Below are 57,671 nucleotides of genomic sequence, written 5' to 3'. Positions count from 1 at the left end.
TGCAATCCTGACGTCCGCGACCTCCGCAGGGCGCCCCACCGGGGTGGCGGCGCGCGGGCGCGGCGAAGGACCTTATCCTCAAAACGCGAAAACGGCGGCACCAGGGAGGAGGAGAGGTGCCGCCGTTCGCTTGCAACATCTCGGCGCAGGGAGGAGGAGAGCGCCGGGACGTATCCGGAAATTCTGTTGTCGTTCCGCCGGGGCGGAAAATTGACCGGCGACACCAGGGAGGAGGAGAGGTGCCGCCGGCCGATTGAACACCAGACGCAGGGAGGAGGAGAGCGCCGGGTGTAACCCTATGTTTCGTCGTCGGCCCGCCGGGGCGGGAAATTGACCGGCGGCACCAGGGAGGAGGAGAGGTGCCGCCGGCCGATTGAACACCGAGCGCAGGGAGGAGGAGAGCGCGCGGTGCGTCCCAACACCGGATGCAGGGAGGAGGAGAGCATCCGGTGTATCAGGGTCCGGCGTTCGAGGCCGGTATAAGGTGCGGCGGCATCAGGGAGGAGGAGGATGCCGCCGCTTAGAACAGGCCCCTAGGGAGGAGGAGAAGGGGCCTGAACCGGTAAACTGGTGCCGGGTTTAGAGGTTTCCGGCGGATTCGAGCGCCACGCGGCGCAGTTCGGAGCGGTGCAGGCCCAGATCGGACAGTTCCCGATTGGTCAGCGCGCTCAGCTCGTTATAGGTGCGGCGGTACATCCGGTGCCGGGTGTAACGGTCGGAAAGCGCTTCGGTCGCGGCGTGCAGCCGGTCGAACAGCGAGGCGCCTTTTGCATGGGTCTGTGTCAGTGCGGTCATTGTCTTGTCTTTCGTCGTCTTGCCTGTGCCGTCGCTGCGGCGTTTGCTTGAGATTGAAAATAGGCAAATGCTGCGGATGCACAATAGTCCGCGAAATCAATGCCGCCATGCAGCAAGTGCATAGATTGATTGTATAAAAAACTGGCAGTATTCCTGACGTAAGGTCATGGCGCCGGAATGTCGCAGGCTGCGGAAACTTTGAGCGGCGGGCGCGGTTTTCCGGCGGGTTGGAAACCGATTGCCCCCGCTGCCATGCAGCGGCACCCGCAGGTCATGCATTGGATGCAGGGCTCGCCCCACGGCGGGATTGGGCGGCACGTCGTCTTTCCTGTCTGTCGAACCTGCGCCGTGATTTTTCGGTCACAGGTGGGTAAGGGCGGGGCGTCCCGGCGCATTCGTGCATTTGGGGCATTGGGGCGTCGCGCCAGCTCGGCGCCGCGCCGCCCGCGGTCCCAGGCGATTCCTAGGCGGTTCTCGGGCGCAGCATTTGCGCGGCGCCCCGGTCCCGTCCCATGTGGGCGGCCAGTCGGGCGCAGGGGGCGTTTTCTATCCTGTTTCTTTTGTGGGTCCAGCCTGGGGCCGGCGGGGACATCCCCCGGGATTACATGGTGTGCGACATGGGAATTCGCGGGACCGGGGTGAATTGGCGCGCTCAGGGGGGTGTATGGTCCGGATCAGCGGGTGTCGTTGAGTGATTCGCGGGCTGGAAAATGGAACGTATAGTGAACGAAAGTCGACAATCCACAAGACATGAAGAAATTTACGGGATTTTCCGGGACTTGTCGGAATGGTCTGAAAAAATCTACATGTTGTGTGGGCGGTCTGGAAATTCTCTAGGGAGGCGCGGATTTCTCAGGAAAAGGGTACGTACCCTTGTCCTTTATGGAGCCTTCCAGGCCTCTGATCCCGGCTTTTCCCGCAAATTCCAATTGATTTCCATAAATTCCCGTGGCATTCCTTGGTCATCGGATGAGGACGAGGTAACAGGGGCGGAAGACCCCGAACCAGAATAACAAAGCAGGTTTCATACAGGCACTTCGCTTTCATCACACCAAGAGATCCGGCGCGCGAGCGAGCAGACATCCCCCCAGGTGGCGCGCGCAGTCGGACACCCCGCACAGCGGGACAAGGGCGGCGGGTTGATCAGTGGCAGCAGATCAACCCGCCGTTTTTTCATCCTGGGGATGCAATGACGCGGGGGCGCGGACGAAGGGACAGAGGGCGTGAGCCGACGGTTCAGAGGCGAGTATACCTTTAAGGTGGATGCAAAGGGCAGGGTCTCGATCCCGGCCCTGTTCCGCCGTGTGCTCGAAGCCGGCGATCCCGACTATACCGAGGGGCTGCGCCCGCAACTCGTCATCGTCTATGGCCCGCCCGATCAGCCCTTTCTCGAAGCCTATACCATCGAAGAGATCGAAAGGCTGGAAGCCAAGATCGAGCGGCTGCCCAATTCGCCGCTGAAGCGCAGGCTGGTGCGCGACATCACCTCGCGCTCGCACCATACCGAGGTCGACCCCGACGGGCGGCTGGTGCTGCCGCTGCGGCACCGCGACAAGATCGGGCTGGAGAAAGAGGCGTTCTTCGTCGGCACCTCCGGCACCTTCCAGATATGGAGCCCCGACACCTACGAGGCGCACCTGGCCGAGGACGAAGAGGGGGATCTGGGCTTCGACATCCCCGAGGGGACCAATCCGCTCGATGCGCTGGACATGGCGCTGGCCGCGCAGGGCGGCGACAGGGACGGGGGCTGATCCATGGCCGCCGCTGCCGCGCCCGCCCAACCTCATGTTCCGGTTCTGTTGCGCGCGCTGCTCGAGGCGGTGGCGCCGGTCACCGGCACGTGGCTGGACGGCACATTCGGCGCTGGCGGCTATACCCGCGGGTTGCTCGAGGCCGGCGCCGACCGCGTGATCGCGGTGGACCGCGACCCGCTGGCCTTCGAGATGGCGCAGGACTGGGCGGCGGACTACGGCGACCGGCTGATAATGCAGCACGGTGTGTTTTCCCGGATGGACGAATATGCACAGGATCTGGATGGCGTGGTGCTCGACCTCGGCGTCTCCTCGATGCAGCTCGACCGGGCCGAGCGCGGCTTTTCCTTCATGAAAGAGGGCCCGCTCGACATGCGGATGTCGCAGCAGGGGCCAAGCGCCGCCGATCTGGTCAACACGGCCGAAGAGGCCGAACTGGCCGATATTCTCTATCTATACGGTGAGGAGCGCGCCAGCCGCCGCATCGCGCGCGCCATCGTCCGGGCGCGGGAGGTGGAGCCGATCGGGACCACGCTGCGGCTGGCCGAAATCGTCGAATCCTGCCTTCCGCGCGCCAAACCGGGGCAGTCGCATCCCGCCACCCGCAGCTTTCAGGCGCTGCGGATCGCGGTGAATGATGAGTTTGGCGAGCTGTTTCGCGGGCTGATGGCCGCCGAACGGGCGCTCAGGCCCGGCGGCAAGCTGGCGGTGGTCAGCTTCCACTCCATCGAGGACCGAATGGTCAAACGGTTCCTGCAATCGCGCGCCGGACAGACCGGGCGCGGCAGCCGCCATGGGCCGGAAATCGAACACGCGGATCCGCAATTCCTCCTGCGTCCACGCAAGGCGATCGCGCCGGACCCGCAGGAGCTGGCCGAGAACCCGCGCGCGCGCTCGGCCCGGCTGCGGGTGGCGGTGCGCACCGAGGCGCCCGCCGGCACGGTCGACCCGCGCGAGATCGGGATGCCGCAACCCAAAGAGGCGCCGAAAGGGAGAGGGCGATGAGAGGCATAGCCTTTGTTCTGACCGCGCTGGCGGTGTTCGGTCTGGCGTTCTGGGCCTATCGTGAGAATTACGCCACCCAGCAGGTGCTGAAAGAGACCCGCGCGCTGCAACAGCAGATCGGCGCGGCGCAGGTGCGGCTGGGTGTGCTCAGGGCCGAATGGGCCTACCTCAACCGGCCCGACCGGCTGTCCGAGCTGGCCGCGCTGAACTTCGACCGGCTTGGCCTGTTGCCTCTGCGCCCGGACCAGTTCGGCCGCATCGACGAGGTCAGCTTTCCGCCGGCGCCGCTGTTGCCGATCACCAACCCGGTGGATGTCTCGACCATGGCGGAGGGAGAGCAACCATGACCCGGACGCCGTTGCGCCCGCTGGCGCGGATCCTGCCGGCCCGCGCAAAGGGTGAAAATCCCGACGCCATCGAGCGCGAGAACATCCGTCAGCGCCACGCCGAGATGCAGGACCGCGCCCGGGTACGCGCCGAGGGGCGGCTGCTGGTGCTGGGGCTGTTCTTTTTCTGCGCCTTCATCGTGGTGGGCGGGCGCATGGCGCTGATGGCGGTTTCCGAGCCCGAGGAGCCGGTGGCAAGCACTCACGGTGCGGCCATCGCGGCGCAGCGCGCCGATATCACCGACCGGGAAGGACGCATCCTGGCGACCAATTTCGAGACCCATTCGCTCTATGCCCAGCCGCCCGAGCTGGTCGACCCGGTGGCGGCGGCCAGCGGGCTGGTGCGGATCTTTCCCGATCTGGACGAGGCGCGGCTGATCAGGGATCTCAGCGGCAAGCGCAAATTCGTCTGGATCAAGAGGCGGATCAGCCCCGAACAGAAACAGGCGGTGCACGATCTGGGCGATCCCGGGCTGATGTTCGGCCCGCGCGAGATGCGGCTTTATCCCAACGGCAAGCTGGCCGCGCATGTGCTCGGCGGCGCCGGCTTCGGCCGCGAAGGGGTGAATGCCGCCGAGGTGATCGGCGTGGCCGGGGTGGAAAAACAGTTCGACGAGTATCTGCGCGACCCGGCCAATGGCGCGCAGCCGCTGACGCTGGCGCTGGACCTGACGGTGCAGGCCGCGGCCGAGCAGGTGCTCGCCGGCGGCATGAAGCTGATGAATGCCAAGGGCGCCTCTTCGATCCTGATGGATGTGCACACCGGCGAGGTGATCTCGGTTGTCAGCCTGCCGGATTTCGACCCCAACGACCGGCCGCGGCCGCCGGTCTCCGGCGATCCCAGCGACAGCCCGCTGTTCAACCGCGCGGTGCAGGGGGTGTACGAGCTGGGCTCGACCTTCAAGATCTTTACCGCTGCGCAGGCCATAGACCTCGGGCTGGTTTCGGCCGAGACGATCATCGACACCTCCGGGCCGATGCGGGTGTCCGGCTATCCGATCGGAGAGTTTCACAACAAGAACTACGGCAAGCTCAGCGTCGCGGATGTGATCATGCACAGCTCCAACCGGGGCACCGGGCGGCTGGCGCTGGAGATCGGACCGGAGCGGCAAAAGGCCTTTCTCGGCGCGCTGGGGATGTTCGACCCGACCCCGTTCGAGATCGTCGAGGCCCGCGGCGGCCAGCCGCTGGTGCCCGAGCGCTGGACCGATCTCAGCACGGTGACGATTTCCTATGGCCACGGCCTCTCGACCAGCCCGATGCATCTGGCGGCCGGCTATGCCGCGATCGCCAACGGCGGCCATTACGTCAGCCCGACGATCCTGAAACGCGACGGGCCGCAGCATGGGCCGCGGGTGCTGTCCGAGGGGGCCGCCGCCGATGCGCGCCGGATGCTGCGCCGTGTGGTGACCGGCGGCACCGCCAGCCTGGGCGAGGTGCCGGGCTATGCGGTGGGCGGCAAGACCGGCACCGCCGACAAGCCGCGCCCGCAGGGCGGCTACTACAAGGACAAGGTGATCGCGACCTTTGCCTCGATCTTCCCGTCGCACGATCCGAAATACGTGCTGGTGGTGACGCTGGATGAGCCCTCGATCCAGGCCTATGACGAAGAGCGGCGCACGGCGGGCTGGACCGCGGTGCCGGTCGCGGCCGAGCTGATCGGCCGGGTGGCGCCGCTGCTGGGGCTGCGACCCGACGTTGAACCCGGCCCCCGCGCTGCTATAACGCTCACGTCGAACTGATCCTTATCAATATCAATGCGCGGGCGGGCACCATGGGCATACCGGCAAAATCACTCAGCCAGTTGGCCCTGACCGCCCGGGGCGGGCGCGATCCGCAGATCACCGGTCTGGCGGTGGACAGCCGCCAGGTAAAGGACGGATTTCTCTTTGCCGCGCTGCCCGGAACCCGGGTGCATGGCGGCGACTTCATCCAATATGCGCTGCGCATGGGCGCGGCGGCGGTTCTGACCGATGCGACCGGCGCGGAAATCGCCGAACGCGAACTGGCCGCCTCCGGCGCGGCGCTGGTGGTGGTCGAGGATCCGCGCCAGGCGCTGGCCTGCACCGCGGCGCTGTGGTTCGGCGCGCAGCCCGGGGTGATGGCGGCGGTCACGGGGACCAACGGCAAGACCTCGGTCGCCACCTTCCTGCGGCAGATCTGGGCCGGGCTGGGCCATGCGGCGATCAACCTCGGTACCACCGGGGTCGAAGGGGCCTGGAACGCGCCGCTCAACCACACCACGCCCGAGCCGATCACCCTGCATCGGGTGCTGGCCGAGGCGGCGGGGCATGGCATCACCCACGCGGCGATGGAGGCCTCGTCGCACGGGCTGGAGCAGCGGCGGCTCGACGGGGTGCAGCTCATCGCGGCCGGTTTCACCAATTTCACCCAGGATCACCTGGATTATCATGAGAGTTTCGACGCCTATTTCGCCGCCAAGGCGGGTCTGTTTCGCCGGGTGCTGCCGCCGGAGGGAACGGCGGTGATCAATCTGGAGGATCCGCGCGGGGCCGAGATGCGGGCGATTGCCGCCGCGCGCGGTCAGGCGGTGCTGACCGTGGGGCGGGCGGTGGGCGATCTGCGCCTGCTGGCGCAGCGGTTCGACGCCACCGGGCAGGATCTGCGGTTTTCCTGGATGGGCCAGAGCCATCAGGCCCGGCTCGATCTCATCGGCGGGTTTCAGGCCGAAAACGTACTGATCGCCGCCGGGCTCGCCATCGCCTGCGGCGACGAGGCTGGGGCGGTGTTCCGCACCCTGCCCGAACTGACCACCGTGCGCGGGCGGATGCAGCTGGCCGCGACGCGGGAGAACGGCGCGGCGGTTTTCGTCGATTACGCCCATACCCCGGACGCGGTGGCCACCGCTTTGACGGCGCTGCGGCCGCATGTGATGGGGCACCTCGTTGCCATCGTCGGCGCAGGCGGCGACCGCGACCGGGCCAAGCGGCCGCTGATGGGGGCGGCGGCGGCGGAACATGCCGATCTGGTCTTCGTCACCGATGACAACCCGCGCAGCGAGGATCCCGCCTCCATCCGCGCCGCCGTCATGGCGGGCGCGCCGGAGGCCATCGAGGTGGGCGACCGCGCCGAGGCGATCCTGCGCGGCATCGACGCGCTGGGGCCGGGCGACGCGCTGCTGATCGCCGGCAAGGGGCACGAGACCGGCCAGATCGTCGGCGACGATGTGCTGCCCTTCGACGATGCCGAACAGGCCAGCGTGGCGGTCGCCGCGCTGGACGGGCGGCCGGTATGAGCCTCTGGACCGCAGGAGAGGCCGCAGAAGCCACCGGCGGCCGGGCGCAGGGCGCATGGCAGGTCGATGGCGTTTCCATCGACACCCGCACTATCGCGCCGGGCGATCTGTTCGTGGCGTTGAAGGCGGCGCGCGACGGCCATGAGTTCGTGGCGCAGGCTTTGGACAAGGGCGCCGCGGCCGCGCTGGTCAGCCATATCCCCGAGGGGGTGGCGCAGGATGCGCCGCTGTTGATCGTCGACGATGTGCTGCAAGGGCTGGAGGCGCTGGGCCGGGCGGCACGGGCGCGGTGCCAGGCCCGCGTGGTCGCGGTGACCGGCAGCGTCGGCAAGACCTCGACCAAGGAAATGCTGGCGGCGATGCTGTCGGATCAGGGGGCGACGCATGCGAGCGTGGCCAGCTACAACAACCATTGGGGTGTGCCGCTGACCCTGGCGCGGATGCCGCGGGAAACCCGCTACGCCATCATCGAGATCGGCATGAACCACCCCGGCGAGATTGCGCCGCTGGCCCGGCTCGCCCGCCCGCATGTGGCGATGGTAACCATCGTGGCGCCGGCGCATCTGGAGGCCTTCGACAGCCTCGACGGCATCGCGCGGGAAAAGGCCTCGGTGCTCGACGGGCTGGAGCCGGGCGGCATCGCCGTGCTGAACGCCGATCTGGAACAATCGCCGATCCTCTTTGCCAAGGCCGATGAGGTGGGCGCCATGGCGCTCGGCTTCGGTGCGCAGGCCGATGACTATCGCCTGATCTCGGCCGAGGTCATGGGCGATGAGACCCGGGTCGCGGCGGAGACGCCGGACGGGACGGTCTGCTTCACCCTGGCCACCCCGGGGCGGCATTTCGCCATGAACGGGCTCGGCGCGCTGGCCGCCTGTGCCGCGCTCGGCGCCGATCCGGCGCGCGCCGCCGCAAGCCTGGCGCGCTGGACCCCCTATCGCGGCCGCGGTGTGCGCGAGACGATTGTCTTGCCCGGCGGCGCGCTGACGCTGCTGGACGATTCCTACAACGCCAACCCGGCCTCGATGGCGGCGGCGCTGGCCGTGCTCGCCGCCGCGAGCACGGAGGGACAGGGCCGCCGCATCGCCGTTCTGGGCGACATGAAGGAGCTGGGGCCGCAGGCCGAACACCTCCACGCCGCACTCGCCGCGTTGCCGGCGATGGCAGGGATCGACACCGTGCATTGCATTGGCCCGCTGATGGGCGCGCTGCACGCCGCGCTGCCTGCGGAAAAACGCGGCCTGCATTGCGGCACCAGCGCTGCGCTTGCGGCACAGATCGTCGATCTGGCGGGGCCGGGCGATATCGTGCTGGCCAAGGGCTCTCTCTCGATGGCGCTGGCAAAGGTCGTTGACGCCCTGCGCGAAATCGGCCAAGGCAGGCGCGCCCCGGCGCAAGGGACGGGTTCGGGGACAACACATGAAGGATAGGACCGGCTGACATGCTTTATTGGCTGACCGCGCTGTCGGACGGCGGGGATTTTTTCAACCTGTTCCGCTACATCACGTTCCGTGCCGGTGGGGCCTTTCTGACCGCGCTGCTGTTCGGTTTCCTGTTCGGCCCGCCGCTGATCAACGTGCTGCGCAAGCGGCAGGGCAAGGGTCAGCCGATCCGCGACGACGGCCCCGAGGCGCATCTGTCCAAGGCCGGTACGCCGACCATGGGCGGGCTGCTGATCGTCGGCGCGCTGGTGACCGCGACCGCGCTCTGGGCGCGGCTGGACAACCCGTTCGTCTGGCTGGTGCTGTTCGTGACGCTGGCCTTCGGCGCCATCGGCTTCGCCGACGACTACGCCAAGGTCTCCAAGCAGAACACCAAGGGGGTGCCGGGCAAGCTGCGCCTGGGGCTGGGCATCCTGATCGCGGTGGTGGCGGCGCTCTGGGCGGCGTGGAACCACCCCGCCGATTTGCAGAACCAGCTGGCGCTGCCGGTGTTCAAGGACACGCTGATCAATCTGGGACTCTTTTACGTGCCGTTCTCGGTCTGTGTTATTGTCGGATCGGCCAATGCGGTGAACCTGACCGACGGGCTGGACGGGTTGGCGATCATGCCGGTGATGATCGCGGCGACAACGCTGGGCATCATCGCCTATGCGGTGGGGCGCACCGACTTTACCGAATATCTCGACGTGCACTACGTGCCGGGCACCGGGGAGATCCTGATCTTTACCGCTGCCCTGTTCGGCGGGGGGCTGGGGTTCCTGTGGTACAACGCACCGCCGGCGGCTGTGTTCATGGGCGATACCGGCAGCCTTGCGCTGGGCGGCGCGCTGGGGGCGATCGCGGTCGCCACCAAGCATGAACTGGTGCTGGCCATCGTCGGCGGCCTCTTCGTGGTCGAGGCGCTGTCGGTCATCATCCAGGTGCTCTATTTCAAGCGCACCGGGCGGCGCGTCTTTCTGATGGCGCCGATCCATCACCATTATGAGAAAAAGGGCTGGGCCGAGCCGACCATCGTGATCCGGTTCTGGATCATCTCGCTGATCCTGGCGATGATCGGGCTGGCGACCCTGAAGGTCCGCTGACGCGCCGGGGATTTCGGGTGGCGGCTGCGGGCCCATCCCCTCGCGGGCCTGCAAGCGGGCCCTGCGGGGCTGCGGGCGGGAGTATTTGACGCGGCAGGGCCTCCTTTCCTCATTTCTGCATGACGACTCAGATCCAGGGTCTGGAAAAGGCGCAACACCTACCGGACGCTTCGGTCATCGGCCGCTTTCCAAGGCGGAGCCGATCGGCTAGCCAGAGGTCGGAGCGGAGTTTTCGCACAGGGGGCGCGCAATCTTGAAAACGGCATTGGTGACAGGCGGCAACCGGGGCATCGGACGGGCCATCGCGGCCGGATTGTGCGCGGATCACCGGGTGGTGATCGCGGTGCGCGACCGGCAGGCGGGCCGCGAGACGGCCGAGGCGCTGGGGTGCGGCTGGCTGCATCTTGACCTGGAGGCGCCGGAGGGCTTTGCCCCGGCGCTGGAGCGGATCGGCGGGGTCGATGTGCTTGTCAACAATGCCGGCATCCTGATCGACAGCAACATGATCGACGACCCGCAGGGCGTGGCGCGCTCGATGCAGGTGATGTTTCATGCGCCCTATGAGCTGATCCGGCTTTGCGTGCCGCATATGGCGGCGCAGGGCTGGGGGCGGATCGTCAATCTTTCGTCGGACTGGGGCAGTTTTTCCGAAGGGCTGGCCGGGCCCGGCGCCTATGGCGTGGCCAAGGCGGCGCTGAACGCGCTGACCCATGCCCTGCCGCGCGATCTGCCCGAGGGGATCAAGGTCAACGCCATGTGCCCGGGATGGGTGGCGACGCGGATGGGCGGGCCGGACGCGCCGCGCAGCCCGGAGAAGGGCGCCGAGACCGCGCTCTGGCTGGCGCGGCTGGGCCAGGACGGGCCCACGGGCGGATTTTTCCGCGACAAGAAGGAGATGGGCTGGTGATACCGGTACGCGGATATGAGGGCGCCAGGGTCGCCGTTCTGGGGCTGGGCCGCTCGGGGTTGTCGGCGGCGCGGGCAGTGCGCGCGGGCGGGGCCGAGCCGGTCTGCTGGGACGACAACCCGGCGGCGCGGGCGGCGGCCGCGGGCGAGGGGTTCGCCTGCGCCGATCTGACCGGCGCCGGCGCCTTCGACGGGATCGCGGCCCTGATCGTCTCGCCCGGCATTCCGCATCTTTACCCCGCGCCGAACCCGGTGGTGCTGGCGGCGCTGGAGGCCGGGGTGCCGGTGGACAACGACATCGGGCTGTTCTTCCGCTCGCTCGCCACGCCGGACTGGGACGGCTTCGTCACCGCCCCGCGGGTGGTGGCGGTGACCGGTTCGAACGGCAAATCCACCACCTCCGCCCTGATCCATCATATTCTGCAAGAGGCGGGGCGCCCGGCGCAGCTGGCCGGCAACATCGGCCGCGGCGTGCTGGACCTGGAACCGCCGGGGGAGGGCGCGGCGGTGGTGCTGGAACTCAGCAGTTACCAGACCGAGCTGGCCCGCGCGCTGACCCCGGACGTGGCGGTCTTCACCAATCTGTCGCCCGATCACCTGGATCGTCATGCGGGGCTGGGCGGATATTTCGCGGCCAAGCGCAGGCTGTTCGCCGAGGGCGGGCCGGACCGCGCGGTGATCGGCGTCGATGAGATCGAGGGGCGGTTTCTGGCAGGGCAGATGGCCGAGGGGCCGGCGGACGACCGGGTGATCCGGGTCTCCTCGGGGCAAAAGCTGACCGGGCCGGGCTGGCAGGTGTTCGCGCGAAAGGGGTTCCTGGCCGAGACCCGCAAGGGCAAGCAGATGGCCTCCATTGACCTGCGCGGGATCAGTGGGCTGCCGGGGGCGCATAACCACCAGAACGCCTGTGCCGCCTATGCCGCCTGCCGCGCGCTGGGGCTGGCGCCGCGGGTGATCGAGGCGGCGCTGCACAGCTATCCGGGCCTGCCGCACCGCAGCCAGGTGATCGCCGAGGCGGGCGGGGTAACCTACGTCAATGACAGCAAGGCCACCAATGTGGACAGCGCGGCCAAGGCGCTGGGGGCCTTTCCCCGCATCCGCTGGATCTGCGGCGGGCTGGAGAAAGAGGGCGGCCTGGACGCGCTGAAGGGCACGACCGGGGCGGTGGCCAAGGCCTATGTCATCGGCCGCGAGGCGGCCGCGTTCGCCATGCAGCTGGATGTGGAGGCCGAGGTTTGCACCACCATGGCCCGCGCGGTGGAGCGGGCGATGGAAGAGGCCGAGCCGGGCGATACCGTGCTGCTGGCCCCGGCAGCGGCGAGTTTCGATCAATACGACAATTTCGAGCAGCGCGGCGAGGATTTCACCGCCGAGGTGGAGAAGCGGCTCAAATAGGGCCGCCGCCCAAACGCGCAACAGAGGACGGGCGCCTGCCCGGCGCGCTTTGCGTGCTATTCGGGCGGCGGAGGGTTGTATCTCACCCCTTCGCCGCTATCGCCGTTCCCGCCGCGTATCCCGAGGCCCAGGCCCACTGGAAATTGTACCCGCCGAGCCAGCCGGTCACGTCCACCGCCTCGCCGATGGCGAAAAGGCCGGGCACCTCTTTCGCCTCCATCGTCCGGGACGACAGCCCGTCGGTGTCGATGCCGCCCAGCGTCACCTCGGCGGTGCGATACCCCTCGGTGCCCGAGGGCGTCAGCCGCCAGTCGGAAAGCCGCGCGCAGAGCGCCTCCAGCGCCGCGTCGGACTGATCGGCGAGATTGCCGGAAAGACCCAGCTCGGGCACGAGATACTCCACCAGCCGCGACGGCAGGTGGCGGCCAAGTTCGGTGGTCAGCGCCCGGCGCCCGGCCTGCTGCCGCTGGGCGCGCAGGGCTTCCAACAGCGTCATCCCGGGGATCAGGTTCACCGCGATCTCCTCGCCCTCGCGCCAGTAGGACGACAGTTGCAGCACCGCCGGCCCCGACAACCCGCGATGGGTAAAAAGCAGCGCCTCGTCGAAGCTGGCCCGCGCATTTGACAGCCCTACCGGCAAGGACACCCCGGCCAGCGGTGCGAAGCGGCCGTCAGAAAAGGTGAAGGGGACGAGCGCGGGCCGGGTTTCGGTGACGCCGAGGCCGAATTGCCGCGCGATGTCATAGGCCAGCCCGGTCGCCCCCATCTTGGGGATCGACTTGCCCCCGGTGGCCAGCACCAGATTGCGGCAGTCGACGGTCTTGCGGTCGCCCTCGCGGTCGAGGGTGAGAGAAAAGCCGCTCTCGGTTCTTCTGACGTCGGCCAGCGCGGTGGAGAGCCACAGCGCCGCCCCCGCCTTGTCCATCTCGTCGCGCAGCATGGCGACGATCTGGGTCGCCTTGCCGTCGCAGAACAGCTGTCCCAGCGTCTTTTCGTGCCAGGCGATGCCGTGGCGCCCGACCAGTTCGATGAAATCCCACTGGGTATAGCGGGCCAGCGCCGATTTGCAGAAATGCGGGTTCTGCGACAGGAAATTCTCCGGGGCGGCGTAAAGATTGGTGAAATTGCAGCGCCCGCCGCCGGAGATGCGGATCTTTTCCCCCGGATTGCGCGCGTGATCGATCACCAGCGCCCGCCCGCCCGCATGGGCGGCGCACATCAGGCCCGCCGCGCCGGCGCCAAGGATGACGGTGTCGAACTCCATCCGCGCCGCTTGGCGCGGATTGCGGCGAAAGGCAAGAGGAACGGACTGGAACGAATTCACGTTTCGCGGTATTGTCGGTTCAGCAGACCCGGAAAACCGGGCGGGCAGAGGCAGCAAACGGCAGGATTACCATGACCGAGATGGTCTATGGCGCGGTTCCCGCGCAACGGGGCGAACCCATTCTTCCCAAATGGTGGCGGACGCTGGACAAGTGGTCGATGACCTGTGTCCTGATCCTCTCCGGCATCGGGCTGCTGCTCGGGCTCGCGGCCTCGCCGCCGCTGGCCTCGCGCAACGGCTTCGATCCGTTCCACTATGTCGAGCGGCAGGCGGTGTTCGGCACGCTGGCGCTGGCCGCGATGCTGCTGACCTCGATGATGTCGCCGGTGCTGGTGCGGCGGCTGGCGGTGCTGGGCTTTCTCGGCGCCTTCGCGGCGCTGGCGCTGCTTCCCGTCCTGGGCACCGATTTCGGCAAGGGCGCGGTGCGCTGGTACAGCTTGGGCTTTGCCAGCGTGCAGCCCTCGGAATTCATGAAACCGGTCTTCATCGTGGTCGCCGCCTGGATGCTGGCGGCAAGTCAGCAGATCAACGGCCCGCCGGGCAAGCTGTGGTCGGCGCTGCTGTGCATGACCATCGTCGGCATGCTGGTTATGCAGCCCGATTTCGGTCAGGCCTCGCTGGTGCTGTTCGGCTGGGGGGTGATGTATTTCGTCGCCGGCGCGCCGATGCTGCTGATGGTAGGCATGGCCGGCGCGGTGGTCCTGGGCGGCACCGTCGCCTATTCTGCCTCCGAGCATTTCGCCCGCCGCATCGACGGCTTCCTCACCCCCGAGGTCGATCCCACGACGCAGCTCGGCTATGCCACCAACGCCATCCGCGAGGGTGGACTTTTCGGCGTCGGCGTCGGCGAAGGGCAGGTGAAATGGTCGCTGCCCGATGCCCATACCGATTTCATCATCGCGGTCGCCGCCGAGGAATACGGGCTGATCCTGGTGATGATCATCATCGCGCTCTACGCCTCGATCGTGGTGCGCTCGCTGCTGCGGCTGATGCGCGAGCGCGACCCCTTCATCCGGCTGGCGGGCACCGGACTGGCCTGCATCTTCGGGGTGCAGGCGATGATCAACATGGGGGTCGCGGTGCGGCTGCTGCCGGCCAAGGGGATGACCCTGCCGTTCGTCAGCTACGGCGGCTCTTCCCTCATCGCGGGCGGCATCGCGGTGGGCATGCTGCTGGCCTTCACCCGGACACGGCCTCAGGGCGAGATCGGCGAGATTTTGCGCGGCCGCGGCTGATGGGCTGGCGGCGCGCGCCGAATTGCGCGATTGCCGGGGTCCAGAGGCCGCAACCAATAAGAAACGCAGGACATTGCCGATGCCACAAAAGCTGCTGATGATCGCCGCCGGAGGGACAGGGGGCCATATGTTCCCGGCCCAGGCATTGGCCGAGGCGATGCTGAAACGCGGCTGGCGGGTCAAGCTGTCGACCGACGCGCGCGGCGCCCGTTATACCGGCGGCTTTCCCCATTCGACCGAAATCACCGAGGTCTCCAGCGCCACCTTCGCGCGCGGCGGGCTGTTGTCCAGGGCGCTGGTGCTGCCGAAACTGGCCGCCGGCCTGCTCGGCACCGCCTGGTCGATGCAGCGCGACCGCCCGGACGTTGTGGTGGGCTTCGGCGGCTACCCGTCGATCCCGGCGCTGGGGGCGGCCACCATGCTGGGCCTGCCGCGGATGATCCATGAACAGAACGGTGTGCTGGGCCGGGTCAACCGGATCTTTGCCAAACGGGTGGCGCAGGTGGCCTGCGGCGTCTGGCCGACCGATCTGCCGGAGGGCGCGCAGGGCGTGCCGGTGGGCAACCCGGTGCGCGCCGCCGTTCTGGCACGGGCCGGGGCACCCTATATCCCGCCGGGCGATTACCCGATGTCGATCCTTGTGATCGGCGGCAGCCAGGGCGCGCGCATCCTGTCGGATGTGGTGCCGGGCGCGATCGCGGCGCTGCCGCCCGACATGCTGCGCAACATCCGGGTCAGCCATCAGGCCCGTGACGAGGACGGCGCGCGGGTGGCGGCCTTTTATGCCGAACAGGACATCGACGCCGATGTGCGGCCCTTCTTCACCGACGTGCCGGCGCGGTTGTCCGAGGCGCAGCTGGTGATCTCCCGCGCCGGAGCCTCGACCATCGCCGATCTGACGGTGATCGGGCGGCCGGCGATCCTGATCCCCTATGCCGCCGCCGCCGGCGATCACCAGACCGCCAACGCCCGCGGGCTGGTCGAGGCGGGCGCGGCGATCCTGATCCCGGAAAAGCGGCTTGACGTTTCCAGCCTGACCGCGCAGATCGCCGCGGTTCTGACCAACCCCGGCGCCGCGGTGCAGATGAGCGCGGCGGCGCTGGGCGTCGGGATGCCGGACGCCACCGAACGGCTGGTGGCGCTGGTCGAGGAAACCGCCGAAACCCGGACCGGGAAGGAGCGCACATGACCCCCGCCACCAAACTGCCCACCGACATCGGGCCGATCCATTTCGTCGGCATCGGCGGCATCGGCATGTCCGGCATCGCCGAGGTGCTGCTGAACCTGGGCTACCGGGTGCAGGGCTCCGACCTGAAAAGCTCGGCCATCACCGAGCGTCTGGCGGGGCTGGGCGCCCAGGTGTTCGAAGGCCAGCGGGCGGAGAACCTGGAAGGCGCCGAGGTCGTGGTGATCTCTTCCGCCATCAAGCCGGGCAATCCCGAGCTGGACGAGGCGCGGCGCCGCGGCCTGCCGGTGGTGCGCCGGGCCGAGATGTTGGCCGAACTGATGCGGCTGAAATCCAACGTCGCCGTCGCCGGCACCCACGGCAAGACCACCACCACCACGCTGATGGCCGAGGTGATGGTCGCCGGCGGTTTCGATCCTACGGTGGTCAACGGCGGCATCATCCACGCCTATGGCTCCAACGCGCGGATGGGGCAGGGCGAATGGATGGTGGTCGAGGCCGACGAGAGCGACGGCACCTTCAACCGGCTGCCCGCAACCATCGCCATCGTCACCAATATCGACCCCGAGCATATGGAGCATTGGGGCGATTTCGACCGGCTGCGCGACGGCTTCTATCAGTTCGTCTCCAACATCCCGTTTTACGGTCTGGCGGTCTGCTGCACCGACCATCCCGAGGTGCAGGCGCTGGTGGGGCGGGTGACCGATCGCCGCGTGACCACCTATGGCTTCAACGCCCAGGCCGACATCCGCGCCGTCAACCTGCGCTATGAGGCCGGGGCGGCGCATTTCGACATCGCGCTGCAGACCGAGGGCGCGGTGATCGAGGGCTGCACCCTGCCGATGCCGGGCGATCACAACGTGTCGAACGCGCTGGCCGCCGTCGTCGTCGCCCGCCACCTGGGCATGAAACGCGACGAGATCCGCGAGGCGCTGGCGAAGTTCGGCGGCGTCAACCGCCGCTTCACCCGTGTGGCCGAGGTGAACGGGGTCACCATCATCGACGACTACGGCCACCACCCGGTGGAGATCGCCGCCGTGCTCAAGGCCGCGCGGCAGGCCACCGATGGCCGCGTGATCGCGGTGCACCAGCCGCACCGCTATACGCGGCTGCATTCGCTGTTCGACGATTTCTGCGCCTGTTTCAACGAGGCCGACGTGGTCGGCATCGCCGATGTCTACGCCGCCGGCGAGGATCCGATCCCCGGCGCCAGCCGCGACGACCTGGTCGCGGGCCTGATCCGCCATGGCCACCGCAACGCCCATGCGATAGGCTCCGAGGACGATCTGGAGCGGCTGGTTCGCGAAGAGGCGCGGCCGGGCGACATGGTCGTCTGCCTCGGCGCCGGCACCATCAGCGCCTGGGCCAACCGCCTGCCGGAGCGGCTGAAGGGGTAGGCCTCGGGCCATCGCGCCGCATTCGGGCGAAATCCCTCGAAATCCGCGCCCGGATGATGCCAAATACTCCCGCGCAAAAAGCAGGTCGGGGCGATGACGGAAAAACTCAAACGACGGATCGGAACTGGCCTGCTGACGGCCTATGGCGTCGGCATCATGGTGGGCGCGGGGATCTACGTGCTGACCGGGATCGCCGCCGGGGTCGCCGGGGTCTGGGCGCCGTTGTCGTTCCTGCTGGCGGGGCTGGTGGCCGTGCCCTCGGCGCTGGCCTTTGCCGAACTGTCCGCGCGCATCCCCGAGGCCGCCGGCGACAGCTCCTATATCGAGGTGGGCCTGCGCCAGCACTGGCTGGCGGTGCTGGTGGGCTGGATCAACATCATCGCGGGCACGGTGGCGGCTGCGGCGGTGCTGCGCGGCGGGGTCGGCTATCTGACCGCGATCATCGATATCCCCTTCGTCTGGGGCGTGGTGGGCTTCGGCGCGGCGATGACCGTCATCGCCCTGGTCGGGGTGCTGGAAAGCCTCGCCTTCGCCGCGATCCTTACGCTGGTCGAGGTGGTGGGCCTCGTGCTGGTCACCGGCGCCGGCTTTTCCGCCACCCCGGTCGCCGATTGGAGCGCGCCGCCGCCACCGGAGTGGAGCGGGGTGGCCGCCGCCACCGTCTTCGGTTTTTTCGCCTTCATCGGGTTCGACGACATGGTCAACGTGGTCGAGGAGACCAAGAACCCCGAGCGGGCCATGCCGCGCGCGATCCTCTGGGCGCTGGCGATCACCGCGCTGCTCTATGCGCTGGTGTCGATGGCGGCGGTCCGCGCCGTCCCGCGCGAGGTGCTGGGCGTCTCCGAGCGGCCGCTCTCGCTGGTCTGGGAGGCCGGCACCGGAACCTCGGCGCTGTTCCTCTCGGCGATCGCGGTGGCGGCGGCGATGAACGGCGTTCTGGCGCAGATCGTGATGGCGGCGCGGGTGCTGTTCGGCTTGGGCAAACGCTCGCCCGGGCTGTCGGTGTTCCGCCATGCGCACAAGCGGTTCGGCACGCCGGTGCTGGGCACGCTGGTGGTCGGCGCGGCGACCACGGCGGCGGCGCTGACGCTGCCGGTGGCGGTGCTGGCCGAGGTCACCACCCAGGCGCTGCTGATCGTCTTCGCCATCGTCAACGCCGCGCTGGTGGGCGTCAAGCGGCGCGAACCCGAGGGGCCCTTCGTGGTGCCCGCCTATGTGCCCTGGCTCGGCATGGCCGCCTGCATCGCCGCCTTCGCGGCCTCCTTCGCGTGAGGGTGGCGGGATGAGCGCGCCGGTGATCGCCGCCAGCCTCTGGGTGCTGGCCGGGGCGGGGATCGCGTTTCTGCCGCTGCGGTGCCAGTACCTGCCCGGCGGGCTGCTGCTGCTTAGCGCGCCGGGGCTGCTGGTCTGGCTCGGAGCGGTGTACGGGATCTGGATCGCGCTGGCCGCGCTGCTGGCGGTGCTGTCGATGTTCCGCCGCCCGCTTGGGCATCTGGCGCGCCGGGCGTGGGGGCGGCAATGACGCCGTCGCTGATCCTAGCCTGTCTCTGGGCGGTTGCGGCCAATCTCACCGCCATGCTGCCCAGCCGCGACAACCACTGGCGCGCCGCCTGTGCGCTGACGGCGCTGGGCATTCCGCTGCTGGGCTATGTGACCTATGAAAACGGGCCGTGGATCGGGCTGCTGGTGCTGGGCGCGGGGATCTCCGTGCTGCGCTGGCCGGTATTCTACCTGACCCGCTGGCTGCGGCGACGCCCGGGCGGCGGGGACTGAACGAAAGAAACCGGCATGGTCTTTCTGTCACCTAAAATATCGCTGCCCGAGGCTCCGGCCATTGGCCGCCGCGCATTGGTCCGAAAGGGCGGCGCGGCGCGGGAATTCCGCCGGCCCCTGCCGCGACGGCTTGTTCCGGCGCGCGGGCGGCGGTAGCAGAGGGCCATGACCTATGACCTTCCCCAGGTGCGCGGGCGGCTGACCCGGCACAAGCCGCTTTCCGAGCTGACCTGGCTGCGCGTGGGCGGGCCGGCGGATGCGCTGTTCCAGCCCGCCGACGAGGCCGATCTGGCCGATTTCCTCGCCGCGCTCGATCCGAAGGTGCCGGTGTTCCCGATGGGCGTCGGCTCCAACCTGATCGTGCGCGACGGTGGATTGCGGGCGGTGGTGATCCGGCTCGGGCGCGGCTTCAACACGATCGCCGTGGACGGCAACCTTGTCACCGCCGGTGCCGCGGCGCTGGACGCCCATGTGGCGAAAAAGGCCGCCGAGGCGGGCGTCGATCTGACCTTCCTGCGCACGATCCCGGGCTCCATCGGCGGCGCGGTGCGGATGAACGCGGGCTGCTACGGCTCTTATGTGGCCGATGTCCTGGTCTCGGCCCGCGCGGTGACGCGGGGCGGCGAGATTGTCACGCTCACCGCACCCGACCTGAACTTCCGCTACCGGCAGAGCGATCTGCCGGACGGCATGGTGCTGATCGAGGCCACGCTCCAAGGCGCCCCGGGCGATCCCGATGCGCTGCTGGCGCGGATGGAGGACCAGTTGCGCAAGCGCGACGAGAGCCAGCCGACGAAGGAACGCAGCGCCGGCTCGACCTTCCGCAATCCTGCCGGGTTCTCCAGCACCGGGCGCGCCGATGACGTGCATGACCTCAAGGCCTGGAAAGTGATCCAGGATGCCGGCATGCGCGGTGCCCGGCAGGGCGGCGCGCAGATGAGCGAGAAACACGCCAATTTCCTCATCAACACCGGCGGCGCGACCGCCGCCGATCTCGAAGGACTGGGCGAAGCGGTGCGAAAAAAGGTTTACCAAACCAGCGGCATAACGCTAGAATGGGAAATCATGCGGGTGGGCGAGCCAGAAGGTGGGCCAGCCGCGGAGTAACACCCGATCACGACACCCCGCAGGCACAAAGGGGGCGTGGAATCCGGGGAAGAAACACGGGCCGCAAAGGTCCGGGGACATTGAGGCACAACGTGGGTCAGTCGAGCGGAAAGACCCCCTTTGTTGCGGTATTGATGGGCGGACCCTCTGCTGAACGCGAGGTGTCGCTGTCCACTGGGCGCGAATGCGCCGCCGCGCTGCGGGGAGAGGGCTATGAGGTGGTCGAGCTGGATGCCGGCCCGGACCTCTGCGAGCGCTTGCATGAAATTGCCCCCGATGTCGTCTTTAACGCGCTGCATGGCCGCTGGGGCGAGGACGGTTGCGTCCAGGGCATGCTGGAATGGCTGCGCATTCCATATACCCATTCGGGCGTTCTGGCCTCGGCCCTGGCGATGGACAAGGAACGTAGCAAACAGGTGTTCCGCACCGCCGGCCTGCCGGTGGTCGAGGGCGTGATCGTCGACAAATCGGCGGTCGAGGCGGCCCATGTGATGGCACCGCCCTATGTGGTCAAACCCAACAACGAGGGCTCGTCGGTCGGTATCTATATCGTGCAGGAGAGCGCCAACACCCCGCCCCGGCTGGATGCGGCGATGCCGGCGCAGGTGATGGTGGAGCAATATGTCCCGGGCCGCGAGTTGACCACAACGGTGGTCGGCGGCGACGACACCGACCCCGGCGCGGCGACGGTTACCGACATCCTGACCGACGGCTGGTACGATTATGACGCCAAGTACAAGCCCGGCGGCTCGCGCCATGTGGTGCCCGCCGAGATCCCGCGCGAGATTTTCGATCTGTGTCTCGATTACGCGCTGCGCGCCCATCGGGCGCTGGGCTGTCGCGGCGTCAGCCGCACCGATTTCCGCTGGGACGAGACGCGCGGCGCCGACGGGCTGTTCCTGCTCGAGGTCAACACCCAGCCGGGCATGACGCCGACCTCGCTCAGTCCCGAACAGGCGGGCGAAATCGGCATGACCTTCGGTCAGCTCTGCGCCTGGCTGGTGGAGGACGCCTCATGCAACCGGTAGGCGGCGTGACCCGGCCCCATCCTCATGCGCGCGCCCACGCTCGCCCGGATCCGGCGCCGTCGCGGCTGAAATACCGGATGCAGCGCTGGCTGCTGACGCCGGGCATCCGGCTGGGGCTGCGTGTCGGTGTGCCCTTTTGCCTGTGCTTCGCGCTCGGCTCGGCCTTCATGGCCGACCCGCAGCGGCGCGATGCGCTGACGCTGTTCATGTCGGATCTGCGCGCCTCGATCCAGGAACGGCCGGAATTCATGGTCGGACTGATGGCGATCGACGGCGCCGGGCGCAACCTGTCCGAGGATATCCGCGAGGCGGTTGCGCTGGATTTTCCGGTCAGCTCCTTTGATCTGGACCTGGAACAGATCCGCCAGCGGATCATCGAGCTCGACCCGGTCGAGACGGCCGCGGTGCGGATCCGCCCCGGCGGCATCCTGCAGGTGGACGTGACCGAACGGCAGCCGGCGGTGGTCTGGCGCAGCCGCAGCGGCCTGTCGATGCTGGATGAGACCGGGGCGCATGTGGACAATCTGGTGTCGCGCACGGCGCGGCCCGAACTGCCGCTGATCGCGGGGCAGGGGGCCGATCGCGCGGTGGCCGAGGCCTTGCGGCTGATCGGCGCGGCGCGCCCCCTGGCGGACCGGTTGCGCGGCCTGGTGCGGGTGGGCGAGCGGCGCTGGGACGTGGTGCTGGACCGGGGCCAGCGCATCCTGTTGCCCCCCGACAAACCGGTGCGCGCGCTGGAGCGGGTGCTGGCCCTGAACGAGGTGCGCGACCTGCTGGAGCGCGACGTGACGGTGGTCGACATGCGCCTGCGCGCGCGGCCCACGGTGCGGATGACCGGCGCCGCGGTCGAGGACTGGTGGAAAATAAGAAGAATAAACGGATACGGGCAGTAGCAAATGACCGACCTCTATCAATCCCAAAGGGCGATGCGGCAGATGCGCCGCCAGGCGATGCAGCGCGGGGTGATCGCGATCCTCGATGTGGGCAGCTCCAAGATCGCCTGCCTGATCCTGCGGTTCGACGGCACCGCCAGACTGAGCGAGGACAATTCCATCGGCTCGCTGGCCGGGCAGAGCGGGTTCCGCGTGGTCGGCGCGGCGACCACCCGTTCGCGCGGGGTGCAGTTCGGCGAGATCACCGCCATGCAGGAGACCGAGCGCGCCATTCGGACCGCCCTGCAGGCGGCGCAGAAGATGGCCGAGATCCGCGTCGATCACGTGATCGCCTGTTTCTCGGGGGCAAATCCGCGCTCCTACGGGCTCGACGCGACGGTGGAGCTTGAGGGCCAGGTGGTGACCGAGTCCGAGATCGCCCGTGTCCTGGCCGCCTGCGAGGTGCCCGAATACGGCACCGGCCGCGAGGTGCTGCACGCCCAGCCGGTGAACTTCGCGCTCGACAACCGCTCGGGCCTGATCGATCCGCGTGGCCAGCTCGGCCATAACCTGGCCGTCGACATGCACATGCTGACGGTGGATGCCGCCGCGATTCAGCACCTGGTCCACTGCATCAAGCGTTGCGATCTGGAACTGGCCGGGATCGCCAGCTCGGGCTATGTCTCGGGCATCTCGGCGCTGGTCGAGGACGAGCAGGAACTGGGCGCGGCCTGCATCGACATGGGCGGCGGCAGCACCAGCATTTCGATCTTCATGAAAAAGCACATGATCTATGCCGATTGCGTGCGCATGGGCGGCGATCACATCACCGGCGACATCTCGATGGGCCTGGGCGTGCCGATGGCCAATGCCGAACGGATCAAGACCTTTTGCGGCGGGGTCCATGCCACCGGCGCCGACGACCGTGACATGATCGACATCGGCGGCGATACCGGCGACTGGGAACATGACCGCCGCACCGTCAGCCGCGCCGAGCTGATCGGAATCATGCGCCCGCGCGTCGAGGAGATCCTGGAAGAGGTGCGCCTGCGGCTCGATGCCGCCGGCTTCGATCACCTGCCCAGCCAGCAGATCGTGCTGACCGGCGGATCGAGCCAGATCATGGGGCTGGACGGGCTGGCCAGCCGTATCCTCGGCCAGCAGGTGCGCCTCGGCCGGCCGCTCCGGGTCCACGGGCTGCCGCAATCGGCCACCGGGCCGGGGTTTGCCGGTGCGGTGGGGCTGGCGCTCTTCGCGGCGCATCCCCAGGACGAATGGTGGGATTTCGAGGTGCCGGTCGACCGCTATCCGGCGCGCTCGCTGCGGCGCGCGGTCAAATGGTTCCGCGACAACTGGTGAGCGGGGCGGCGACCGGAACACCGGGCGGAAACCGCGGCGGTTTTAGGTGGTCTGAACGACACCCGCATGATATCGTTTTGAACAAGTCACACGGTTGAGAGGTGGCTGGGAGGGTCGAGCAGGGACCCCGCACAATTTGGACCACGGGCCGGCGCCAGCCGCGTCATGCCCCGTCATGTCCTGTCGCGCACCGGTTTTTTGCCGGGGCCTATTATTGCGTGCGCTTGAACACGCAATATCTGGACCCCTTGGCAAGATGCCGCCGGTGGGCGCTATTTTTTCGCCATATTTTGTGTGAATCTCTTGTTTTCTTGGTGACCTTGCGCTGTGATACCGCTATTATCCCATGAAGGCAGATCCGTCCGGCAGAGACGGTGGCGTGACCTAAACGATTGTGAACAGGCGGACAGAGCATGACATTGAACCTTTCGATGCCCGGACAGGAAGAACTGAAACCGCGGATCACCGTTTTCGGCGTCGGGGGCGCGGGCGGCAACGCCGTCAACAACATGATCGAAAAGGCGCTTACGGGCGTCGAGTTCGTCGTCGCCAATACCGACGCCCAGGCGCTGCAGCAAAGTCATGCCGGCAACCGGGTGCAACTGGGCGTCAAGGTGACCGAGGGGCTGGGCGCGGGCGCCCGCGCCAGCGTCGGCGCCGCGGCGGCCGAGGAAAGCATCGAACAGATCGTCGATCATCTGGCCGGCTCGCACATGTGCTTCATCACCGCCGGCATGGGCGGCGGAACCGGCACCGGCGCCGCCCCGATCATCGCCCAGGCGGCGCGTGAGCTGGGTGTGCTGACCGTCGGCGTGGTCACCAAGCCGTTCCAGTTCGAGGGCCTCAAGCGGATGCGCCAGGCCGAGGATGGCGTCGAGGCGCTGCAAAAGGTCGTCGATACGCTGATCATCATTCCGAACCAGAACCTGTTCCGGCTTGCTAACGAAAAGACGACCTTCACCGAGGCCTTCTCGATGGCCGACGACGTGCTCTACCAGGGCGTCAAGGGCGTGACCGACCTGATGGTGCGTCCGGGGCTGATCAACCTCGATTTTGCCGACGTGCGCGCGGTGATGGACGAGATGGGCAAGGCGATGATGGGCACCGGCGAGGCCGAGGGCGAGGATCGCGCGATCCAGGCCGCCGAAAAGGCGATCGCCAACCCGCTGCTCGACGAAATCAGCCTCAGGGGCGCCCGCGGCGTCCTGATCAACATCACCGGCAGCCATGATCTGACCCTGTTCGAGCTGGACGAGGCCGCCAACCGCATCCGCGAAGAGGTGGATCCGGAGGCCAACATCATCGTCGGCTCGACCCTCGACACCGACATGGAGGGCATGATGCGCGTCAGCGTCGTGGCCACCGGTATCGACGCCTCGGACGTGCATAGCGATATTCCGGTGCCGCGCCGGCCGCTGTCGCAGCCGCTCAAGCAGAAGGTTTCCGCCGAAGAGAGCCGGCAGCCGCAGGCGCCGCTGGAACTGGAAACGCCGATCGTCGCCGAGACCCCGGTCGAGCCGATGGCCCCCGCCGCAGCCGCCGAGCAGACCCCGGAGCCCAATCTGTTCGAGGCGCTGGACGAGCCCGCGCCGCAGCAGGAAGCGGGCTATCCGGACAGCGGCTATGCCGCCGACGAGGCCACGCAGCACGACGACGGCCTGCCGCCGCCAGCTTACCGTCCCGAAGAGCCGGTGTTCGATCCGCGCGCCGAGGCCGGGACCGACGAGATGGAGAGCTACGTCGCGCCGCGCGCGCCTGCACCCGGCACGCCCTCGCCCGAGGCGCTGGCCCGGCTGCATGCCGCCGCCCGCAACGCGCCGCGCGCGCCGCAGCAGGGTCACCACGAACCCGCCGCCGCGCCGCAGGAAAAGGGCCGCTTCGGCTTCAACCGCCTGATCGACCGGATGACCGGCCACGCCGCCGACACCCCTGCGGGTGGCCTCGCGCAGGCGGCGCGCCAGCAGCCGTCGCTGCACCGCGCCGAAGGTGCGGCACAGCCGGCAGCGGAACCGGACCAGGACCAGGACCGGATCGAAATTCCCGCCTTCCTGCGCCGCCAGGCGAACTGAAACCGAACAAACTGACGCAGCGAAAGGCCGCCCCTTGGGGCGGTCTTTTCTGTTTTATTACAGTGGGTTGGTTTGGGGTAGGCGGGGTTTTGCCGAAATGTTTCAGGGATGTTTCATTCAGTTACAAAGATTGAGTTGAGCCGACAGGGGCGGGCCATTACTTCGTGTGCACCGGCGCTGGGGATCGCCGGAAACCACGGTAAGAGGCCGGATTTGCAACATACGCTCAGAACTTCGGTGACCTTCAAGGGGGTTGGCCTGCACTCGGGCGAACCGGCCACGATGGTGATCCGCCCGGCTGCGGCAGGCTACGGCATCTGGTTCAAGCGGACCGACATTGCGATCGGCGATGCCTTGATCCCGGCGATCTACGACGCGGCGGAACATGCGCCGCTCTGCACCCTGCTGGTCAATGCCGCCGGCGTTTCCGTTTCCACCGTCGAACATGTGATGGCCGCGCTGGCCGGCTGCGGCGTGCACAACGCGCTGATCGAGATCGACGGTCCCGAGATTCCGATTCTGGACGGTTCGGCCGCCCCCTTCGTGCGCGGCATCATGGCGCGCGGCGTGCAGCCCCAGGCCAGCCCGGTGCTGGCCTACGAGGTGATGCACCCGGTCACCGTCGAACGCGACGGCGCCCGCGCAACGCTGAAACCCGCCGACCGCCTGAAGATCGAGTTTCATATCGACTTCGTCGATGCCGCCATCGGGCAGCAAAGCAAGATGCTCGATATGGACAACGGCGCCTTCGCGCGCGAGCTCTGCGACAGCCGCACCTTCTGCCGCCGCGCCGACGTCGAGCGGATGCATGAAAACGGCCTCGGCCTCGGCGGTACGCTGGAAAACGCGGTGGTGGTGGACGGCGACGTCATCCTGACCCCGGGCGGGCTGCGCCACGAGGACGAGGCGGTGCGCCACAAGATGCTCGACGCACTGGGCGATCTGGCGCTGGCCGGCGGCCCGATCCTGGGCCATTACGTGGGCGAGCGTGCGGGCCACACCCTGACCAACGCGCTGCTGCGCGAATTGTTCAGCACACCCGGCGCCGTGCGCCCGGTTCTGTGCGACGAGGCGACCGCCGCGCGGCTGCCCGGCAAGGGGCTGGTCTGGGCCGAGATTCCCCAGGTCGCCTGACCCCGGGGGCATCGCGGCCACGGCCCTGAACGCAAGCGCGTTTAAGGCGTTTTGCACCGGAAACTATTGTGCTAGACCGAGCCTCAAACAGGTGGAACGCCTGGCAAGGACGATGAGGATTGGCAAGCATGATCGGCGGCAGGTCGGGAATAAAGGTCATCGGGGCGTTCATTCTGATGGCCTTCTTGGCCGCCTGCGGTGGCGGGCCAGTGGACAAGTCCCAGAACCTCGAAGGGTTCACCCCGGAACAGATCTATGATCGCGGCGAGTTTGAGCTGACACGCGGCCGCACCGGCGATGCCGCCTGGTATTTCTCCGAGATCGAGCGGCTCTATCCCTATTCCTCCTGGGCCAAGCGCGCACTGATCATGCAGGCGTTCTCCTATCACAAGGGACAGGATTATCCCGAAAGCCGCGCCGCAGCGCAGCGCTATATCGACTTCTATCCCACCGACGAGGAAGCGGCCTATGCCCAGTATCTGCTGGCGCTGTCCTATTATGACCAGATCGACGAGGTCGGACGCGATCAGGGACTGACATTCCAGGCGCTGCAGGCGCTGCGCACGGTGATCGAGGTTTATCCCAACAGCGAATACGCCACGCCGGCGATGCTGAAATTCGACCTTGCCTTCGACCATCTGGCGGCAAAGGAGATGGAGGTGGGCCGCTACTACCTGCGCAAGAAACAGTTTGCCGCGGCGACCAACCGGTTCCGCGTTGTGGTCGAGGATTTCCAGACCACCACCCACACCGCCGAGGCGTTGCACCGTCTGGTCGAGGCCTATCTCTCGCTGGGCCTGACCGACGAGGCGCAGACCGCCGGGGCGATCCTCGGCTACAACTACCAGGGCTCCGAATGGTATCAGGACAGCTACAAACTGCTGACCGCGCGCGGGCTCAAGCTCAAGGACAAGGGCAACAACTGGCTCAGCCAGATCTACCGACAGTCGGTGCAGGGGAAATGGCTCTGATCGGCATGCGGTCTGACGGGAATTGGGGCCGGCGCCATGCTGCGGTCGCTTGACATCCACGACATGCTCATCATCGACCGGCTGGAGTTGAACTTCCAGCCGGGTCTCAACGTGCTGACCGGCGAGACCGGCGCGGGCAAGTCGATCCTGCTCGATTCGCTGGGCTTCGTGCTGGGCTGGCGCGGCCGGGCCGCGCTGGTGCGTCAGGGCGCCGAGCAGGGCGAGGTGGTGGCGGTGTTCGATCTGGCCGCCGGGCATCCGGCCCATGAGGTGCTGGCGCAGGCAGGGCTGCCGGGCGGGGACGAGCTGATTCTGCGCCGCGTCAACGACGCCTCCGGGCGCAAGACGGCCTGGGTCAATGACCGGCGCTGCTCGGGCGAGGTGCTGCGCGCGCTGTCCGATACGCTGGTCGAACTGCATGGCCAGCAGGATGACCGCGGGCTGCTGAACCCGCGCGGGCACCGCACCATGCTGGACGCTTTCGGCGGGCTCGACGTCGCCGCCGTGCGGGGCGCCTGGCGGACCCTGCAACGGGCCAGGGCGGCGGTGGACGAGACACAGGCGGCGCTGGACTCGGTCCGCGAGGAAGAGGATTTTCTGCGCCACTCGGTGCAGGAACTCGACAGCCTCGCCCCGGCGCCCGGCGAGGATGCCGATCTGGACACCGCCCGTCGCCGCATGCAGGGCGCCGAGCGCATTCGCGGCGATGTCGACCGCGCCTTTGCCCTGCTGGGCGGCGACGGGGCCGAGGCGGCGCTGGGGCAGGCGCTGCGATGGCTCGAAGGGGTGGCGCAGGACGACGCCGCGGCGCTGGAGACGCCCATTGCCGCGCTGGGCCGGGCCATGGTCGAACTGGGCGAGGCGCAGGACGGCGTGCAACGCTGCCTGGAGGGGCTGGATTTCAATCCCGCCGAACTTGAACAGATCGAAGAACGGCTGTTCGCCGTTCGCGCCCTGGCGCGCAAGCACGGGGTTCTGCCAGACGACCTGGCCGGGTTCGCCGAGACCCTGCGCGCGCGGCTGGCGGCGCTGGACGCCGGCGAGAGCGATCTTGAGGACAAGCGCGCCGCCCTGGCCGCCGCGCAAACCGCCTATGACGCCGCCGCCGCCGCGCTCAGCGCGGCGCGGGCCGAGGCGGCAGGACGGCTGGACCGGGCGGTGATGGCGGAACTGGCGCCGCTGAAAATGGAACGCGCGGTGTTCGAGACCCGCCTCACCCCCGCCGAGCCGGGGCCGGAGGGGGTCGATGCGGTGGCTTTCACCGTCGCCACCAACCCCGGCGCCCCGGCCGGACCGCTGGACAAGATCGCCTCGGGCGGCGAACTCAGCCGTTTCCTACTGGCGCTCAAGGTCTGCCTGACCGGCGTCGGCAGCGGCGTCACCATGATCTTCGACGAGATCGACCGCGGGGTGGGGGGCGCCACGGCGGATGCGGTGGGCCGCAGGCTTGCCGCGCTGGCCGACGGCGGACAGGTGCTGGTGGTGACCCACTCGCCGCAGGTGGCGGCCCGGGGGGCGCATCACTGGCGGGTGGAGAAACGGGTGAGCGAGGGGCTGACGCTCTCCACCGTGACGCCGCTGGCACCCGAGGCGCGGATCGACGAGATCGCCCGCATGGTCGCCGGTGACACCATCACCGACGAGGCCCGCGCGGCCGCCCGGGCGTTGCTGACCGTTTGACGGCGCGGACGCCGGACCTGCCGTCATCGCAGCGCCGCCCGATGGGATCCGGGCCATCGGCCAAAACTTCAGGTCCGCTCCCGTTTCCACAGGCCAACCTGCCCTAATCGCACCGAAATTCCCGGTTTTCCACACCGCCGCCACAGTCCGGGCGGGCAGGCCACTTTCCGCCGCGCCCGCATTGTCCTAAACAGGGGCAGACCCAAGCAACGGATGCCAATGGCCGATCCCAGCCGCCCGATCCTCGCCCGGACAATCGACCAGGCCCGCGCCGCCGTCGGCGACGGCTGGCATATCCTGCGCACCCGCGGGCCCAGCCAGATCCAGTTCTGGTTCATCGCGCTGACGATCGGCGTCGCCGCCGGTTTCGCCGCGCTGGGGTTCCGGCAGGCGATCGACGGGCTGCAGGCCTGGCTGTACGGCACCGGCGACGTGCAGCACCTGCATACCTATGCCGAGCACCTCGCCTGGTACTGGATCTTGCTGATCCCGATCCTCGGCGGGCTGATCGTCGGCCTGATCCTGCATCATTTCACCCCCGACGGGCGGGTGCGCGCGGTGGCCGACGTGATCGAGGGCGCAGCGATGAGCGACGGACGGGTGGAAAAGCGCGAGGGGCTTGCCTCGGTCGCAGCCTCGCTGATCACGCTGGGCACCGGCGGCTCGTCCGGGCGCGAGGGGCCGGTCGTGCACATGGCCGGGGTGATCTCCACCTGGATCAGCAACCGTATCCGCGCCGACGGGATCACCGGGCGCGATCTGCTGGGCTGCGCCGTGGCCGCCGCCGTCTCGGCCAGTTTCAACGCCCCCATCGCCGGCGCCCTCTTCGCGCTCGAGGTGGTGCTGCGTCACTTCGCGGTACATGCCTTCGCCCCCATCGTCATCGCCTCGGTCGCCGGCACGGTGATCAGCCGGCTGAACTATGGCGACGTGACGGAATTCGTCCTGGCCACCCCCGGGTCGCTGCAATTCTATGTCGAACTGCCCGCCTTTCTGATCCTCGGACTGATCTGCGGGCTGATCGCGGTGCTGCTGATGCGCGGCATCTTCCTGGCCGAGGATGTCGGCAACCGGGTGCAGGACCGGCTGCGCCTGCCGCGCTGGCTGCGCCCGGGCATCTCCGGCGCCCTGCTGGGGGCGATGGCGATCTTTTTTCCCCATATCATCGGCGTGGGCTACGAGACGACCAGCCTGGCGCTGTCCGGCGCCTTTCCGCTGCGCGAGGCGATCCTGTTCGCGCTGGTCAAGGCGGTGGCGGTCTCGATCACCTTCGGCGGGCGGATGGGCGGCGGGGTGTTCTCGCCCTCGCTGATGGTGGGGGCGCTCTCGGGTCTGGCCTTCGGGCTGGTCGCCACCGGGCTGCTGCCCGATGTCTCGGGCACCCACACGCTCTATGCATTTGCCGGTATGGGCGCCGTGGCCGCCGCCGTTCTGGGCGCGCCGATATCGACCACGATGATCGTGTTCGAACTGACCGGCGACTGGCAGATCGGCATCGCGGTGATGGCCTCGGTCAGCCTGTCGACCGCACTGGCCTCGCGGCTGGTCGACCGGTCCTTCTTTCTCACCCAGCTGGAGCGGCGCGGCATCCACCTGGCCGCCGGGCCGCAGGCCTATCTGCTGGCGATGCTGCGCGCCGGCGCGGTGATGCGCCCGGTCTCCGACCCCCGCTGCGCCGAAGAGGGGCCCTGCCGCGAGATGGTCGAGCAGGGGCTCTGCATCGAGGCCAGCGCAACGCTCGAGGCGGCGATGCCGATTTTTGATCGCGCGGAGGTTGATTTCGTGCCTGTGATTCTGCGCGCGGAAGGAGAAGAGGCGGAAATTCTCGGGGCGCTTTACCAAATTGACGCTCTCAAGGCCTATAACCGCGCACTCGCCGCCACGGCGGCCGAGGAACATTCCTGACAGTTCGGAAACAGTTACGGCGCATACCGCACATTGTCCTGCGCGTTTCGAACTATTTCATAGCGATCCGCGGTTTTCCCCAAAAGATATCGAAATCCTCTGGGCGCTTCGGCCGAAGATGCTACAATTAGTTAACAAAATGTAAATTAGTAGTCTGCCGCGACAGAACCGGAGTTCCTTTCATGCCCGCAATTGATCCCATCCTCACTTCCGATCTCCAGGCCTTCACCGTCAGCGAAAGCGGCGCCTCCATCGTGCTGACCGGAACCAGCGGCGACGACCTGCTGATCGGTACCGGCGGCGACGACGTGATCAACGGCGGCGACGGCGATGACGAGATTCGCGGCTATGGCGGCGACGACAGCCTGCGCGGTGGCAACGGAAACGATTTCCTCAACGGCGCCGGCGACAATGACGAGCTGCGCGGCCATCTCGGCAATGACACCCTTTCGGCCGGGCCCGGCGACGACTACGCCGAGGGCGGCTATGGCAACGACATCATCTGGGGCCACGACGGCAACGACGTGCTGTACGGCGGCTTTGGCGACGACAAGATCGGCGGCGGCGACGGCGACGACCGGATCTGGGGCGACGACGGCAACGACAACCTGTCCGGCAGCACCGGCGCGGACCGGATCGCTGGCAACGCCGGCGACGACACCATCCGCGGCGGCGAAGACGCGGACAAGATTCTCGGTGGCCTCGGCGCGGACGATCTTTATGGGGATGACGGCGTCGACACGCTTTCCGGCGGCGGCGGCGCGGATTATCTCAATGGCGGCTATGGCAACGACACCCTGTTCGGCGGCAACGGGAAAGACACGCTGATCGGCAGCGTCGGCAACGACCATCTGTTTGGCGGCAAGAAGGCCGATACGCTCGACGGCGGCGCCGGCGACGACCGGCTGCGCGGCGAGAAGGGCGGCGACAGGCTCGATGGGGGCACCGGCGACGACATACTGCGCGGCGGGCTGGGCGACGACACCCTGGGCCAGGAACTGCTCAAGGCCGGCGGCGCCGACATGGGCGCCGATCAGACCTATGGCGGCGGCGGCGACGACACCCTGGTCGGGGATTATGACGATGTTCTGTTCGGCGGCGCAGGCACCGACACCTTCATCCTGGTCGGCTCCGGCCCCTATGCGGCGGGCATCGACGATTTCGATCTGGCGGCAGGCGAAACGGTCACGCTGCTGGCGGCGGACGGCAGCGGCTACAGCGCCGCTGATCTGGCCGCCAACGTGACGCTGGCCGCCAGCACGAGCGGCCTGGGCACCGTGCTCTCCTATGACGGGCACGAGGTCGTCTTTCTCGACGGCGTCACCGTCGACGCGCTCGAAGCCAGCTCCGACTGGCTGCTGCCCGGCTGATCGGACCCGCGACCCCGGCGGCTGCGCCGGGGCCTCGGAAACGGCAAAACGCCCCGGACCGAATGGCCGGGGCGTTTCCGCATTCTCTGCCATGCTGCCGCAAGGCAGGCGTTCAGATCTGTTCCACCTTGACGCTGTCGCTGGTGTAAAAGGCCAGATGATCCTTGATCTCGGCCAGCGCCTCCGGCGGGTTCTCATAGGTCCAGACCGCGTTTTCCGCGACCGATGACTTGTTGACGATGGAATAGTAATTGGCATCGCCCTTGTGCGGGCAATGGGTCACCTTGTCGGTGCGGTCGAGAAAGGCCATCGCAATATCTTCGCGCGGGAAATAGATCACCGGGGGAAGATCGCCCTCGCTCAATTCCAGCGCGTTGCTCGTCTCCCCCAGCACCGCGCCGCCCGAGCGTACCGTCCACAGCCCCGGCACCTTGCGGATCCTGATTTTCACTGCCATCTTTCGTCCTTCCCGAATATTCTCGTTCATCTCTTTGCTTGGCCGCGCTTTGTAACATGCCGGTGTCAGTGCCGTCACGCCTTTGGCGCGGCTGCGGCAATCCCCCGCGTCAGGGCAATCCGTCGCGCTTCGGTCAGAGCGGCGCGGTCGCCGCCTTCAGCCAGTCCCGCGCGGCGTCTCCGACCCGCGGCGCGATCTTTTCCGCGACCGCGGCGTGATAGGCGTCGATCCAGCCGCGCTCATCCGCCGTCAGCATCTCCACCACGATCAGCCGCCGGTCGATCGGCGCAAAGGTCAGCGTGCGCCAGCACAGCATCTCGCGCTCTGCATCGCCGCCGGGCAGGGCCGGGGCGGGTTCCACCACGATCAGGTTCTCGATGCGGATGCCAAAGCCGCCCTCGCGGTAATAGCCCGGCTCGTTCGACAGGATCATCCCCGGCTCCAGCGGCACGTCGCTGACCCGGCTCAGCCGCTGCGGCCCCTCGTGCACGCTCAGATAGGCGCCGACGCCATGGCCCAGCCCGTGGTTGAAATCCTGGCCCGCCATCCACAGCGGCAGCCGCCCCACCGCCTCGATATGCTGACCCGCCAGCCCCTTTGGCCAGCGCAGCCGCGACATTGCGATCATGCCCTGCAACACGCGGGTGAAACAGGCGCGTTCCTCTGCCCCCACCGCGCCGATGCCGATGGTGCGGGTGATGTCGGTGGTGCCGTCCAGGTATTGCCCGCCGCTGTCCAGCACCAGCAGATGGCCCGCCTCCAGCCGGCTGTCACTCTCCTCGGTCACCCGGTAATGCATCACCGCGCCGTTGGGCCCGGTGCCGGCGATGGTCTCAAACGAGATGTCCTGCAGCGCGTTGTCGCGCCGCCGGACCGCCTCAAGCCGCATCACCACGTCGATCTCGGTCAGGCTGCCGGGGTCCTGCGCGTCGAGCCAGCACAGCAGCTCCACCATCGCAGCGCCATCGCGCAGATGCGCCTCGGCGGCCCCTTTGATCTCGGCCGCGTTCTTGCGCGCCTTGGGCAGGGCGCAGGGCTCTTCGCCATAGACGGCCTTGTCGCCCAGCACATCGGCCAGCCGCTGCGGCGCGGTCGATTTGTCCAGCCGCACCGGCCCCTCCAGCGCGGCCAGCCGGTGGAGAAAGGCGGCAGGCTCCGCCACCGTGACGCCATCGCCCAGATGATCGCCCAGATCCTTCAGCTTGCCCGGGGCCATGAACAGCTCCACCCGCCCGTCGTCGTGCAGAATGGCAAAGCCATGGGCGACCGGGTTGCGCGGGATATCCGCGCCGCGGATGTTGAGCAGCCACATGATCGAATCCGGCAGCGTGATCGCGGCGGCCCGGTGCCCGGCCGCGCGCAGCCCCCCGGCCAGCCGCGCGCATTTGGAGGCAGCGGTTTCACCCGCAAATTCAATCGGATGCGCCTTGACGGGCTGCATCGGCACCGGCGGTTGATCCTCCCAGATCCGGTCCACCAGATTGTCGCTGCGCACCATCTCGACGCCCGTGCCGTCCAGCGCCGCTGTCGTCCGCCCGATCTCGGCCACGGTGTGCAGCCAGGGGTCATAACCCACGCGGCCGCCCTGCGGCAGCTGCGCCTTCAGCCAGTCGGCCAGCTGCACCTCGGGCCAGGGCACCGGCGTGAATTCCGCGGCGACCTGGGCCTTGACCTGGGTGCGATAGCGCCCGTCGATGAACACGCCGGCCACCTCGCGCAGCGCGGCGCAGAACCCGGCCGATCCGGTGAACCCGGTCAGCCAGGCCAGCCGCGCGTCATGGTCGGCGACATATTCGCCCTGATGCGCATCGGCCCGCGGCACCAGAAACCCGTCCAGCCCCTCGGCCTCCAGCTCAGCCCGCAACAGCGCCAGCCGCGGCGGCCCCTGTTCGGGCCGGGCGGTCACGTCGAATGTCTGGAACATGGGGCCTCCTGTCGGTCACTTGCCTGCCGGCGCGGATCATGGGGCCTGCCTGGGGGAGAGGCAAGGGCGGGGCGGGGAGAGGGGCCCGTCCCCCCTGCTTCTTCTCTCTTCAAATACTCCCGCCGGGCTATGCTCCCCTGCGCGGGCTCAAGGCCGAAGGCCGCCGCTTGGTCGACGTGGGCGCGCCGATCAGATGTTGTCCGGATTTGGCTGCCATAAAGCGCACCGATCAAAGGTTTCTGCGCCGATCCACGGTCCGGCGCCTGCGCGGCTTGGTCTTTGTTGGGGGCGAAATGGGCTGGAGACCTTCCCTAGGCGCATATTTCCGCACCGCAGTCCCAGGATCGCCGCGACGAAAAAGGGCGGCCCGATCCCTCGCGCCGCCCCTCAAATCCTGGCGCTAAAGGCCCGCCTCAGCTCGCCTTGCGGATCCCCATGATCCGCGCCCGCGCCCGCGGATCGCTGTCGAACAGCGCCGCCAGTTGCTCGGTCATGGCGCCGGCCAGCTGGTCGACGTCGGTGATGGTCACCGCCCGGTCGTAGTAGCGGGTCACGTCATGGCCGATGCCGATCGCCAGCAGCTCCACCATCTTGCGCTTTTCCACCATGGCGATGACGTCGCGCAGGTGCTTTTCCAGGTAGTTCGCCGGGTTCACGCTGAGCGTGGAGTCGTCCACCGGCGCCCCGTCGGAGATCACCATCAGGATCTTGCGCTGCTCGCGCCGCCCGACCATCCGCCGGTGCGCCCATTCCAGCGCCTCGCCGTCGATGTTTTCCTTCAGCAGGCCCTCTTTCATCATCAGGCCCAGATTGTCGCGCACCCGCCGCCAGGGCGCATCCGCGCTCTTGTAGATGATGTGGCGCAGATCGTTCAGCCGCCCCGGCTGCTGCGGCCGCCCATCGTTCAGCCAGGCCTCGCGCGCCTGACCGCCCTTCCAGGCGCGGGTGGTAAAGCCAAGGATCTCGACCTTCACGTCGCAGCGCTCCAGCGTGCGCGCCAGCACGTCGGCGCAGATCGCCGCGATCGAGATCGGCCGCCCCCGCATCGAGCCGGAGTTGTCCAGCAGCAGCGTCACCACGGTGTCGCGGAACTCGGTATCCTTCTCGCGCTTGAACGACAGCGGCGTCGTCGGGTTGGCCACCACGCGGGCAAGACGGCCCGCATCCAGCGTGCCCTCCTCCAGATCGAATTCCCAGCTTCGGTTCTGCTGCGCCTGCAAGCGCCGCTGCAGCTTGTTGGCCAGCCGCCCGACGGCGCCCTTCAGCGGCTCCAACTGCTGGTCGAGATAGGCGCGCAGCCGCTCCAGCTCGGCCGGTTCGGCCAGATCCTCGGCGGCGATCTCTTCGTCATGGGTCGGCAGGTAGACCCGGTAATCGGGATCGGCCTCCGAGGGCGGCGGCGGCGCGGGCGGCTCCTGCGGGGCCTCGCCGTCGGGCAGTTCGGCCTCCTCGCCCATCTCGTCCTCGGCATCCTCGTCCATGCTGACCTGGGCCTGCGCCTGGTCCTGCTGCTCGTCCTGGGATTGCTCGGGGTCGGCCTCGGCCGTCTGGTCGTCCTGATCCTCCTGGCCGGCGCTGTCGTCGGGCTGCTCGTCGGCGTCCTCCTCGGCCTCGTCCTGCTGGTCCTGATCCTGGCTGTCGGGATCTTCGCCCAACTGGTCGGCATAGCCCAGATCGGAAATGACCTGGCGGGCAAAACGGGCGAATTCGGACTGATCCTCAAGCTTGTCCTTGACCTCGTCCAGGGTGCCGCCGGCCTGCTCCTCGATGAACCCGCGCCACAGGTCCATGACGTTCTGCGCGCCTTTGGGCATGGCGCGGCCGGTGGCCAGGTGCCGGATCAGGTAGCCGGCCGCGGCCGGCAGCGGCGCCTCCGAGGCATCACTCATACTGTCATAGCCGCGGCGCAGGGCCTCGTTGGCGATCTTGGCGTCGATATTGCCGGCGGTGCCGGGCATGTCGCGCGCGCCCATCGCCTCGCAGCGGGCGGTCTCCATCGCCTCGTAAAGATCGCGCGCCATGTCGCCCGGCGGCGCATAGCGGGCGTGCACCGCTTCGTCGTGGTACTTGCGGTGCAGCGCCAGCGCATCCGCGGTGCCGCGCGCCAGCAGCACCTCCTCGCGGGTCATCCGGCGGCTGACCTGCGGCAGGCGCATGCTCTCGCCGGACAGGCCCGAGGGATCGACCGTATAGCTCACGGTCAACTCGGGGTCGTTGGCCATCACCTTGGTGGCCTCGGCCAGCGCCTTCTTGAACGGATCGGCGGGGTTGTCGGCGGATTTGCTCATGCGGGGTCTTGTCCGGTCGCTTGCATATTCGCGCAACCTAGAACCATTCCCCCGCCTTGACCATAGGGGGCGGCGATTTGCGCCGCCGCGGCAGCGTTTGAAGGATTTGAGCTGCTGAGTTCAGGCAAAGCTGGGCGGCCCCCCTGCGGCTGAGCAAAGCCCGCAGCGCGGAACCAAGGCCGCAGGCCGCCGCCTTACCGCACCGGCAACAGAACGCCGCGGCAGGCGGCGATGCGCGCCTCGACCGCGATCAGCGCGCGTTCGGCGCGGCTGGCGTCGAAACTGTAATCCACATCGGCCAGCAGTCCGGCCACCTCGCCCCAGCCCCGGCCGCGCCAGACCCGGTCGTGTCCGGGCGGCACGCCGTCGTCCACCGCGTCGGGCATGGTCGCCTCGACCAGGCTCTCGAACGCCCGGGCAAGCTGTGCGTTGCCGTCGGCCCCGGCCTCGTTCAGCGCACGTTGCCTGGTGGCGAGCGCGGCCAGACGGCCGGAGCAGGTGGCAAAGATTTCGGCCCGCTCGAAGGCGCGGGCGGGGAGGGCGGCGGCATTGGCCACCCAGAGCAGGAGGCAGAGCCCGGACAGGGCCGCCCCCCGCCGGAGGGGAGAGGTCGCAGCTGTCATGTAACGAGTTTATGACGGCGGCGGCCTCAGTCAATATTGTATATACAAAAGATGTGCAGAAGATAGTAATTGCACATCACTTTTCGCGCGGTTTAACCGCTGGTGGCAAGCGCGACCAGATGCTCCACATGCACCTGCAACCCATCCACCACCGCAAAGCCCGGCTCGTGGCCGTAAAAGGCCAGCCCCAGATCGGTGCCCGCCAGCACCACCGCCTGCGCCCCGCGCGCCACCATCTCGCGGCCGGCCTCAAAGAACAGCGCCCGCTGATCCTCGGTGCAGATGCCCGACAGCGCGCTTGCGATATAGGCCTCATGCACCGCCTCGGGGTCCGCCGGCGCCAATGTGCGGGTCTGCTCCATCTGACCGTAGAGCCCGCTGGTTGTCACCTGCCGCGTGCCCAAGAGCCCGACGCAGGACAGGCCCCGTGCCGCGCAATAGCCGTCGATCGGCGCCACCGCGCTGATCAGGGGCAGGGGGCTGATCGCCTCAGTCTCCGCATAACAGAAATGCCCGCCCAGAGAGGTGATCGAGCCCGCATCCGCCCCCGCTCCCTTCAGCTGGGCCAGATGCCGGGCATAGATCTTTGCCTGCACCGCGCGGTCATCGGTAGCGGCATTGGCCGCCAGCGTATTCACATCCGCATGAGCGATGGTCAGCTCCAGCGGCCGCCCCATGGCGCGAAACGCCGCCACCAGCCGCTCATAGTAAACCACCGTCGCCGCCGGGCCGATGCCCCCGATCAGACCGATATGCATGGGATGCTCCTTATCCTGAACCGCGCGCCGCGAGATTAGAGCGCGCGCCGGGCGATCCGCAATGGCGATCATCACCGCTCCGCCCGGCGTTTTCGCCGGGCCGGGCGCTGCCCTATGGCTCCGTGTGTGGAATGTATTTCGCGGACCGCCCCTGCCCATCCTTGCGCTCAGAGATCTGGTCGGTGCCACGGGCGCAACGAGAGTGTGGCCCGGCAAAAACGAAAAGGGCGCCGGCCACCTCCGGCCCGCGCCCCTGATCTTTGCATCGGTCGGTGTATCGGGGCCTTGACCCCTCCGGGCTTACCCCAGCGCGGTGCTCGCCGCGCTTTCGGGCAGTTCCTCGTCGAAACAGCGCTGATAGAACTCGGCCACCGTCTGCCGCTCCAGCTCGTCGCATTTGTTGAGGAAGGTCAGCCGGAAGGCATAGCCCACGTCGCGGAAGATTTCCGCGTTCCAGGCCCAGTTGATCACCGTCCGCGGGCTCATCACCGTGCTGAGATCGCCGTTCATGAAGGCGGTCCGGGTCAGATCGGCCACCGTCACCATCTGGCTGACGATCTTGCGGCCCTTCTCGGTGTTGAAATGCGGCGCCTTGCCCAGAACGATCGCGGTTTCCGCATCATGGCTGAGATAGTTCAGCGTCGCCACCAGCGACCAGCGGTCCATCTGCGCCTGGTTGATCTGCTGCACCCCGTGATAAAGCCCGGTGGTGTCGCCAAGGCCGACCGTGTTGGCGGTGGCGAACAGTCGGAAATAGGGATGCGGGGTGATGATCTCGTTCTGGTCCAACAGCGTCAGCTTGCCGTCATGCTCCAGCACCCGCTGGATCACGAACATCACATCCGCCCGCCCCGCATCGTATTCGTCGAACACGATGGCGACCGGGTTGCGCAGCGCCCAAGGCAGGATGCCCTCGTGGAACTCGGTCACCTGCTTGCCGTCGCGCAGCTTGATCGCGTCCTTGCCGATCAGGTCGATGCGGCTGATATGGCTGTCCAGGTTGACCCGCACGGCGGGCCAGTTCAGCCTTGCGGCGACCTGCTCGATATGGGTCGATTTACCGGTGCCGTGATAGCCCTGGATCATCACCCGGCGGTTATGGGAAAACCCCGCCAGGATCGCCAGCGTGGTATCGGGATCGAATTTATAGGTATGGTCGATCTCGGGCACCCGGTCGGTCGGCTCGGCAAAGCCCTTCACCGTCATGTCCGTGTCAATGCCGAACACATCGCGCACCGAAACGGTTTCGGTGGGCTTTGCGTTGTACTCCGTCGCGCCGTCAGCCATCTGCCAGTCCTTGATCCCTCTGGTGTTCCGCACTCTGGTGCAACATATCGCGGGCAGAGGCAAGGGGAAGGCTCCTCCCCCGAAAACCCCGCGTCACGGCGCCGCGCGGACATTTCGTGTGCGGTTGCGGTCCGGCCTTCCGCGCGCCGGGGCCACGGGCCCTCTCACGCCACCGTGATTCAATTGTGATCGCCGGATGTGAACTTTACCCCCGCCTGCCTCCGTACCCATGGGTGACGCGGCCCCGATGCGGGCGCCGCGCGCAACCTGAAACGGAGGAATCCCGAATGTTCACCAAGACCCTGACCGCCACCACCATCGCCGCCAGCTTCTGCGCCACGCTCGCCTTTGCCGGCAGCCATTCCCAAAGCGGCAACCCGATGGTCGGCGGCGCCGCCATGTTCGCGGACAAGACCATCGTGGAGAACGCCGTGAACTCGGCCGATCACACCACGCTGGTCGCCGCCGTCACCGCCGCGGATCTGGTCGAAACGCTGTCGGGCGCGGGGCCGTTCACTGTCTTTGCCCCCACCAACGCCGCCTTCGACATGCTGCAAAAGGGCACCGTCGAGGATCTGCTGAAGCCCGCGAACAAGGCGGCGCTGCAACAGGTTCTGACCTGCCACGTGGTCGCGACCGAGGCGATGTCGGCAGCGCTCGCCGGCATGATCGCGGATGACGGCGGCACCCACCCGGTGCAGACCGTGGGCGGTTGCACCCTCCAGGCCAGCCTGGCAGGGGACACGATCGCGCTGAAGGACGAGCGCGGCCGCACCGCCAGTGTCACCATCGCGGATGTCAAACAGTCGAACGGGGTGATCCACGTGATCGACACCGTGCTGCTGCCGGCGATGTGACCGAAACGGCAAACGGCAAACGGCAAAACGGCAAACGGCGGCCCGGATATGGGCCGCCGTTTCGCATGAAAAACCGTTTCGCACACAAAACCGGCAGGCGCGACCCGGGGCCGGGTTCGGCATGCCGTTCGACGCGCCGGCCCGCCTGGCGGTTGTGCCTCAATCCTTGAAGTTGCGGCTTTCCCTGATCTGGTCCCAGGCCCAGACCACCTCTTGCAGCTGTTCCTCCTGGCTGCGGTCGCCGCCATTCATGTCCGGGTGCAGCACCTTGATCAGCTTCTTGTAGGCGCGGCGCACCTCGGTCTTGGTCCAGCTGTCCTTGGCTTCCAGGATCTCGATGGCGCGGCGCTCGGTCGGCGGCAGGCGGCGGCCGACGCTGCCGCCCCGGCCGGGATTCTTGGTGGCGTTCTGGCCCAGCACCTGATGCGGATCCTCGATTCCCAGCCGCGCCCAGGCCCGCGCCTCGGGATCGCCCAGGGGCCGGGTGGCGCGTTCCCACACCTTGTCCTTGCTCTGCTGCGCGTTCAGTTCCGCCTCGGTGGTGCCCTCGAAAAAATTCCACTTCTGGTTATATTCGCGCACGTGCTGCTGGCAGAACCACAGATAGTCGTCCAGCACATCCGGCGCCCTCGGCGCACGGAACTTGCCGGCTTCCCGGCAGCCGTCGTGGTCGCAGACCCGGGTCGAGGTTTCCGACGCCCCCGACATGCTGCGCCGCCCGCGGGGGTTGCGTTTCTTGGCGGATGATACCGACATATCGAAGCCGAACGGATCCGGTTTTGACATCGCGCTGCTCCTTTTCGAGGGGGCGTTCTGGACTCGGACGCCAGAGTTTAATCTAAGTGGCGGCAGATAGAAGAGGGGGCGGCGTTTTTTTTGCCGAATGAGCAGAATATGGGTGTAAGCGACGAAATTGAAACCCGGCTTCGGGCGGCCTTTGCCCCCGACGCCCTGGAGGTGATCGACGAAAGCGAGGACCATCGCGGCCATGCGGGGTATCGCGACGGCGGGGAAAGCCATTTCCGCGTGCGCATCCGCGCGCCGGGATTCGCGGGGCAAAGCCGGCTGCAACGCCACCGCGCGGTGCATGCGGCACTGGGCGCCGATCTGGTCGGGCGCATTCACGCGCTGGCGCTGGACATCGACGGCTAGAACCCGGCGCGGCGGGCCCGGTCAGGCAGGGCGTGCCGTCAGGGCCGGGGTCTCAGGCGGGGCCGCCGGCGCCTCAGGCTCCGCTCTTGCCGCCGTCCCCGCCGGTCCCGTCGTCCTCGGCGTCATCTTCGGTATCCTCGACACCGGCGTCCTCGGCCTCCTGCGCCTCTGCCGCGTCATGCAGCGGCGGCTCGGCCGAATCGACCGGCCAGATCGCCGGCGCCCCGGGGGCGGGCGGCGTACCCGGCGCGGCGGGATCGGGCACCGCCATCAGACGCGGCTGGAACGCCTCGACCGCACCCTCGCTCGGGCGGCGGAATACCAGCACGTTGCGCCAGTGCACGGCGGTGCCGGTCAGCCCGCTGCGCTCGTCGCTGGGCAGCAGTTCGGCGCGCAGATATTCCCAGCCCTGCGCGCCCATCTCGTTCAGGACGCTCTCCACCGATAGCGCAAAGCGCGCCTCGGGGCTCTTCACGCCCTTGGCCTTGCGGCCCTTGGCTGGGGCGGGAACCACCTTGTATTCGTAGCGGGGCATTGATTTCCCTTCGATAACCGCGGCCAATCTAACAGCTTGCCGGGCGGGGGAAAGGGGGCACTGACGCCGCCGCCCGGGCGGCGGGCTCCCCCCGGATACGTGCCGCCGGAAAAAGACCGGCCGGAAACAGACCGGGCCGGAATAAAGACCGGGCAGGGCGCGCGCCGACAAAAAAACGCCCGGGCCGTCGCGCAACGGCCCGGGCGCCTGTTCCTTACCCCGCCGGGATCAGTCCCAGCAGCCCACCAGCACGGTCATGCCCAGCGCCAGCTTGCTCAGATCGTCCGGCGGCAGCGGCGCGCCGCTTGCGATCTCCTCGTCGATCTGCACTCCGGCGGCGCCCAGCATGGCGCGGATCGAACCGGTATCGGCGGCAAAGCTCACATCCTCGGGCAGCCGCTGTCCGCCCTTGCCCCGCGGCAGCAGCAGGCCGATGACCCCGCCTGCGGTGTCCAGCACCGGCCCGCCGGCATCGCCCGGCAGCGGCGCCAGCGCCAGTCGCGTCAGCTCCGGCTCGCCGCCCAGCCCCTTGAGGTCGGCCACCGCGCCAAAGGTCAGCGTCGGCGCGCCCAGCACACCTCCATAGGAATAGCCCGAGACCGCGACATCCGATTGCAGCCGCGGCTCGCCTGCGCGCAGGCGGGCCACCGTCATCGGCGCCAGCGGCACCTCCGGGCGCAGCACCGCCAGCCCGCGATCGGCGTCCAGCGCCGCCACCTGCGCCGGATAGTCATGGTCCAGCGTGATCCGCGTACAGCCCTCGACCGCCTCCGCCGTGGTCAGCACCATGCCGGCCGCATCGATGTAAAAGCCCGAGCGCGACCGCTTCGGCTTGCGCACCGTCAGACCCGAGATCAGGTCGACATTCTGCGGCGCATCGGCCCCTGCGGCAGGGTCCAGAACCCCTTCGAGCCGCTGGAAACTGGCCTGCATTTCGGTCAGCACGCGGCGGCGGCGGTCCTCGTCGCCAGCCGGCCAGATCAGGGTAAAGCCCTTGATCTCGCCGCCTTTCAGCGTCGCCTCGGTATGCGATACGATGCCCCTGCCGCGCCCCTCCAGGGTAAAGCTGTTGCCGTCGCGCGACCGCGGCCCCTCCAGCGGTACGATCTCCAGCGTCTGCATGATGTCGTAAAGGCCATAGAGCGTCGCCTGATCGCCCGGCTGGCTGATCAGCAGCACCCGCACATCCAGATCGCCGGTGGCGTCGTAATGGGCAAAGGGCGATTCATAGCGCGAAAAGGCCACCGCCCCCATCGGCATCTGCATGGCGATCCCGGCGCGGCTGTCGGTCCGGTCGCGCATGCCGACACTGATCAGCGGCGCGTTGTATTCGTCCATCAGCGCCTGGCGCTGGCGGGTGGTCAGAACGCCGGTGGGCTCATAGCCGCGCGCGGCCTGCCAGTCCGACATCGCCGCCCGGGTGCCGCGGCCAAAGGCGCCGTCGATCGTCGAGGCATAGAAACCGGCGGCCTTCAGCGCCACCTGCAGCGCCCGGCGGGCACCGGCGTCCAGCGCCTGCTCGCTGCGCCGCGCCTGCGCCGGGGTCTCGTCCGCCGGCATCGGCTCGGGGGCGGGCGCTGTCGCCTGCACCGTCTCGGCCTGGGCCTGGGCCGGTTGCGCCGGCGCCGCGCCATCGTTCAGAACGTTGTCGCCCACCGGCCAGAACTGCTGGCCGAAATTCTCCGACCCCACCACATAGGCGTCCTGCGGGATCTGTCCCTGCAGCCGGTAGATCCGGAGCACTCGCTCGGCGTCCGGGCGGGTATAGGGGCCCAGCGCGATGCCGTACCAGCCGCCGCCCAGAGCGAACCCGTTCACATCGGCCAGGTTGCCGGCAAAGGCGCTGGCGCGTTCGCGCGCGGTGATCAGGCTGGGATGGGCCTCGATCTGGACCCAGGCGGCCTCCTGCGCCAGTGCGGGGCGCAACAGGCCGACGATTGAAATGAGGAACGCGGCAAACAGTCTGTGCATTATCGCTCTCTTGCTGTGGCAAACACAAATATCCCCGCAGATAATCAGGAAACCGGCCTGTTGGCCATGGCTTAAAACGCGCCGAATTCCCCCTGTTGCGCGTTGACCCTTGCCCGTAGGGGGCATAGGAAAGGCGCGCCTCCAAAGGTTCAGGAAAGAGCGGCCAGATGACCGAAGCCACGACCAAAACGCCGGCCGAAACGACCGCCGGAACGCCGACCGGAAAACCGACGCCGCCGCGCTCGTTCCAGGAGATTATCCTGCGCCTGCAAGGCTATTGGGCGGCCCAGGGCTGCGCCGTTCTGCAACCCTACGACATGGAGGTGGGCGCCGGCACCTTTCATCCCGCCACCACCCTGCGCGCGCTGGGCGGCAAATCCTGGGCGGCGGCCTATGTGCAGCCGTCGCGCCGCCCCACCGACGGGCGCTATGGCGAGAACCCCAATCGCCTCCAGCATTATTATCAGTTCCAGGTGCTGATCAAACCCAGCCCGCCCGATCTTCAGGCGCTCTATCTGGGCTCGCTCGAGGCGATCGGCATCGACATGGACCTGCACGACATCCGCTTTGTCGAGGACGACTGGGAAAGCCCCACTCTGGGCGCCTGGGGCCTGGGATGGGAGGTCTGGTGCGACGGCATGGAAGTGTCGCAGTTCACCTATTTTCAGCAGGTCGGCGGCCATGACTGCAAGCCGGTGTCGGGCGAGCTGACCTATGGGCTGGAACGGCTGGCGATGTATGTGCTCGGCATCGATCACGTGATGGACATGCCCTATAACGATCCGCAGACGCCGATCCCGCTGAGCTATGGCGACGTCTTCCGCCAGACCGAGCAGGAATACTCCCGCTTCAACTTCGACGTCGCCGAGACCGCGATGCTGCTGCGCCATTTCGAGGATGCCGAGGCCGAATGCGAGGCGATCCTGGCCCACCCGCAGGACGATCCCAAGACCGGCAAGAAGATCATCATGGCGCATCCCGCCTATGACCAGTGCATCAAGGCCAGCCATCTGTTCAACCTGCTCGACGCGCGCGGCGTGATCTCGGTCACCGAGCGGCAGGCCTATATCGGCCGGGTGCGGGCACTGGCCAAGAAATGCGCCGACGCCTTCGTGCAGACCGAAGCCGGGGGCGCGGCGGCGTGACCAACGCCCGCGCGGAGATCCATCCATGAACGGCAAAATCCTCGCCTCCCTGATCGTCGCCAGCGCGCTGGTTTTCGGCGCCGTGGTGTATTACGCGCAGGTCTACGGCTACTACTATCAGGTCACCCCGACGCCGGGACAGGATGTGCAACTGGTCGCCGTCGACAGCGGCGAGCCTGAACCCATCGCCTATTCCGATTTCCAGGCTATCGACGCCGACAGCTCGCCGATCCGCTACCGCGCCTGCTTCACAACCTCGCTCAGCGCCGATGACCTGGCGCGGACTTACAGCGAACTTGCCGGCGGCGAGCCGCGCATCGCGCCCGGCTGGTTCGACTGTTTCGACGCCGAGGCCATCGGCCAGGGGATCGAGGCCGGAGAGATCCGCGTCTTTCTCGCCCACAAGAACATCGCCTATGGTGTCGACCGGGTCGTCGCCATCGCGCCGGGCGGTCAGGGCTGGGCGTGGGAAGAGCTGAACGATTGCGGCCGCAAGGCCTATGACGGCACCCCGGTGGGCGAGGAATGCCCGCCACGCGCCGAGGGGGGCGGGTCATGACCGCGCCCGCCTCCGACCTTCTCCTTTCGCCGACACCCCGCGGGCCGCGCCTCATCCGCCGCCCGAACCGCTCCGAGGACACAAGATGCCCGACCTTCTGATCGAACTGTTTTCCGAGGAAATCCCGGCCCGCATGCAGGCCCGCGCCGCCGAGGATCTGAAAAAGCGGATGACCGACGGGCTGGTCGAGGCCGGCCTCACCTACCGCGGCGCCACCGCCTTCTCGACCCCGCGTCGGCTGGCGCTGGCCGTCGAGGGGCTGCTGGCCGAATCGCCCACCCTGCGCGAGGAGCGCAAGGGCCCCAAGGTCGGCGCCCCCGACAAGGCGATCGAGGGTTTCCTGCGCGGCGCCGGGATCACCCGCGACCAGCTCGAGGAACGCGACACCCCCAAGGGCGCGGTCTATTTCGCCACCATCGAGAAACCCGGTCGCCCGGCGGCCGGGATCGTCGCCGAGGTGCTGGAGGCGACGATCCGCAACTTCCCCTGGCCCAAGTCGATGCGCTGGGGGACGGGCAGCCTGCGCTGGGTGCGGCCGCTACACTCGATCCTTTGCATCCTCACCGACGAGGCCGGCGCCCAGGCGGTGCCGATGGAGGTCGACGGCATCAAGGCGGGCAACAGCACCGAAGGCCACCGCTTCATGGCGCCGGGCCGGTTTGCCGTCACCTCCTTCGACGACTATGAGGCAAAGCTCAAACGCGCCCATGTGATCCTCTCGCCCGAGGAACGCGCCGAGCATATCCGGGCCGACGCCAGCAACCGCGCCTTCGCCGCCGGGCTTGAGGTGGTCGAGGACAATGGCCTGCTGGCCGAGGTCGCGGGCCTGGTCGAATGGCCGGTGGTGCTGATGGGCGAGATCGGCGCGGCCTTCCTCGACCTGCCGGCCGAGGTGCTGCAGACCTCGATGAAGGAACACCAGAAATTCTTCTCGGTGCGCGACCCGAAAACCGGCCGCATCGTGAAATTCGTCACCGTCGCCAACCGCGAGACCGCCGATCATGGCGCGACCATCCTCGCCGGCAATCAAAAGGTGCTGGCGGCGCGGCTGTCGGACGCCAAGTTCTTCTGGGACAACGACCTGCGGGTGGCGAAGACGGACGTCACCGCCTGGACCGCCGCGCTGGAAAACGTGACCTTCCACAACCGGCTCGGCAGCCAGGGCGAGCGGATCCGCCGCATCGCCGCGCTGGCCTGCGACCTGGCCCCCGCCGTGGGCGCGGCGACCGCCGCCGCCAAACAGGCCGCAGAGCTGGCCAAGGCCGACCTGTCGTCGGAAATGGTCTATGAATTCCCCGAACTTCAGGGCGTCATGGGCCGCTACTACATCGCCGCCGCCGGCCGCAGCCCCGAAATCGCCGCCGTGGCCGAGGAACATTACTCGCCGCTCGGCCCGTCGGACGACGTGCCCACCGCGCCGCTGTCGGTGACCGTGGCGCTGGCCGACAAGCTCGACACGCTGACCGGCTTCTGGGCCATCGACGAAAAACCAACCGGTTCCAAGGATCCCTTTGCGCTGCGCCGCGCCGCGCTGGGTGTGATCCGGCTGGTGCTGGCCAACGACCTGCGGCTGCCGCTCGATCGCTACATCGACGCCCAGATCCTGCGCCACAAGATCCACCTCCACCGCGAGGCCGATGAAAGCCAGCTCGCCGCGCTGCGCGACATCAACGAAGAGATCGCCGAACATGGCGTCTTCGGCGCCGCCTTCCGCGCCGTGCTGGCCCGGCTCACCGGCGACCCGGACGTGGACACCTCCGAACACTCGCTGCTGCGCACCATCGGCGGTCTGGTGCCGGATCTGTCCACCGACCTGATGGTCTTCCTGCACGACCGGCTCAAGGTCTATCTGCGCGATCAGGGCATCCGCCACGACGTGATCGACGCCTGCATCGCCATGCCGGGGCACGACGACCTGAACCTGCTGGTCAAGCGCGCCGTGGCGCTCAGCGCCGTGCTGGAGACCGAGGACGGCGAGAACCTGATCCAGGGCTTCAAACGCGCCAACAACATCCTCACCCAGGCCGAGGAAAACGACGGGGTGGAATATTCCTTCGGCGCCGATCCGAAATTCGCCGAGACCGACAGCGAACGCGCCCTCTTCGCGGCGCTGGACGCCGCCCAGACCCGGATCGCCCCCGCGCTCACCGCCGAGGATTTCCCCGGTGCGATGGCGGCCATGGCGGCGCTGCGCGGCCCGATCGACGCCTTCTTCGAAGAGGTGCAGGTCAATACAGACAATGAAACCCTGCGCCGCAACCGGCTGAACCTGCTGCACCAGATCTGCACCACCTGCGGCCAGGTGGCGGATCTCACGCGGATCGCAGGCTAGGGCAGGGGGCGCGCCGCCCGGGCCGCCCCGCCTTTTCCGTTCGCTCCGAATATCCCCGCCGGCGGCCGCGCCCGCCTGGGGGCGGGCCGGGCGTGACGGGGGGGCTCCGGCTCTCTGCGATGTCGGTCCGAGCCGCATACGCGGTGCGTTGCGAAAGCAGGCGAGGCGGCTCATCCGCCGCCCGCGCCCCCTTGCGCGCGCCGCACGCGTGCCTATGCTGCGGGCATAGCGATAGGTGCCGCAGTGCAGAAAAACCCCCACACGACCCTGGTGACCCCCGACGCCCCGATCGACGCCGCCACCCACGGCGGTCGGGCCAAATGCCTGCAACGCCTGGTACGGCTCGATCTGCCGGTGCCGCGCACCGTCTCGCTGTCCTTCGAGGCGGTGAAACGCATCGCGGTGGGCCAGATGCCCGACATCGCCGCGGTCGACGACCAGTTTCCGCCCGACGCGCTGCTCTGCGTGCGCCCCTCATCCGAGGATCCCGACTGGGGCGGCCCCGGCGCGGTGCTCAATATCGGCATGAACGACGCCCAATATGCCCGCCTGTCCGAGCGTCTCGGACCCAGGGCCGCCGCGGCGCTCTATTCCCGCTTCGTTCAGGGCTATGCCACCCATGTGGCCCGGCTCGACCCCGACCTGTTCGACAGCGAACCGGCCGAGGGGCACAAGGGCCTGCAACGCATGTTGCGCGCCTATGAGGATGAGGCTGACGAGCCCTTTCCGCAGTCGCGCACCGACCAGCTCAGCGGCGTGCTGCGCTCCATGGCCCGCGCCTGGGAGGGGACATCGGCCCGCCTGCTGCGTCAGGCCAAGGGCGCGCCGGCCGATGCCGGTCTCGGCCTCGTGGTACAGGAAATGATCCCCGGTCTGGGCCAGGGCGAATGCGGCTCGGGCGTGCTGCAACTGGCCGACCCGGTCACCGGCCTGCCGCAGCTGACCGGCCGCTATCTCAGCCAGAGCCAGGGCCGCGAGGCGCTGGGCGCCGGGGCCGCCGCGCTCTATCTGGAAAAGGATCCGCGCGGCCCCTCGCTGGAGGAACTGGCACCGGAGGCCTTCGAGGCGCTGAAAGCCGACGCCGCGTTGATGCGCCGCCGCCTGCGCGAGGAAATGCAGGTCGAATTCGTCATCCAGGACGGGCAGGTCCATATTCTCGACGGGGTGCGCATCCCACGCAGCCCGCGCGCCGCGGTGCGTATCGCCGTGCGTCTGGCCGAGGATGGCGTCATCACGCCGCAAGAGGCGGTGATGCGGGTCGATCCCCATTCCCTGAACGAGCTGCTGCACCGGCAGGTCGCCCCCGATGCCGACCGCGACGTGCTGGCCGCCGGCATCGGCGCCAGCCCGGGCGCCGCCACCGGCCGCATCGTGTTCTCGGCCACCGCCGCCCAGGCCAGCGCCGCCCGGCGCGAAAACTGCATCCTGGTGCGCCGCGAAACCGCGCCCGAGGATGTGCGCGGCATGCATGCCGCAGTTGGCGTTCTGACCGAAAAGGGCGGCATGACCAGCCACGCGGCGGTGATCGGGCGGGGCCTCGGTCTGCCCTGCATCGTCGGCGCCTCCGAGCTGACCTTCAATACCCGCGACAAGACGCTGCGCGCGCCCGACGGCCGGATCCTGCGCGAGGGCGACATCGTCACCATCGACGGCAGCTCGGGCCAGGTGCTGGCTGGTGAGCCGGCGATGCTCGAGGCGGCGCTCGACGACGCCTTCCAGACGCTGATGGGCTGGGCCGACGCCGCCCGCGACATCGGCATCCGCGCCAATGCCGACACCCCCGCCGACGCCCAGACCGCCCGCAACTTCGACGCCCAGGGCATCGGGCTGTGCCGGACCGAGCATATGTTCTTCGAGCCCGGCCGCCTGACGGTGATGCGCGAGATGATCTTTGCCGACACCAGCTCGGGCCGCGCCGCGGTGCTGGCCCGGCTGCTGCCGATGCAGCGCGAGGATTTCATCCAGCTGTTCCGCATCATGGAGGGCAGCCCGGTCTGCATCCGCCTGTTCGACCCGCCCCTGCACGAGTTTCTGCCGGCCAGCCGGTCGGGCCAGCGCGAATTGGCCGAGGCGCTCGATCTGCCGGTCTCCGACGTCACCCGCCGGATCGAGGCGATGGCCGAATACAATCCCATGCTCGGCCTGCGCGGGGTGCGGCTCGGCGTCACCGTGCCCGAGATCTACGAGATGCAGGCCCGCGCCATCTTCGAGGCCACGATCGAGGCCAGCCGCTCGGGCGATCCGGTGGTGCCCGAGATCATGATCCCGCTGGTCTCGGCCAAGCGCGAGGTCGAGCTGATCAAGGCGCGGGTCGATGCCGTCGCCGCCGCCGTGCGCTCGGAACGCGGCCGGAACTTCACCTATCGGCTCGGCGTGATGGTGGAAACCCCGCGCGCCGCCCTGCGCGCGGCCGAGATCGCACCGCATGTCTCCTTTCTCAGCTTCGGCACCAACGACCTGACGCAGATGACCTATGGCCTGTCGCGCGACGACGCCGGGCGTTTCATGTCCGATTACGTGCGCAAGGGCGTCTTCCCCGAAGACCCCTTCCACGTGCTCGACATCGATGGGGTGGGGGAGCTTCTGAAACTCGGGGCCGAGCGTGGCCGCGCCGCAAATCCGGACTTGACGGTGTCGATCTGCGGCGAACACGGCGGCAACCCCGAATCAATCGCCTTCTGCCGCGAGGCGGGGTTCGATTACGTCTCCTGTTCGCCCTTCCGGGTGCCGGTGGCGCGCCTTGCCGCGGCCCAGCTCGCCATTGCCGAGGAGACCGGGCAAAAACCAGGTTAACATCTTGTAAATATTTACCCTTCCCTCCGCGCCCGGTGCCGCGCCGCGGCCCGGAGCGGGTTCGCAAACTGCCTGAAAACCGGGCGCAACTGGACTTTTCGCTCCAACCGGGTTACCTCGCCCCCTGCGCTCGCCTGGGGAGGTCTGGCGCGCACCATGCGTTGTGGGGTTGAGATGAAAAGACTTCTGGCCGCTGCCGCCGTGTTCTGCGCGGTGTGTTCTCCTTTTGCCGTCCAGGCCGACACCGGCCTCAAGGGGCTGTTCCAGCGCGAGCAATCGACGCTGAACGCCGTGCCCGGCAACCGGCTGAAATCGCTGCTCAGCGTGTCCCGTTCCAAGCGCGACACCGGCAAACAGATCCCCTTCGCCTTCTCCAAGGACTGGCTCGATGCCCAGCCCGCGCCCGAGGGCGGCGACAACTGGAAATGCCTCGCCGAGGCGCTCTATTTCGAGGCCCGCGGCGAAACCGTGAAGGGCCAGTTCGCAGTGGCCGAGGTGATCATGAACCGGGTCAAGAGCGCCCGCTTCCCCGACAGCCTCTGCGGCGTGATCCGCCAGGGCACCGGCAAACGCTATCAGTGCCAGTTCACCTACACCTGCGACGGCCACGCCGAGGTGATCTCCGAGCCCAAGGCGTTCGAGCGGGTATCCAAGGTCGCCCGCGCGGTGATGGACGGGACCGCCGGCGACCTGACCAAGGGCGCCACCCATTACCACACCAAGGCGGTTCAGCCGCGCTGGGCCCGGGTCTACCAGAAGACGGCGCAGATCGGCGTTCATATCTTCTACCGGCACAACTTCCGCACCGCGTCGAACCAGACCGCTTCGTCCGAATAAGGCGCGCCGCTTTCGGTCGCTGGTGCGGCGCGAACGGGCCTGTTAAAAGGGCGCCCGCAGCCTAAACCTCGGGCTGTGACCGATCCCGATCAAAGGCCCGAGCCCATGACCACCGAAATCCGCCTTGCCTTCGCGCATCCCTCCGAACGGGCCGCGGCCACCGCGCCGCGCCGCCCGCTCGACCGCATCTCGGTGCGCGACCACGTGGTCGAGGTCGAGATCGGCGCCTTCCAGGCCGAGCGCGGCACCACCCAGCGGGTCTGTTTCAACGTCGTGGTCGAGGTCGAGCCGCTGACCGGCCCGATCGACGACGATGTCGACCGCATCCTCTCCTACGACCGGGTGACCGAGGCGATCGCGCATGAACTGGCCGAAGAGCGTCTGAACCTCCTGGAAACCCTGGCCGAGCGTATCGCCGAACGCATCCTGCTGGAGCCGCAGGCGATCCGCGCCTTCGTCCGCGTCGAAAAACTCGATCGCGGCCCCGGCGCGCTGGGGGTCGAGATCGTTCGCGCCCGCAACCAGACCGCCCACGGCCCCCTGGTCGAGGATGACCGCCCGCATCCGCGGCTGGTCTATCTGTCCAACGCCGCCATCGCCTCGGAAAACCTCTCCGGCTGGCTCGACCAGCTCGAACTGGGCGACCGCCCGCTGGTTCTCTGCGTCGGCGCGCCGGAGATGCCCGGCCCCCGCACCGGTCACCGCATGACCCAGCGCCGGATCGACCTGCTGGCCATCGAACAGAACGCCTGGGTGCTGGCCGCCCGCGATCCCCGCTGCGTCGTGGTCGAAACCCGGACCGAACTCGACTGGGCGATGAAACACCGCCAGATCAGCGTCTGGGCCCCGTCCAAGATCGTGCTCGACGCGGTCGACGGCCCCTCGACCCAGCCCGGCGACGCGGTGGCGCTGGCCGCCTGGTTCGCCGCCACCTTCGCCGCCGACGAGATGCTGGTGATCGGCGCCGATGCGCCCGCCGCCGATCCCGGCCTGCCGTTGCGCAGCGTTCCGGTGGTGCAGGCGCGCCTATGACCTTCTATTACCGCCCGTTGGTCCAGCACGGCGCCGCCCGCCCGGCGGGCGCGCTGCAACTGACCGGCGGCCCGCTCTGGTTCACCCATGTCGAGGCGCTGGCGCGCGGGCGCGCGCCGCAGGTGATCCCCGCCGCCGAGGTGCCCGATCACGACCTGGAGCCGCTCACCGCCCCGCGCGCCCCGGTGGCGGGCCTGTCGATGGACCGCCCCAACGTCATGGGGATTCTCAACACCACCCCCGACAGCTTTTCCGACGGCGGCAGGCACCATGACAGTGACGCCGCGCTGGCCGGCGCCCGCGCGATGATCGACGCCGGCGCCGACATTCTCGACATCGGCGGCGAATCCACCCGCCCCGGCGCCGCCCCGGTGCCGGTGGAGCAGGAGATCGCCCGCACCGCCCCGGTGATCGCCGCGATCCGCCGGGACAGCAACATCCCGATCTCCATCGACACCCGCAAGGCCCCGGTGGCCGCGGCCGCGCTCCAGGCCGGCGCCGATCTCGTCAACGATGTGGCCGGCTTCACCTTCGACGCGGATCTCGCGCCGCTCTGCGCCGCGCGCGGGGTTCCGGTCTGCGTCATGCATTCGCAGGGCAAGCCGGAGACCATGCAGGACGATCCGCGCTATGACGACGTTCTGCTCGACGTCTACGATTTCCTCGCCGGCCGCATCGCCGCGCTGGAGGCGCAGGGCATCCCGCGCTCCCGCATCGTCACCGATCCCGGCATCGGCTTTGGCAAGACGCGGGAGCACAACCTCAGCCTCTTGCGCGGCCTCGCGCTTTTCCATGGGCTCGGCTGCCCGGTCCTGCTCGGCGTCTCGCGCAAGAAGTTCATCGGCACCATCGGGCAGGAGCCGCGCCACGAGGCCCGCGCGCCCGGCTCGATCGCCGTCGGCCTTGCCGGATTTGCGCAGGGGGCGCAGATCCTGCGCGTCCACGACGTCCCTGAAACCGCCCAGGCGCTGCGCCTCTGGCAGGCGGCAAGGGGATAACCTGCACGGCTCGGAACACGGCCGAAGGCCGCCGCTCGCGCATCGAGGCGGCCCGCGGCGGACTGTACAGACTCGCCCCTAAACTCCCCGATATTTTTCCACCCCGGCGGTAACCCCACCGAACGCCTCGTTCACGCCGGGATTTCCTGTTCGCACCACTGAAAGCGGAGAAAATGGAACGGGGAGTTTCCGCTCCATTTTGTACAAATCGAACATTTTCGCCCGATTTCGCAGGAGGGAAGGTAAACACGCTCCGGCCCCAGGCACGAGAAAGCGGGCAAAACCCGCTGATTTTTCGAAGAAATCCGAAATCATCCACAGATCCGTTTACGACCGGTGGACACCCCCCGACTCACCGCCCCAGAAACAGCCGCCGCAGCGCCCCATACTGGCTCAGCCCCACGCCGCAAAGGATCAGCACCAGCGCCGTCAGCAGCGAGGGTGGCAGCGGCTCGCTCAGGATCAGTGCCCCCAGCAGCACCGACCAGACGGGGACCATGTAATTGACAATGCTCAGGAAAACCGGCCCCGCGCTGCGCACCAGCGTGACCCGCAACAGGTTCGCCCCCGCCGTCGGCACCAGCCCGAGAAAGGCCACCAGCCACAGCGTCCGGGCATCCGGCACCGGCGGCACCCCCTCGACCATCAGCGCCACCGGCACCACCCCCAGCGCCCCGATCAGCAGCAGAACCGCCGACAGTCCGATCGGGTCCACCGGCGGCAGAGTTCGCATCTGCACCGAGCTGACGGCATAGCAGGCGGCAGCGCCGACACAGGCGATCCGGCCCGGCATCTCCAGGGATAACCCAGTTGAGTCAAGGGCTTGCCCGCCGACCAGCAGGGCGACCCCGGCAAATCCGATGACAAATCCCAGCACCCGCCGCAGGGACATCCGCTCGCCTGGCACGAACACATGCGCCAGCGGCAGCACGATCAGCGCCACGCTCGCCATCGACACCCCGGCAAACCCCGAGGTCACATATTGCTGTCCCCAGGCCAGCAGCATGAAAGGAATCGTGGAACTGAGAAATCCGATGCTGAACAGGCTAACCCATTGAAATCCCGTGGGAGCCACCTTGAACAGCCGCCCGCCGCGCCAGCCCCAGACCGCGCAGGTCAGCGCCGCGCCGAAGCCGATGCGTGAGGCCGCCAGCCAGAACGGCGTCAGCCCCGCCAACGCCATCTCCTGCACCAGAAAGGTGCCGCCCCAGATCATCCCGAGCAGGCTCAGCATGATCCAGCTTTTTGCTGTAATGTCAGGCATCTGGCGCGATTTCCTCGCCTAAAATATAGGCCCCGGCACATGACCGGGGCCCTTTGAACTGCGGCTGCGGCGCGGACCCCGGCCCGCGCCGATATGCCTTAGTTTTTTTCCTTGTCGACCATCTTGCCGGCCGAGATCCACGGCATCATGCCGCGCAGCTTCTCGCCGGTGGCCTCGATCTGATGCTCGTCGTGGATACGACGGGTCGCCTTGAAGAACGGCTGGCCCACCGTGTTCTCCTGCATGAAGTCGCGCACGAACTTGCCGGTCTGGATGTCGGTCAGAACCGCCTTCATCCGCGCCTTGGTCTCGTCGTAGGGCAGGATGCGCGGACCCGAAACATACTCGCCGTATTCGGCGGTGTTCGAGATCGAGTAGTTCATGTTGGCGATGCCGCCTTCATAGATCAGGTCGACGATCAGCTTCACCTCGTGCAGACACTCGAAGTAAGCCATTTCAGGGGCATAGCCGGCCTCGACCAGGGTCTCGAAGCCCATGCGGATCAGCTCCACCAGGCCGCCGCAGAGCACGGCCTGCTCACCGAACAGGTCGGTTTCGCATTCCTCGCGGAAGTTGGTCTCGATGATGCCCGAGCGGCCGCCGCCGATCGCCGAGCAATAGCTCAGGCCAATCTCCAGCGCCTTGCCGGAGGCGTCGTTGTCGACCGCGACCAGGCAGGGCACGCCACCGCCCTTGGTGTATTCGCCGCGCACGGTGTGGCCGGGGCCCTTGGGCGCCATCATGATGACATCGACACCCGGCTTCGGTTCGATCAGGCCGAAATGCACGTTCAGGCCATGGGCAAACGCGATCGCGGCGCCTTCCTTCAGGTTGTCGTGGACGTATTTCTTGTAGGTCTCGGCCTGCAGTTCATCGGGCATGGTGAACATGATCAGGTCGCACCAGGCGGCCGCTTCGGCGATACCCATAACCTGCAGGCCTTCGGCCTCGGCTTTTTTCGCGCTGGCCGAGCCTTCGCGCAGGGCGACGACAAGGTTCTTGGCGCCCGAGTCGCGCAGGTTCAGCGCATGGGCGTGCCCCTGGGAGCCATAGCCCAGGATCGCCACTTTCTTGTCCTTGATCAGGTTGATGTCGCAATCGCGGTCATAGTAAACGCGCATGTCGTCTCTCCGGTTCTGGTTTGGTTGGGGGCAACATGGCCTTTTGGCGGCGCAAGCGCAGCAACAGAATTTGATATTTTTCCGGGTTCTGTTAGAAACCATTTCGCTGGGATCGCAAGTTTCGGAAAATTCATGCTCGACGACACCGACAGGCGCCTGCTGCGCCATCTTCAGGCCGATCCGGCGCAATCCGTCGCCGATCTCGCCCGCGCCTCGGGCGTGGCGGCGAGCAAGGCCTACAAGCGGCTGGAGCGGCTGGAGGCGGCGGGCGTGCTCAAGGGGCAGCGGGCGGTGATCGACTGGCGCGCGCTGGGATATGCGGTCGAGGTGTCGCTGCGGGTGAGCCTGGACAAGACCGAGCCGCGCGCCTTTGACGAGTTCATCGCCGTCGCCCGCGAGGTGCCGGAGGTGTCGGAGATCCAGACCTTTCTCGGCCGGGTCGACGTGCGGCTGACGGTGCTGGCGCGCGACATGCGCCATTATCAGGAAATCTACCGCAGCCGCATCCTGACGCTGCCGCATATCGTCGATGTCGAGGCCTTGATGCATGTGACCACGATCAAGGATGTGGAGGCGCTGCCGCTGTGATCGACCTGGACGAGACCGACCGAGCCATCCTGCGCGCGCTGCAGCAGGACGCGACGCTGACCGCCGCCAAACTGGGCCGGCAGTCGGGTATCAGCCAGTCGGTCGCCTGGCGGCGGGTCAAGCGGCTGACCGAGGCGGGTGTGATCAAGGGCCGGCGGCTGGACCTCGACAAGGAGGTGTTGGGCTTTGGCGTCACCGTCTTCCTGGGCGTCAAGCTCGCCGCCAAGGGGCGGGCGAGCCTGGAGGATTTCGAACGCGCGGTGACGGCGATCCCCGAGGTGCAGACGGTTCAGCATGTGCTGGGCCGCTATGATTACCGCCTGCGGGTGGTGGCGCGCGACCTGTCGGATTTCGAGCGCGTCTTGCGGCGGCGGATCATGACCCTGCCCGGCGCCGGCGAGGTCGAGGCCAATGTGGTGCTGAGCGAGGAGCGGCGGCCGGGCCCGCTGGGCTGAGCGCGACAGCTTTGCCTTTGCCGAAACCATCCCCGCGCGGTATGAGCAGGCAAAAGCACAGGAGATCGCACATGGCGCTGCTAGATACCGTCGACCCGCAGGGGATGGAAGAATTCTCGGTCGTCTTCACCGACCGGTCGCTCAACCACATGTCCGCCGCCTTTCAGCAGGTGATGCGCGACATCTCCGAGATGCTGCGCGAGGTTTACGGCGCGCAGGGCGTCGCGCTGGTGCCCGGCGGCGGCACCTATGCGATGGAGGCCGTGG

Annotated in this window: 51 protein-coding genes (1 of these 51 only partly in view); 37 read left to right on the top strand and 14 right to left on the bottom strand. The window is 68.0% G+C overall.

The window, feature by feature from the left end; all coding sequences use genetic code 11:
* Positions 1-579 precede the first annotated feature (579 nt).
* Complete coding sequence (locus tag E1832_RS18445; protein WP_133361235.1) at positions 580-795, bottom strand: DUF1127 domain-containing protein; 216 nt, start codon at positions 793-795, stop codon at positions 580-582.
* Positions 796-2,018: 1,223 nt separating this feature from the next.
* Here E1832_RS18445 and mraZ point away from each other — a divergent pair.
* The 9 genes from mraZ (at position 2,019) to murD (ending at position 12,018) form a co-directional block, all read left to right on the top strand.
* Positions 2,019-2,546 (top strand): division/cell wall cluster transcriptional repressor MraZ, encoded by a 528-nt coding sequence (mraZ, locus tag E1832_RS18440; RefSeq protein WP_165978926.1) that lies wholly within the window; start codon positions 2,019-2,021, stop codon positions 2,544-2,546.
* A 3-nt stretch (positions 2,547-2,549) separates the two neighbouring features.
* Entirely contained in the window at positions 2,550-3,551 is a 1,002-nt protein-coding gene (rsmH, locus tag E1832_RS18435; protein ID WP_133361234.1) for a 16S rRNA (cytosine(1402)-N(4))-methyltransferase RsmH, read from the top strand.
* Positions 3,548-3,898 carry a cell division protein FtsL gene (gene ftsL, locus E1832_RS18430; RefSeq protein ID WP_133361233.1) on the top strand — a complete coding sequence of 117 codons (351 nt, stop codon included), beginning with the start codon at positions 3,548-3,550 and terminating at the stop codon, positions 3,896-3,898. Before rsmH ends, ftsL begins: the two co-directional genes overlap by 4 nt.
* Positions 3,895-5,679, top strand: a complete 1,785-nt coding sequence (locus tag E1832_RS18425; protein WP_133361232.1) for a peptidoglycan D,D-transpeptidase FtsI family protein — start codon at positions 3,895-3,897, stop codon at positions 5,677-5,679. Before ftsL ends, E1832_RS18425 begins: the two co-directional genes overlap by 4 nt.
* A 32-nt stretch (positions 5,680-5,711) precedes the next feature.
* Positions 5,712-7,193 carry a UDP-N-acetylmuramoyl-L-alanyl-D-glutamate--2,6-diaminopimelate ligase gene (locus E1832_RS18420; protein ID WP_133361231.1) on the top strand — a complete coding sequence of 494 codons (1,482 nt, stop codon included), beginning with the start codon at positions 5,712-5,714 and terminating at the stop codon, positions 7,191-7,193.
* Positions 7,190-8,623, top strand: coding sequence for a UDP-N-acetylmuramoyl-tripeptide--D-alanyl-D-alanine ligase (locus E1832_RS18415; RefSeq protein WP_133361230.1), 1,434 nt, complete (start codon positions 7,190-7,192; stop codon positions 8,621-8,623). Before E1832_RS18420 ends, E1832_RS18415 begins: the two co-directional genes overlap by 4 nt.
* 11 nt (positions 8,624-8,634) lie before the next feature.
* Positions 8,635-9,717, top strand: coding sequence for a phospho-N-acetylmuramoyl-pentapeptide-transferase (mraY, locus tag E1832_RS18410; protein ID WP_133361229.1), 1,083 nt, complete (start codon positions 8,635-8,637; stop codon positions 9,715-9,717).
* Between the two features lie 253 nt (positions 9,718-9,970).
* Complete coding sequence (locus E1832_RS18405; protein WP_245514042.1) at positions 9,971-10,624, top strand: SDR family NAD(P)-dependent oxidoreductase; 654 nt, start codon at positions 9,971-9,973, stop codon at positions 10,622-10,624.
* On the top strand, positions 10,621-12,018 hold the full coding sequence (murD, locus tag E1832_RS18400) for a UDP-N-acetylmuramoyl-L-alanine--D-glutamate ligase (protein ID WP_133361227.1): 1,398 nt from the start codon (positions 10,621-10,623) through the stop codon (positions 12,016-12,018). Before E1832_RS18405 ends, murD begins: the two co-directional genes overlap by 4 nt.
* An 82-nt stretch (positions 12,019-12,100) precedes the next feature.
* Here murD and E1832_RS18395 read toward each other — a convergent pair whose 3' ends face one another.
* The gene (locus E1832_RS18395; RefSeq protein WP_133361257.1) at positions 12,101-13,282 is read right to left on the bottom strand and encodes a BaiN/RdsA family NAD(P)/FAD-dependent oxidoreductase; all 1,182 of its coding nucleotides are present in this window, start codon (positions 13,280-13,282) and stop codon (positions 12,101-12,103) included.
* Between the two features lie 131 nt (positions 13,283-13,413).
* Here E1832_RS18395 and ftsW point away from each other — a divergent pair, with 131 nt between their 5' ends.
* The 16 genes from ftsW to E1832_RS18315 all read left to right on the top strand — a co-directional run bounded on the left by ftsW (position 13,414) and on the right by E1832_RS18315 (position 32,428).
* Entirely contained in the window at positions 13,414-14,577 is a 1,164-nt protein-coding gene (ftsW, locus tag E1832_RS18390) for a putative lipid II flippase FtsW (protein WP_133361226.1), read from the top strand.
* 79 nt (positions 14,578-14,656) lie between these two features.
* Positions 14,657-15,766 (top strand): UDP-N-acetylglucosamine--N-acetylmuramyl-(pentapeptide) pyrophosphoryl-undecaprenol N-acetylglucosamine transferase, encoded by a 1,110-nt coding sequence (locus E1832_RS18385; RefSeq protein ID WP_133361225.1) that lies wholly within the window; start codon positions 14,657-14,659, stop codon positions 15,764-15,766.
* Positions 15,763-17,160 (top strand): UDP-N-acetylmuramate--L-alanine ligase, encoded by a 1,398-nt coding sequence (murC, locus tag E1832_RS18380; protein ID WP_133361224.1) that lies wholly within the window; start codon positions 15,763-15,765, stop codon positions 17,158-17,160. Before E1832_RS18385 ends, murC begins: the two co-directional genes overlap by 4 nt.
* A 93-nt stretch (positions 17,161-17,253) precedes the next feature.
* Positions 17,254-18,432, top strand: a complete 1,179-nt coding sequence (locus E1832_RS18375; RefSeq protein WP_133361223.1) for an APC family permease — start codon at positions 17,254-17,256, stop codon at positions 18,430-18,432.
* Between the two features lie 10 nt (positions 18,433-18,442).
* Positions 18,443-18,682, top strand: coding sequence for a DUF2484 family protein (locus E1832_RS18370; RefSeq protein WP_133361222.1), 240 nt, complete (start codon positions 18,443-18,445; stop codon positions 18,680-18,682).
* A complete protein-coding gene (locus tag E1832_RS18365; RefSeq protein ID WP_133361221.1) occupies positions 18,679-18,933 on the top strand; it encodes a DUF2484 family protein in 255 nt (84 codons plus the stop codon). The genes E1832_RS18370 and E1832_RS18365 overlap by 4 nt, the downstream gene beginning before the upstream one ends.
* A 165-nt stretch (positions 18,934-19,098) precedes the next feature.
* On the top strand, positions 19,099-20,040 hold the full coding sequence (gene murB, locus E1832_RS18360) for a UDP-N-acetylmuramate dehydrogenase (RefSeq protein WP_133361220.1): 942 nt from the start codon (positions 19,099-19,101) through the stop codon (positions 20,038-20,040).
* Between the two features lie 134 nt (positions 20,041-20,174).
* Positions 20,175-21,068 carry a D-alanine--D-alanine ligase gene (locus tag E1832_RS18355; RefSeq protein ID WP_245514041.1) on the top strand — a complete coding sequence of 298 codons (894 nt, stop codon included), beginning with the start codon at positions 20,175-20,177 and terminating at the stop codon, positions 21,066-21,068.
* Positions 21,056-21,961 (top strand): cell division protein FtsQ/DivIB, encoded by a 906-nt coding sequence (locus tag E1832_RS18350; RefSeq protein WP_133361218.1) that lies wholly within the window; start codon positions 21,056-21,058, stop codon positions 21,959-21,961. The genes E1832_RS18355 and E1832_RS18350 overlap by 13 nt, the downstream gene beginning before the upstream one ends.
* A gap of 3 nt (positions 21,962-21,964) precedes the next feature.
* Positions 21,965-23,299 (top strand): cell division protein FtsA, encoded by a 1,335-nt coding sequence (gene ftsA, locus E1832_RS18345; RefSeq protein ID WP_133361217.1) that lies wholly within the window; start codon positions 21,965-21,967, stop codon positions 23,297-23,299.
* Between the two features lie 413 nt (positions 23,300-23,712).
* Entirely contained in the window at positions 23,713-25,368 is a 1,656-nt protein-coding gene (gene ftsZ / locus E1832_RS18340) for a cell division protein FtsZ (RefSeq protein ID WP_133361216.1), read from the top strand.
* A gap of 213 nt (positions 25,369-25,581) precedes the next feature.
* Positions 25,582-26,502 carry a UDP-3-O-acyl-N-acetylglucosamine deacetylase gene (lpxC, locus tag E1832_RS18335; RefSeq protein ID WP_133361215.1) on the top strand — a complete coding sequence of 307 codons (921 nt, stop codon included), beginning with the start codon at positions 25,582-25,584 and terminating at the stop codon, positions 26,500-26,502.
* 128 nt (positions 26,503-26,630) lie between these two features.
* Entirely contained in the window at positions 26,631-27,473 is an 843-nt protein-coding gene (locus E1832_RS18330; protein ID WP_133361214.1) for an outer membrane protein assembly factor BamD, read from the top strand.
* A 36-nt stretch (positions 27,474-27,509) separates the two neighbouring features.
* Complete coding sequence (recN, locus tag E1832_RS18325) at positions 27,510-29,153, top strand: DNA repair protein RecN (protein WP_133361213.1); 1,644 nt, start codon at positions 27,510-27,512, stop codon at positions 29,151-29,153.
* A 219-nt stretch (positions 29,154-29,372) separates the two neighbouring features.
* Positions 29,373-31,058, top strand: coding sequence for a chloride channel protein (locus tag E1832_RS18320; protein ID WP_133361212.1), 1,686 nt, complete (start codon positions 29,373-29,375; stop codon positions 31,056-31,058).
* Between the two features lie 182 nt (positions 31,059-31,240).
* A complete protein-coding gene (locus E1832_RS18315) occupies positions 31,241-32,428 on the top strand; it encodes a calcium-binding protein (RefSeq protein ID WP_133361211.1) in 1,188 nt (395 codons plus the stop codon).
* Between the two features lie 112 nt (positions 32,429-32,540).
* Here E1832_RS18315 and E1832_RS18310 read toward each other — a convergent pair whose 3' ends face one another.
* From E1832_RS18310 to cobS, 6 genes are all read right to left on the bottom strand, one after another.
* Positions 32,541-32,885 carry a DUF427 domain-containing protein gene (locus tag E1832_RS18310; protein WP_133361210.1) on the bottom strand — a complete coding sequence of 115 codons (345 nt, stop codon included), beginning with the start codon at positions 32,883-32,885 and terminating at the stop codon, positions 32,541-32,543.
* Between the two features lie 133 nt (positions 32,886-33,018).
* Complete coding sequence (locus E1832_RS18305) at positions 33,019-34,809, bottom strand: aminopeptidase P family protein (RefSeq protein WP_133361209.1); 1,791 nt, start codon at positions 34,807-34,809, stop codon at positions 33,019-33,021.
* Between the two features lie 413 nt (positions 34,810-35,222).
* Entirely contained in the window at positions 35,223-37,097 is a 1,875-nt protein-coding gene (cobT, locus tag E1832_RS18300) for a cobaltochelatase subunit CobT (protein ID WP_133361208.1), read from the bottom strand.
* Between the two features lie 194 nt (positions 37,098-37,291).
* Positions 37,292-37,720 (bottom strand): hypothetical protein, encoded by a 429-nt coding sequence (locus E1832_RS18295; RefSeq protein WP_133361207.1) that lies wholly within the window; start codon positions 37,718-37,720, stop codon positions 37,292-37,294.
* A 92-nt stretch (positions 37,721-37,812) separates the two neighbouring features.
* Positions 37,813-38,478, bottom strand: a complete 666-nt coding sequence (locus E1832_RS18290; RefSeq protein ID WP_133361206.1) for an aspartate/glutamate racemase family protein — start codon at positions 38,476-38,478, stop codon at positions 37,813-37,815.
* A gap of 300 nt (positions 38,479-38,778) precedes the next feature.
* On the bottom strand, positions 38,779-39,765 hold the full coding sequence (gene cobS, locus E1832_RS18285; protein ID WP_133361205.1) for a cobaltochelatase subunit CobS: 987 nt from the start codon (positions 39,763-39,765) through the stop codon (positions 38,779-38,781).
* Positions 39,766-40,052: 287 nt separating this feature from the next.
* Between cobS and E1832_RS18280 the strand changes: the two genes are divergently transcribed.
* Positions 40,053-40,622 carry a fasciclin domain-containing protein gene (locus tag E1832_RS18280; protein WP_133361204.1) on the top strand — a complete coding sequence of 190 codons (570 nt, stop codon included), beginning with the start codon at positions 40,053-40,055 and terminating at the stop codon, positions 40,620-40,622.
* Positions 40,623-40,781: 159 nt separating this feature from the next.
* Here E1832_RS18280 and E1832_RS18275 read toward each other — a convergent pair whose 3' ends face one another.
* Entirely contained in the window at positions 40,782-41,408 is a 627-nt protein-coding gene (locus E1832_RS18275; protein WP_133361203.1) for a DnaJ domain-containing protein, read from the bottom strand.
* Between the two features lie 108 nt (positions 41,409-41,516).
* Here E1832_RS18275 and E1832_RS18270 point away from each other — a divergent pair, with 108 nt between their 5' ends.
* On the top strand, positions 41,517-41,774 hold the full coding sequence (locus E1832_RS18270; protein WP_133361202.1) for a BolA family protein: 258 nt from the start codon (positions 41,517-41,519) through the stop codon (positions 41,772-41,774).
* Positions 41,775-41,847: 73 nt separating this feature from the next.
* Here the strand turns inward: E1832_RS18270 and E1832_RS18265 are convergent, their stop codons facing one another.
* A complete protein-coding gene (locus E1832_RS18265; RefSeq protein ID WP_133361201.1) occupies positions 41,848-42,309 on the bottom strand; it encodes a DUF4177 domain-containing protein in 462 nt (153 codons plus the stop codon).
* Between the two features lie 228 nt (positions 42,310-42,537).
* Positions 42,538-44,280, bottom strand: a complete 1,743-nt coding sequence (locus tag E1832_RS18260; RefSeq protein ID WP_133361200.1) for a serine protease — start codon at positions 44,278-44,280, stop codon at positions 42,538-42,540.
* 167 nt (positions 44,281-44,447) lie between these two features.
* Between E1832_RS18260 and E1832_RS18255 the strand changes: the two genes are divergently transcribed.
* From E1832_RS18255 to folP, 7 genes are all read left to right on the top strand, one after another.
* Complete coding sequence (locus E1832_RS18255) at positions 44,448-45,425, top strand: glycine--tRNA ligase subunit alpha (RefSeq protein ID WP_133361199.1); 978 nt, start codon at positions 44,448-44,450, stop codon at positions 45,423-45,425.
* Between the two features lie 25 nt (positions 45,426-45,450).
* On the top strand, positions 45,451-45,984 hold the full coding sequence (locus tag E1832_RS18250; protein WP_133361198.1) for a DUF6446 family protein: 534 nt from the start codon (positions 45,451-45,453) through the stop codon (positions 45,982-45,984).
* Positions 45,985-46,069: 85 nt separating this feature from the next.
* Positions 46,070-48,316 carry a glycine--tRNA ligase subunit beta gene (glyS, locus tag E1832_RS18245; RefSeq protein WP_133361197.1) on the top strand — a complete coding sequence of 749 codons (2,247 nt, stop codon included), beginning with the start codon at positions 46,070-46,072 and terminating at the stop codon, positions 48,314-48,316.
* Positions 48,317-48,559: 243 nt separating this feature from the next.
* On the top strand, positions 48,560-51,109 hold the full coding sequence (locus E1832_RS18240; RefSeq protein WP_342635571.1) for a putative PEP-binding protein: 2,550 nt from the start codon (positions 48,560-48,562) through the stop codon (positions 51,107-51,109).
* A gap of 174 nt (positions 51,110-51,283) precedes the next feature.
* On the top strand, positions 51,284-51,946 hold the full coding sequence (locus E1832_RS18235; protein WP_206021076.1) for a cell wall hydrolase: 663 nt from the start codon (positions 51,284-51,286) through the stop codon (positions 51,944-51,946).
* A 105-nt stretch (positions 51,947-52,051) separates the two neighbouring features.
* The gene (locus tag E1832_RS18230) at positions 52,052-52,978 is read left to right on the top strand and encodes a dihydroneopterin aldolase (RefSeq protein ID WP_133361194.1); all 927 of its coding nucleotides are present in this window, start codon (positions 52,052-52,054) and stop codon (positions 52,976-52,978) included.
* Positions 52,975-53,976 carry a dihydropteroate synthase gene (folP, locus tag E1832_RS18225; protein ID WP_133361193.1) on the top strand — a complete coding sequence of 334 codons (1,002 nt, stop codon included), beginning with the start codon at positions 52,975-52,977 and terminating at the stop codon, positions 53,974-53,976. The genes E1832_RS18230 and folP overlap by 4 nt, the downstream gene beginning before the upstream one ends.
* Before the next feature lie 78 nt (positions 53,977-54,054).
* On the opposite strand, the gene E1832_RS18220 is transcribed toward folP, so the two are convergent.
* The 3 genes from E1832_RS18220 to ilvC all read right to left on the bottom strand — a co-directional run bounded on the left by E1832_RS18220 (position 54,055) and on the right by ilvC (position 56,361).
* Entirely contained in the window at positions 54,055-54,291 is a 237-nt protein-coding gene (locus E1832_RS18220) for a hypothetical protein (RefSeq protein ID WP_133361192.1), read from the bottom strand.
* Positions 54,292-54,328: 37 nt separating this feature from the next.
* The gene (locus E1832_RS18215) at positions 54,329-55,240 is read right to left on the bottom strand and encodes a DMT family transporter (protein ID WP_165978925.1); all 912 of its coding nucleotides are present in this window, start codon (positions 55,238-55,240) and stop codon (positions 54,329-54,331) included.
* 98 nt (positions 55,241-55,338) lie between these two features.
* Positions 55,339-56,361, bottom strand: coding sequence for a ketol-acid reductoisomerase (gene ilvC / locus E1832_RS18210; protein ID WP_133361191.1), 1,023 nt, complete (start codon positions 56,359-56,361; stop codon positions 55,339-55,341).
* A gap of 132 nt (positions 56,362-56,493) precedes the next feature.
* Between ilvC and E1832_RS18205 the strand changes: the two genes are divergently transcribed.
* From E1832_RS18205 to E1832_RS18195, 3 genes are all read left to right on the top strand, one after another.
* Entirely contained in the window at positions 56,494-56,949 is a 456-nt protein-coding gene (locus tag E1832_RS18205; protein WP_133361190.1) for an Lrp/AsnC family transcriptional regulator, read from the top strand.
* Positions 56,946-57,404 carry an Lrp/AsnC family transcriptional regulator gene (locus tag E1832_RS18200; RefSeq protein ID WP_133361189.1) on the top strand — a complete coding sequence of 153 codons (459 nt, stop codon included), beginning with the start codon at positions 56,946-56,948 and terminating at the stop codon, positions 57,402-57,404. The genes E1832_RS18205 and E1832_RS18200 overlap by 4 nt, the downstream gene beginning before the upstream one ends.
* Before the next feature lie 71 nt (positions 57,405-57,475).
* Positions 57,476-57,671, top strand: partial view of an aminotransferase class V-fold PLP-dependent enzyme gene (locus E1832_RS18195; protein ID WP_133361188.1) — the start only. 929 nt of this gene lie beyond the right edge of the window; only the first 196 of its 1,125 coding nucleotides appear in the window; its start codon is at positions 57,476-57,478; its stop codon lies off the right edge, out of view.

Origin of the sequence: Antarcticimicrobium luteum (genome assembly GCF_004358185.1) — a bacterium.
In the GTDB taxonomy this organism is placed as follows: Bacteria; Pseudomonadota; Alphaproteobacteria; order Rhodobacterales; family Rhodobacteraceae; genus Antarcticimicrobium; species Antarcticimicrobium luteum.
The sequence above is the reverse complement of the archived record's forward strand: the minus strand, read 5'-3'. Positions and strand labels throughout refer to the sequence as shown.

Coding starts and splice junctions, on each gene's coding strand:
- E1832_RS18370 (WP_133361222.1), top strand. CDS start 18,443: ATGAGCGCGCCGGTGATCGCCGCCAGCCTCTGGGTGCTGGCCGGGGCG.
- E1832_RS18445 (WP_133361235.1), bottom strand. CDS start 795: ATGACCGCACTGACACAGACCCATGCAAAAGGCGCCTCGCTGTTCGAC.
- E1832_RS18215 (WP_165978925.1), bottom strand. CDS start 55,240: ATGCCTGACATTACAGCAAAAAGCTGGATCATGCTGAGCCTGCTCGGG.
- E1832_RS18205 (WP_133361190.1), top strand. CDS start 56,494: ATGCTCGACGACACCGACAGGCGCCTGCTGCGCCATCTTCAGGCCGAT.
- recN (WP_133361213.1), top strand. CDS start 27,510: ATGCTGCGGTCGCTTGACATCCACGACATGCTCATCATCGACCGGCTG.
- E1832_RS18290 (WP_133361206.1), bottom strand. CDS start 38,478: ATGCATATCGGTCTGATCGGGGGCATCGGCCCGGCGGCGACGGTGGTT.
- E1832_RS18280 (WP_133361204.1), top strand. CDS start 40,053: ATGTTCACCAAGACCCTGACCGCCACCACCATCGCCGCCAGCTTCTGC.
- E1832_RS18330 (WP_133361214.1), top strand. CDS start 26,631: ATGATCGGCGGCAGGTCGGGAATAAAGGTCATCGGGGCGTTCATTCTG.
- E1832_RS18395 (WP_133361257.1), bottom strand. CDS start 13,282: ATGGAGTTCGACACCGTCATCCTTGGCGCCGGCGCGGCGGGCCTGATG.
- E1832_RS18315 (WP_133361211.1), top strand. CDS start 31,241: ATGCCCGCAATTGATCCCATCCTCACTTCCGATCTCCAGGCCTTCACC.
- ilvC (WP_133361191.1), bottom strand. CDS start 56,361: ATGCGCGTTTACTATGACCGCGATTGCGACATCAACCTGATCAAGGAC.
- E1832_RS18375 (WP_133361223.1), top strand. CDS start 17,254: ATGACGGAAAAACTCAAACGACGGATCGGAACTGGCCTGCTGACGGCC.
- E1832_RS18350 (WP_133361218.1), top strand. CDS start 21,056: ATGCAACCGGTAGGCGGCGTGACCCGGCCCCATCCTCATGCGCGCGCC.
- E1832_RS18260 (WP_133361200.1), bottom strand. CDS start 44,280: ATGCACAGACTGTTTGCCGCGTTCCTCATTTCAATCGTCGGCCTGTTG.
- E1832_RS18220 (WP_133361192.1), bottom strand. CDS start 54,291: ATGATTTCGGATTTCTTCGAAAAATCAGCGGGTTTTGCCCGCTTTCTC.
- ftsA (WP_133361217.1), top strand. CDS start 21,965: ATGACCGACCTCTATCAATCCCAAAGGGCGATGCGGCAGATGCGCCGC.
- folP (WP_133361193.1), top strand. CDS start 52,975: ATGACCTTCTATTACCGCCCGTTGGTCCAGCACGGCGCCGCCCGCCCG.
- E1832_RS18250 (WP_133361198.1), top strand. CDS start 45,451: ATGAACGGCAAAATCCTCGCCTCCCTGATCGTCGCCAGCGCGCTGGTT.
- E1832_RS18415 (WP_133361230.1), top strand. CDS start 7,190: ATGAGCCTCTGGACCGCAGGAGAGGCCGCAGAAGCCACCGGCGGCCGG.
- E1832_RS18365 (WP_133361221.1), top strand. CDS start 18,679: ATGACGCCGTCGCTGATCCTAGCCTGTCTCTGGGCGGTTGCGGCCAAT.
- E1832_RS18385 (WP_133361225.1), top strand. CDS start 14,657: ATGCCACAAAAGCTGCTGATGATCGCCGCCGGAGGGACAGGGGGCCAT.
- rsmH (WP_133361234.1), top strand. CDS start 2,550: ATGGCCGCCGCTGCCGCGCCCGCCCAACCTCATGTTCCGGTTCTGTTG.
- E1832_RS18295 (WP_133361207.1), bottom strand. CDS start 37,720: ATGACAGCTGCGACCTCTCCCCTCCGGCGGGGGGCGGCCCTGTCCGGG.
- ftsW (WP_133361226.1), top strand. CDS start 13,414: ATGACCGAGATGGTCTATGGCGCGGTTCCCGCGCAACGGGGCGAACCC.
- E1832_RS18275 (WP_133361203.1), bottom strand. CDS start 41,408: ATGTCAAAACCGGATCCGTTCGGCTTCGATATGTCGGTATCATCCGCC.
- E1832_RS18235 (WP_206021076.1), top strand. CDS start 51,284: ATGAAAAGACTTCTGGCCGCTGCCGCCGTGTTCTGCGCGGTGTGTTCT.
- E1832_RS18355 (WP_245514041.1), top strand. CDS start 20,175: ATGGGCGGACCCTCTGCTGAACGCGAGGTGTCGCTGTCCACTGGGCGC.
- E1832_RS18320 (WP_133361212.1), top strand. CDS start 29,373: ATGGCCGATCCCAGCCGCCCGATCCTCGCCCGGACAATCGACCAGGCC.
- murC (WP_133361224.1), top strand. CDS start 15,763: ATGACCCCCGCCACCAAACTGCCCACCGACATCGGGCCGATCCATTTC.
- E1832_RS18230 (WP_133361194.1), top strand. CDS start 52,052: ATGACCACCGAAATCCGCCTTGCCTTCGCGCATCCCTCCGAACGGGCC.
- E1832_RS18425 (WP_133361232.1), top strand. CDS start 3,895: ATGACCCGGACGCCGTTGCGCCCGCTGGCGCGGATCCTGCCGGCCCGC.
- E1832_RS18255 (WP_133361199.1), top strand. CDS start 44,448: ATGACCGAAGCCACGACCAAAACGCCGGCCGAAACGACCGCCGGAACG.
- glyS (WP_133361197.1), top strand. CDS start 46,070: ATGCCCGACCTTCTGATCGAACTGTTTTCCGAGGAAATCCCGGCCCGC.
- cobT (WP_133361208.1), bottom strand. CDS start 37,097: ATGAGCAAATCCGCCGACAACCCCGCCGATCCGTTCAAGAAGGCGCTG.
- E1832_RS18270 (WP_133361202.1), top strand. CDS start 41,517: ATGGGTGTAAGCGACGAAATTGAAACCCGGCTTCGGGCGGCCTTTGCC.
- cobS (WP_133361205.1), bottom strand. CDS start 39,765: ATGGCTGACGGCGCGACGGAGTACAACGCAAAGCCCACCGAAACCGTT.
- ftsZ (WP_133361216.1), top strand. CDS start 23,713: ATGACATTGAACCTTTCGATGCCCGGACAGGAAGAACTGAAACCGCGG.
- E1832_RS18305 (WP_133361209.1), bottom strand. CDS start 34,809: ATGTTCCAGACATTCGACGTGACCGCCCGGCCCGAACAGGGGCCGCCG.
- murB (WP_133361220.1), top strand. CDS start 19,099: ATGACCTATGACCTTCCCCAGGTGCGCGGGCGGCTGACCCGGCACAAG.
- mraY (WP_133361229.1), top strand. CDS start 8,635: ATGCTTTATTGGCTGACCGCGCTGTCGGACGGCGGGGATTTTTTCAAC.
- E1832_RS18420 (WP_133361231.1), top strand. CDS start 5,712: ATGGGCATACCGGCAAAATCACTCAGCCAGTTGGCCCTGACCGCCCGG.
- E1832_RS18265 (WP_133361201.1), bottom strand. CDS start 42,309: ATGCCCCGCTACGAATACAAGGTGGTTCCCGCCCCAGCCAAGGGCCGC.
- ftsL (WP_133361233.1), top strand. CDS start 3,548: ATGAGAGGCATAGCCTTTGTTCTGACCGCGCTGGCGGTGTTCGGTCTG.
- E1832_RS18310 (WP_133361210.1), bottom strand. CDS start 32,885: ATGGCAGTGAAAATCAGGATCCGCAAGGTGCCGGGGCTGTGGACGGTA.